At 37.9% G+C, this 57671-nt stretch carries 55 protein-coding genes (2 of these 55 only partly in view); 40 read left to right on the forward strand and 15 right to left on the reverse strand.

The window, feature by feature from the left end:
• Window positions 1–1136, reverse strand: the 5' portion of a protein-coding gene (locus JI665_RS23450; protein WP_206844789.1) for a dicarboxylate/amino acid:cation symporter. Its footprint begins 127 nt before the window's first position; the window shows 1136 of its 1263 coding nt (coding positions 1–1136); the start codon lies at window positions 1134–1136; its stop codon lies beyond the left edge, outside the window.
• A gap of 239 nt (window positions 1137–1375) precedes the next feature.
• Between JI665_RS23450 and JI665_RS23455 the strand changes: the two genes are divergently transcribed.
• From JI665_RS23455 to JI665_RS23470, 4 genes are all read left to right on the forward strand, one after another.
• Entirely contained in the window at window positions 1376–2191 is an 816-nt protein-coding gene (locus tag JI665_RS23455) for a lipase family protein (RefSeq protein ID WP_414635280.1), read from the forward strand.
• 42 nt (window positions 2192–2233) lie between these two features.
• Window positions 2234–3079, forward strand: a complete 846-nt coding sequence (locus JI665_RS23460) for a lipase family protein (protein WP_206844791.1) — start codon at window positions 2234–2236, stop codon at window positions 3077–3079.
• Between the two features lie 461 nt (window positions 3080–3540).
• Window positions 3541–4431: a virginiamycin B lyase family protein gene (locus tag JI665_RS23465; protein ID WP_206844792.1), complete on the forward strand. Its 891-nt coding sequence runs from the start codon at window positions 3541–3543 to the stop codon at window positions 4429–4431.
• Between the two features lie 140 nt (window positions 4432–4571).
• Window positions 4572–4760: a hypothetical protein gene (locus JI665_RS23470; protein WP_206844793.1), complete on the forward strand. Its 189-nt coding sequence runs from the start codon at window positions 4572–4574 to the stop codon at window positions 4758–4760.
• Window positions 4761–4919: 159 nt separating this feature from the next.
• On the opposite strand, the gene JI665_RS23475 is transcribed toward JI665_RS23470, so the two are convergent.
• The gene (locus JI665_RS23475; RefSeq protein ID WP_206844794.1) at window positions 4920–5414 is read right to left on the reverse strand and encodes an RrF2 family transcriptional regulator; all 495 of its coding nucleotides are present in this window, start codon (window positions 5412–5414) and stop codon (window positions 4920–4922) included.
• A gap of 222 nt (window positions 5415–5636) precedes the next feature.
• On the opposite strand from JI665_RS23475, the gene JI665_RS23480 reads away from it, so the two are divergent.
• Window positions 5637–6080 carry a carboxymuconolactone decarboxylase family protein gene (locus JI665_RS23480; RefSeq protein ID WP_206844797.1) on the forward strand — a complete coding sequence of 148 codons (444 nt, stop codon included), beginning with the start codon at window positions 5637–5639 and terminating at the stop codon, window positions 6078–6080.
• Window positions 6081–6305: 225 nt separating this feature from the next.
• The gene (locus JI665_RS23485) at window positions 6306–6734 is read left to right on the forward strand and encodes an organic hydroperoxide resistance protein (protein ID WP_280516124.1); all 429 of its coding nucleotides are present in this window, start codon (window positions 6306–6308) and stop codon (window positions 6732–6734) included.
• Window positions 6735–6803: 69 nt separating this feature from the next.
• Here JI665_RS23485 and JI665_RS23490 read toward each other — a convergent pair whose 3' ends face one another.
• From JI665_RS23490 to JI665_RS23500, 3 genes are read right to left on the reverse strand one after another with little or no spacing between them, the layout of a single operon-like run.
• Complete coding sequence (locus JI665_RS23490; RefSeq protein ID WP_206844800.1) at window positions 6804–7913, reverse strand: GerAB/ArcD/ProY family transporter; 1110 nt, start codon at window positions 7911–7913, stop codon at window positions 6804–6806.
• Window positions 7913–8992 carry a Ger(x)C family spore germination protein gene (locus tag JI665_RS23495; RefSeq protein WP_206844802.1) on the reverse strand — a complete coding sequence of 360 codons (1080 nt, stop codon included), beginning with the start codon at window positions 8990–8992 and terminating at the stop codon, window positions 7913–7915. Before JI665_RS23495 ends, JI665_RS23490 begins: the two co-directional genes overlap by 1 nt.
• Entirely contained in the window at window positions 8982–10496 is a 1515-nt protein-coding gene (locus JI665_RS23500; protein ID WP_206844803.1) for a spore germination protein, read from the reverse strand. The genes JI665_RS23495 and JI665_RS23500 overlap by 11 nt, the downstream gene beginning before the upstream one ends.
• A 196-nt stretch (window positions 10497–10692) precedes the next feature.
• Here JI665_RS23500 and vanR point away from each other — a divergent pair, with 196 nt between their 5' ends.
• From vanR to vanY, 3 genes are all read left to right on the forward strand, one after another.
• A complete protein-coding gene (gene vanR, locus JI665_RS23505) occupies window positions 10693–11388 on the forward strand; it encodes a vancomycin resistance response regulator transcription factor, VanR-F/VanR-M family (protein ID WP_206844805.1) in 696 nt (231 codons plus the stop codon).
• On the forward strand, window positions 11381–12493 hold the full coding sequence (locus JI665_RS23510; protein WP_206844807.1) for a sensor histidine kinase: 1113 nt from the start codon (window positions 11381–11383) through the stop codon (window positions 12491–12493). Before vanR ends, JI665_RS23510 begins: the two co-directional genes overlap by 8 nt.
• Window positions 12494–12596: 103 nt before the next feature.
• Complete coding sequence (gene vanY / locus JI665_RS23515; RefSeq protein ID WP_206844809.1) at window positions 12597–13463, forward strand: VanY-A/VanY-F/VanY-M family D-Ala-D-Ala carboxypeptidase; 867 nt, start codon at window positions 12597–12599, stop codon at window positions 13461–13463.
• A gap of 158 nt (window positions 13464–13621) precedes the next feature.
• Here the strand turns inward: vanY and JI665_RS23520 are convergent, their stop codons facing one another.
• Entirely contained in the window at window positions 13622–14353 is a 732-nt protein-coding gene (locus JI665_RS23520; protein ID WP_206844812.1) for a DUF421 domain-containing protein, read from the reverse strand.
• Window positions 14354–14550: 197 nt separating this feature from the next.
• Here JI665_RS23520 and JI665_RS23525 point away from each other — a divergent pair, with 197 nt between their 5' ends.
• From JI665_RS23525 to JI665_RS23535, 3 genes are all read left to right on the forward strand, one after another.
• Window positions 14551–15114 (forward strand): TetR/AcrR family transcriptional regulator, encoded by a 564-nt coding sequence (locus JI665_RS23525; RefSeq protein WP_206844815.1) that lies wholly within the window; start codon window positions 14551–14553, stop codon window positions 15112–15114.
• Between the two features lie 212 nt (window positions 15115–15326).
• Window positions 15327–16496: an MFS transporter gene (locus tag JI665_RS23530; protein ID WP_206844903.1), complete on the forward strand. Its 1170-nt coding sequence runs from the start codon at window positions 15327–15329 to the stop codon at window positions 16494–16496.
• Window positions 16497–16727: 231 nt separating this feature from the next.
• Complete coding sequence (locus tag JI665_RS23535) at window positions 16728–17192, forward strand: hypothetical protein (protein WP_206844818.1); 465 nt, start codon at window positions 16728–16730, stop codon at window positions 17190–17192.
• A gap of 319 nt (window positions 17193–17511) precedes the next feature.
• On the opposite strand, the gene JI665_RS23540 is transcribed toward JI665_RS23535, so the two are convergent.
• The gene (locus JI665_RS23540; RefSeq protein WP_206844821.1) at window positions 17512–18471 is read right to left on the reverse strand and encodes a DUF3231 family protein; all 960 of its coding nucleotides are present in this window, start codon (window positions 18469–18471) and stop codon (window positions 17512–17514) included.
• A gap of 343 nt (window positions 18472–18814) precedes the next feature.
• Between JI665_RS23540 and JI665_RS23545 the strand changes: the two genes are divergently transcribed.
• Window positions 18815–19390, forward strand: a complete 576-nt coding sequence (locus tag JI665_RS23545; protein ID WP_206844824.1) for a TetR/AcrR family transcriptional regulator — start codon at window positions 18815–18817, stop codon at window positions 19388–19390.
• A gap of 297 nt (window positions 19391–19687) precedes the next feature.
• Here the strand turns inward: JI665_RS23545 and JI665_RS23550 are convergent, their stop codons facing one another.
• On the reverse strand, window positions 19688–20911 hold the full coding sequence (locus JI665_RS23550; RefSeq protein WP_206844826.1) for an epoxide hydrolase family protein: 1224 nt from the start codon (window positions 20909–20911) through the stop codon (window positions 19688–19690).
• Window positions 20912–21330: 419 nt separating this feature from the next.
• On the opposite strand from JI665_RS23550, the gene JI665_RS23555 reads away from it, so the two are divergent.
• From JI665_RS23555 to JI665_RS23565, 3 genes are read left to right on the forward strand one after another with little or no spacing between them, the layout of a single operon-like run.
• Window positions 21331–22776, forward strand: coding sequence for a spore germination protein (locus JI665_RS23555; RefSeq protein WP_206844828.1), 1446 nt, complete (start codon window positions 21331–21333; stop codon window positions 22774–22776).
• Window positions 22777–22786: 10 nt separating this feature from the next.
• Complete coding sequence (locus tag JI665_RS23560; RefSeq protein ID WP_206844832.1) at window positions 22787–23881, forward strand: GerAB/ArcD/ProY family transporter; 1095 nt, start codon at window positions 22787–22789, stop codon at window positions 23879–23881.
• A complete protein-coding gene (locus JI665_RS23565) occupies window positions 23871–24968 on the forward strand; it encodes a Ger(x)C family spore germination protein (RefSeq protein WP_206844835.1) in 1098 nt (365 codons plus the stop codon). Before JI665_RS23560 ends, JI665_RS23565 begins: the two co-directional genes overlap by 11 nt.
• Before the next feature lie 295 nt (window positions 24969–25263).
• Here JI665_RS23565 and JI665_RS23570 read toward each other — a convergent pair whose 3' ends face one another.
• Window positions 25264–26103 (reverse strand): isocitrate lyase/PEP mutase family protein, encoded by an 840-nt coding sequence (locus JI665_RS23570; protein ID WP_206844838.1) that lies wholly within the window; start codon window positions 26101–26103, stop codon window positions 25264–25266.
• Between the two features lie 526 nt (window positions 26104–26629).
• On the opposite strand from JI665_RS23570, the gene JI665_RS23575 reads away from it, so the two are divergent.
• The 7 genes from JI665_RS23575 (at window position 26630) to JI665_RS23605 (ending at window position 34471) form a co-directional block, all read left to right on the forward strand.
• Window positions 26630–28447: a LysM peptidoglycan-binding domain-containing protein gene (locus JI665_RS23575; RefSeq protein ID WP_206844840.1), complete on the forward strand. Its 1818-nt coding sequence runs from the start codon at window positions 26630–26632 to the stop codon at window positions 28445–28447.
• 314 nt (window positions 28448–28761) lie between these two features.
• Window positions 28762–29463 carry a GntR family transcriptional regulator gene (locus JI665_RS23580; protein ID WP_206844841.1) on the forward strand — a complete coding sequence of 234 codons (702 nt, stop codon included), beginning with the start codon at window positions 28762–28764 and terminating at the stop codon, window positions 29461–29463.
• The gene (locus JI665_RS23585; protein WP_206844843.1) at window positions 29460–30629 is read left to right on the forward strand and encodes a M28 family metallopeptidase; all 1170 of its coding nucleotides are present in this window, start codon (window positions 29460–29462) and stop codon (window positions 30627–30629) included. Before JI665_RS23580 ends, JI665_RS23585 begins: the two co-directional genes overlap by 4 nt.
• 12 nt (window positions 30630–30641) lie before the next feature.
• Entirely contained in the window at window positions 30642–31484 is an 843-nt protein-coding gene (locus tag JI665_RS23590; RefSeq protein WP_206844844.1) for an ABC transporter permease, read from the forward strand.
• Window positions 31481–32269, forward strand: coding sequence for an ABC transporter permease (locus JI665_RS23595; protein WP_071155493.1), 789 nt, complete (start codon window positions 31481–31483; stop codon window positions 32267–32269). The genes JI665_RS23590 and JI665_RS23595 overlap by 4 nt, the downstream gene beginning before the upstream one ends.
• A 23-nt stretch (window positions 32270–32292) precedes the next feature.
• Window positions 32293–33375: an ABC transporter substrate-binding protein gene (locus JI665_RS23600; protein ID WP_206844845.1), complete on the forward strand. Its 1083-nt coding sequence runs from the start codon at window positions 32293–32295 to the stop codon at window positions 33373–33375.
• Window positions 33376–33388: 13 nt separating this feature from the next.
• Window positions 33389–34471, forward strand: a complete 1083-nt coding sequence (locus JI665_RS23605; RefSeq protein WP_206844847.1) for an ABC transporter ATP-binding protein — start codon at window positions 33389–33391, stop codon at window positions 34469–34471.
• A 169-nt stretch (window positions 34472–34640) separates the two neighbouring features.
• Here the strand turns inward: JI665_RS23605 and JI665_RS23610 are convergent, their stop codons facing one another.
• Window positions 34641–35144: a DinB family protein gene (locus tag JI665_RS23610; protein ID WP_206844849.1), complete on the reverse strand. Its 504-nt coding sequence runs from the start codon at window positions 35142–35144 to the stop codon at window positions 34641–34643.
• Between the two features lie 259 nt (window positions 35145–35403).
• Between JI665_RS23610 and JI665_RS23615 the strand changes: the two genes are divergently transcribed.
• Window positions 35404–36471, forward strand: coding sequence for a tetratricopeptide repeat protein (locus JI665_RS23615; RefSeq protein WP_206844851.1), 1068 nt, complete (start codon window positions 35404–35406; stop codon window positions 36469–36471).
• Window positions 36472–36703: 232 nt separating this feature from the next.
• Here JI665_RS23615 and JI665_RS23620 read toward each other — a convergent pair whose 3' ends face one another.
• The 3 genes from JI665_RS23620 to JI665_RS23630 are packed head-to-tail and all read right to left on the reverse strand — an operon-like array spanning window position 36704 to window position 40373.
• Window positions 36704–37789: a Ger(x)C family spore germination protein gene (locus JI665_RS23620; RefSeq protein WP_206844855.1), complete on the reverse strand. Its 1086-nt coding sequence runs from the start codon at window positions 37787–37789 to the stop codon at window positions 36704–36706.
• Window positions 37790–37792: 3 nt separating this feature from the next.
• Window positions 37793–38905, reverse strand: a complete 1113-nt coding sequence (locus JI665_RS23625) for a GerAB/ArcD/ProY family transporter (RefSeq protein ID WP_206844857.1) — start codon at window positions 38903–38905, stop codon at window positions 37793–37795.
• Window positions 38906–38909: 4 nt separating this feature from the next.
• A complete protein-coding gene (locus JI665_RS23630) occupies window positions 38910–40373 on the reverse strand; it encodes a spore germination protein (protein ID WP_206844858.1) in 1464 nt (487 codons plus the stop codon).
• A gap of 122 nt (window positions 40374–40495) precedes the next feature.
• On the opposite strand from JI665_RS23630, the gene JI665_RS23635 reads away from it, so the two are divergent.
• The gene (locus JI665_RS23635; protein WP_206844859.1) at window positions 40496–40642 is read left to right on the forward strand and encodes a hypothetical protein; all 147 of its coding nucleotides are present in this window, start codon (window positions 40496–40498) and stop codon (window positions 40640–40642) included.
• Between the two features lie 648 nt (window positions 40643–41290).
• Here the strand turns inward: JI665_RS23635 and JI665_RS23640 are convergent.
• Window positions 41291–41872, reverse strand: coding sequence for a biotin transporter BioY (locus tag JI665_RS23640; protein ID WP_206844860.1), 582 nt, complete (start codon window positions 41870–41872; stop codon window positions 41291–41293).
• Between the two features lie 131 nt (window positions 41873–42003).
• Between JI665_RS23640 and bioD the strand changes: the two genes are divergently transcribed.
• Together bioD and bioA are read left to right on the forward strand one after the other, a co-directional pair.
• Window positions 42004–42684: a dethiobiotin synthase gene (gene bioD, locus JI665_RS23645; RefSeq protein ID WP_312886293.1), complete on the forward strand. Its 681-nt coding sequence runs from the start codon at window positions 42004–42006 to the stop codon at window positions 42682–42684.
• A 29-nt stretch (window positions 42685–42713) separates the two neighbouring features.
• Entirely contained in the window at window positions 42714–44042 is a 1329-nt protein-coding gene (gene bioA, locus JI665_RS23650) for an adenosylmethionine--8-amino-7-oxononanoate transaminase (protein ID WP_244671308.1), read from the forward strand.
• Between the two features lie 49 nt (window positions 44043–44091).
• On the opposite strand, the gene JI665_RS23655 is transcribed toward bioA, so the two are convergent.
• Entirely contained in the window at window positions 44092–45126 is a 1035-nt protein-coding gene (locus tag JI665_RS23655; RefSeq protein ID WP_211202688.1) for a GIY-YIG nuclease family protein, read from the reverse strand.
• Between the two features lie 239 nt (window positions 45127–45365).
• Here JI665_RS23655 and JI665_RS23660 point away from each other — a divergent pair, with 239 nt between their 5' ends.
• From JI665_RS23660 to JI665_RS23715, 13 genes are all read left to right on the forward strand, one after another.
• Window positions 45366–45737, forward strand: a complete 372-nt coding sequence (locus JI665_RS23660) for a glycoside hydrolase family 30 beta sandwich domain-containing protein (protein ID WP_206844862.1) — start codon at window positions 45366–45368, stop codon at window positions 45735–45737.
• A gap of 833 nt (window positions 45738–46570) precedes the next feature.
• Window positions 46571–47017 carry a YaiI/YqxD family protein gene (locus JI665_RS23665; protein WP_206844863.1) on the forward strand — a complete coding sequence of 149 codons (447 nt, stop codon included), beginning with the start codon at window positions 46571–46573 and terminating at the stop codon, window positions 47015–47017.
• A gap of 35 nt (window positions 47018–47052) precedes the next feature.
• Window positions 47053–47244, forward strand: coding sequence for a hypothetical protein (locus JI665_RS23670; protein ID WP_048008527.1), 192 nt, complete (start codon window positions 47053–47055; stop codon window positions 47242–47244).
• A gap of 201 nt (window positions 47245–47445) precedes the next feature.
• Window positions 47446–48273, forward strand: coding sequence for a glycoside hydrolase family 30 protein (locus tag JI665_RS23675; RefSeq protein ID WP_312886294.1), 828 nt, complete (start codon window positions 47446–47448; stop codon window positions 48271–48273).
• 261 nt (window positions 48274–48534) lie between these two features.
• Window positions 48535–50640, forward strand: coding sequence for an AAA family ATPase (locus JI665_RS23680; RefSeq protein WP_206844868.1), 2106 nt, complete (start codon window positions 48535–48537; stop codon window positions 50638–50640).
• A complete protein-coding gene (locus JI665_RS23685; protein ID WP_206844869.1) occupies window positions 50627–51673 on the forward strand; it encodes a 5-methylcytosine restriction system specificity protein McrC in 1047 nt (348 codons plus the stop codon). The genes JI665_RS23680 and JI665_RS23685 overlap by 14 nt, the downstream gene beginning before the upstream one ends.
• 572 nt (window positions 51674–52245) lie before the next feature.
• A complete protein-coding gene (locus JI665_RS23690; RefSeq protein WP_206844871.1) occupies window positions 52246–52674 on the forward strand; it encodes a hypothetical protein in 429 nt (142 codons plus the stop codon).
• A gap of 274 nt (window positions 52675–52948) precedes the next feature.
• Window positions 52949–53392 (forward strand): hypothetical protein, encoded by a 444-nt coding sequence (locus JI665_RS23695; protein WP_206844872.1) that lies wholly within the window; start codon window positions 52949–52951, stop codon window positions 53390–53392.
• Between the two features lie 691 nt (window positions 53393–54083).
• Window positions 54084–54839 (forward strand): tetratricopeptide repeat protein, encoded by a 756-nt coding sequence (locus JI665_RS28740; RefSeq protein WP_244671303.1) that lies wholly within the window; start codon window positions 54084–54086, stop codon window positions 54837–54839.
• Window positions 54840–54859: 20 nt separating this feature from the next.
• Window positions 54860–55090, forward strand: a complete 231-nt coding sequence (locus tag JI665_RS28745) for a hypothetical protein (RefSeq protein WP_244671304.1) — start codon at window positions 54860–54862, stop codon at window positions 55088–55090.
• Window positions 55091–55206: 116 nt separating this feature from the next.
• A complete protein-coding gene (locus JI665_RS23705; RefSeq protein WP_206844873.1) occupies window positions 55207–56121 on the forward strand; it encodes a hypothetical protein in 915 nt (304 codons plus the stop codon).
• A complete protein-coding gene (locus JI665_RS23710; protein ID WP_206844874.1) occupies window positions 56090–56575 on the forward strand; it encodes a M20/M25/M40 family metallo-hydrolase in 486 nt (161 codons plus the stop codon). The genes JI665_RS23705 and JI665_RS23710 overlap by 32 nt, the downstream gene beginning before the upstream one ends.
• A 351-nt stretch (window positions 56576–56926) precedes the next feature.
• Window positions 56927–57671, forward strand: partial view of an AAA family ATPase gene (locus tag JI665_RS23715; protein ID WP_206844875.1) — the 5' portion only. It continues 434 nt past the right edge of the window; 745 of the gene's 1179 nt are visible here — the first part of the coding sequence; it begins with the start codon at window positions 56927–56929; its stop codon lies beyond the right edge, outside the window.

The following is a 57671-nucleotide window of genomic DNA, read 5'->3' on the forward strand; positions in this document are numbered from 1 at the left end:
GAGATAACCGCGATAATCGGCAGCACTTCAGGCGGGAAGCCAAACACGCTTAGAATCAGCATCTCCCCAATCATCCCGCCGCCTGGAATTGCCCCCATAACAGCTCCAACCAGGAAGGAAACAGACAGTATGGTCAGAATACTTGTCATGCTCGACATGTCTTTTCCAAACAAGCTGAACAGGAAAACAATCTTAAACACTCCGCCAAGAACAGAGCCATCTTTATGCGTGTTCGCCCCAAGAGGGATCATCGTCTCGGCAATATCCTGCGGAACACCCATTTTTCTGACAGCCGCAAGGTTAATTGGAATACATGCTGCACTCGAGCATGTGGCAATCGCACTGACAGAAGGTGTGATGGCATTTTTCCAGAAAACCCTGACTCCATCCTTACCGCCAGCCGCAAAGGCATACAGCGTAAAGAAACCAAAGAAGTAAATAAGCGTTAAGACAATATAAAGGACAAACACACGTGCATATCCGCCAAGAATCTGCGGGCCAAGCTCACCTATGATGGTCGCAAAATAACAGCCAAGACCAATTGGCGCATAGTACATCACAAATCCAACAATCTTCATCATGACAGCGGAACCAGAAGAAAGAAGATTCGCAATCGGCTTGCCTTTTTCCCCTGACATCGCAGTTGCCAGTCCGAATAAAATCGAGAACACAATCAGCTGAAGCATGTTATTTTTCGAGAACAGCATCTGGAAATCAGGCACTGTGAACGCCTGGACCAGCTGCCCCAGGAAAGTGACTTCTTCTGCCTCAGGATCGATGGCCGCCTCCGTCATAATGCTTTTAATGGCAGAGATATCCGTGTTTTTCAGCGGATCCACAATGGAAATCCCTATGAAGCCCAGGATAGCGGAAATAACAGCCGTGATGAAAAACACGGTGAAAATTCCGGCCATGATTTTCCCAAGCCTTTTCATTCCGCCCATATTCGCAAGGCTCGAAGCGATGCTAAAAAAGACGAGCGGCACAATGATCATAAACAATAAATTTAAGAATAAATCCCCAAACGGCTTCACAACCGCTGTCTTCGGACCAAAAACCACTCCGGCTATTCCGCCGATCAAGATGGAGAGAAGCAGGAAGATGGTTAATTTGTAATTTGAAAGAACCTTTTTCATGATGTCTCAACCTTTCTATATATTACGAAACTCTATTATATAATTAAATTGTGCCTCAAAAGAAGGTAGGTGGAATATTTCTTAATATTCTGTCTGATTAGTTTCCCTCAGAACAGGAAAGCAGGTCATACTGTATGAAACCCCTACATAAATATTAAACATTATGATGATTTTTCAGCTGAAAGTAATTTTTTTGCGGTAAGCATCACTTTATAGCTTATCAGAAAGGAATTATGCTCATGAAGAAAATAATTAACAGTAAAGCCGCCATCCTGCTTGCAGCTTTTAGCTATCAGACCTATCCGCTTTATTTAAATGGAAGTCTGACCCTGCCAAAAGGATATGAACTGCGGTATGTCATTCGTGCCTTTGCTGATGTCGAGAATCCGGCCGAAAATATTTATGGATTTTTAGCAGAATCAAAGGATAAAATTATTATTGCGTTCCGAGGATACGCTGCCTATCCTTCTGATTTATTAGCATCCTATGACATCTTCCAAATTCCATATCCCTATGTTCCAAATGGAGGAAAAACCTCCCGTGGTTTTTCATGCTTATATCAATCAGCAAGAAATAATTTAATGGAACAATTAAACAAGCTATCTTCCTCTAAAAAGCTGTTTATTACCGGCCATAACTACGGCGGGGCATTATCTGTTTTAGCCGCATTGGATATAGCAGTGAACTCAAAATTTAAAAAGCCATTCGTCTATACGTACGGCAGCCCTCGAATCGGAGATCCCGAATTTGCCATGAAATTTGATCAAAAGGTGAAAAACAGCATACGAGTGGTTAATATACATGACTCTTTCCCAACATTCCCCGAAGTAAGATATCCGCCTCCGTTTACAGAGAAAGGAATAAATTATCAGCATGTCAAAACAGAATACCGGCTCTCTTTCCAGTTAAACAATACACCCCGAAATGACAGCATTAACTGTTATTTTAAATCATTAAGCAGTCTGAATCCCAACTTTGCAGATATACTATGTTCCGAGAACCCTGGTTTTTGCCCGGATACAGTAGTGTGTGTTCCTTTTCAGAGAACATGTTAACCATGGAAAATCGAAAAGTAAAAATGAAAAAGGAGTCCATCCATGAATAACTCAGTCTTTAAGGAAAAGTTCAGCACGGAAGTGGCCATTTTGCTTGCGGGCATGATTCATCAGGCATATCAGCTTTTTGAAACCGGAACACTTTCCCTGCCAAGGGGCTTCAGGCTTCGCCATATTATCCGCGCTCTTGCAGGGGTTGAAGAGCCGGAAGAAGAAGTATTTGGCTTTATCGCAGAATCCGCGGAAGACATCGTGGTAACTTTTCGAGGCACCCGGACATTTAAGGACAATGAGTCGGACCAGGACTTATATCAAGTACCCTATCCTTATGTCAGGGATGCGGGATTCACACACCGTGGTTTTACCTGTATTTACTCCTCGACCCGCAACGAATTAATCAGGGAATTAAACAGGCTTTCCACTGGAAAAAGAGTATTGATTGCTGGCCACAGTTTAGGCGGCAGTTTGGCGGTGCTTGCTGTATTGGATATCGAAGTCAATACCAGGGTTAAAGATCCAATCGTCTATACGTACGGCAGCCCGCGAACTGGAGATCCACTCTTTGCGTCCTTCTTCAGTCAAACGGTACAGAATAGCATACGAATAGTTAATATCCATGACATCATCCCTACTTTACCAGCTCGAGTGTACCCTCCTCCGTTTACAAAGGATGGATTATACTATCGGCATGTGAATAGGAAATATCCGGTTTCATTCCAGCTGAACAGCTTGCCTGTCCGTAATCATGAGATTGTCTGCTATTTTCATAATCTCAGTATGCAGAATCCTGATTATACCAGAGCTTTATGTGCCGGCAGCCCAGGGTTTTGCCCGGATACGGATATTTGTGTTCCGTTTATCGGAAGATGCAGTGGGGAAATTCCATGAGACGGATTCACCTCATAGATTTATATTTGGAAGGTCAATAAGGTATTTGATATTTAATAGTGGTTCAGTAGTAAATTCTTTCATGATTAGCTAGTATGAAATTGAAAATCACTCATTCCTAAGGAAGGGACCAGCACCATTTGACATCGATCAGTAAATATCTTACAGTAAAATTATCCATAGTCGAAAGGGTGAAGAAAAGCACATGATCCTATAATCCTGGCTTTAGAGAAAATCGATATTATAGCCTCAGGTTCAGTTCTGAAATGTGTTGGAATGGGCTTATTTATCGATTGTTTTCTGAGATAGGATTAATGTGGTGTGCTTTTTGACTTGAAAAAAGGCTGAATTAATCGAAAAGCCTATTTAAGTCTATTTATGTGCTGCATGCCTCCTGTCTCGGAAAGTCGAGATAGGAGGCTTTTTGTTTGGGTGAAATTTTGGTGTTCGGAGGGAACAGTATGGAATTTAAATTACAGGAAATAAATCTTGCCAGTAAAGATACAGGCCCATATGGAATCGCTGTTTCAGACAAGGGAGAGGTCTGGTTTACGCAGCATAAAGCCAATAAAATATGCTGCATCGGATTGGATGGGGAAATGACCGAGTACCCGCTGCCGACAGCGAACGCAAAAGTCATGTGTGTAATGGTGTCATCAAAAGGTGAAGTCTGGTTTACCGAGAATGCAGCCAACAGCATTGGGAGAATGACGAAGGAAGGTACTATTCAAGAATATCCCTTGCCCAATCCTGATTCAGCACCCTATGGGATTACTGAAGGGCGGAATGGAGATATCTGGTTTACCGAAATGAATGGAAACCGTATTGGACGGATTAAGGATGATGGTTCTATCCACGAATACAATCTTCCTGTTCAAGGTTCGTATCCAGCATTTATAACGCTGGGATCTGATGATGCCCTATGGTTCACAGAAAACCAAAATAATGCCATCGGAAGAATTACGGAAAATGGAGAAGTGACAGAGTTTAAAGTTCCTACACCTGCTTCTGGGCCGGTTGGAATTACGAAAGGAAACGATGGTGCACTTTGGTTTGTGGAGATTATCGGCAATAAAATAGGCCGTATCAGCCCTTCTGGAGATATCACAGAATTTGAAATTCCAACTGCGAACGCCCGCCCGCATGCCATCACAGCAGGGGCAGGAAACGATTTATGGTTCACGGAGTGGGGAGCAAATAAAATCGGAAGAATTACAGACAACGGGATGATTGAGGAGTATCCGATTGAAACTCCAAATGCTGAACCGCATGGGATTTCAAGCAGCGATGGGAAGACCATCTGGTTTGCACTGGAGTGTGACAGGATTGGGAAAATCACTAGAATCGATTAATTGAGGGTGTGAATTGGTTGTAATTAGCGCATTGTGATTCAAAAAAGCAAAAATAAAATAATTTTCCAAATAGAAGTAAACATAGTATAAAATATAGAAAACAAAGACATATATTAATCATTAAGAAAGGAATCATAACGATGACAAAATTATATTATAGTGGTTTAAAATATGGAGAAAGTGATGTTGAAATAAAATTATTGGTGGATATACAAAATGATTGGTTTGAGATAACACATACAAAAGAAGTGTCCCAGGTAATGAATAAATCAAAAGGTGAATATATCATAGTAAAGCGGAACACCTTGAAATTTGAGGTTGTTTCATAATACGAACAAAAACTGAAATTAAATGTAAAAAACGCAAGCCCGTTATTTGGCTTGCGTTTTTGTATGCTAATTTATTGTGATATTAGTTGTGAATTCACTTGAACTAGCGTTTTGCACCTCACAAGCATCAAAATCAAGGAAGTTCAGGAGAGGTTGGTATTATAGGCTGTTCTTGGAAAAATATTTCCGGGTATTTTCACGTACTTGATTTGGCAAGACACGATCAAGCTCTTCATTTAGCCATGAAAGTGTTTTACTGCGCAAAAAATCACGCATTTTTTCTTCGGCTGAGAGCATAACTAAATTGATGGTGCAAGAGGAGGGAGCCGAAGAGCAGATATTTTCTCTATACAAGTAACCATTATCTTTAATGTTTTTGCATTGAAAAATCGGCTTGGGACCTTCAACTGCTTCAATTACATCCCAAAAAGATATTTCTTCTGGAGATTTAGCGAGTTTATAACCGCCCTTAACTCCAGGAACTGAACTGACTATACCTTTTTTTGATAATTTACTGAAAATCTTTGAAAGATATGTTTCGGAAATCCCTTGGAAAGTGGAGAGTTCCTTTATGCCAATGGAAGAATCCTCTTCATTATCAATTAAATATACAAGGCAGTGAAGTGCATATTCAACCCCAATACTATATTGCATTACGAACACCTCTTCATAAATGAGATTCATTTATCTTAAGAATCTTTAAGTTCTTTGTCAAACAGGGTCAGTTGGAATCAATTAACATGAAAAGTTGTTTGACATAATAAAGTGTACAATTTATTATAGATAATATCAATCGCTGATTGATGCTATCCACAATTGAAATTTCAAAATGCGGTTCAATTATTTGTTGAATCAGCTTTTAAGGAGGAATTGATATTGGAACAACGAATTGATTATTACAATTTAGCACCAGAGGCAATGAAAATAATGATGGAAATGGAGAAGTATACGAAAACGACAGGTTTAGACCGTAAACTTCGTGAACTTATAAAAATTCGGGCTTCACAAATAAATGGCTGTGCCTATTGCATTAACATGCATACAGCTGATGCGAGAAAAATGGGAGAAACGGAACAGCGTTTATATTGCATCAGTGCATGGAGAGAGTGCACATTTTACACCGAAGCAGAAAAAGCAGCTCTTGAATTAACTGAGCACATAACTTTAATCCCGGAGAAACGAGTGCCAGATGAGCTTTATCAGCGAGTACGTGAACATTATGATGAGAAACAATATATTGACCTTGTTTTACTCATCAATCAAATCAACAGCTGGAATAGAATTTCAATTGCAATGGGGAATGTTGCAACTGAAAAATAATATCTCTAACAGTTCCTTGTCTTAATGATAGTCTTTTTTTAAGGGTAACTTACCTTCTAGTAAGTAAAGGAACAGTGATCCTTCAAGACGAAAGAGAAGGGCAAAGACTAGCGTTGCAGAAAAAGTCATTGCCAGGCTCATAAAGTTCGCCCTTAATGCAAAAGCTACTTGTGGAAATATTGAAGCAAAAAAAACTAATCCATTATAAAAAGGGGAGTTTTAAGAATGATGAAAATAGAAAAGAATTTATACACTGCTACTGTAAATGTTCAAGGCGGAAGAGATGGGAAAGCGGTATCTGACGATAACAATCTGAATGTAGACTTGAGATATCCAAAGGAATTAGGCGGGGATGGAGCTGGAACCAATCCGGAGCAGCTGTTCGCTGCAGGGTTTGCCGCATGCTTCCAGGGAGCGATGGGCACTGTCCTGAGGAAAAGGAACATTAAAACAGACGGTATAAATATTGCTTCACAAGTTACGCTTGGCAAGGATGCGAACGAAGGATACGTGCTGGCCATTACAATGGATATCACTGTAAAGGGCGTTGAAACAAGCGTGGCAGAAGAAGTCGTTGCGGAAGCTCATAAGGTTTGTCCTTATGCTAAAGCAACTCAAGGTAATATCGAAGTAATCTCCAACGTTGTTGGTTAATCAGCTTCCGGGATCACCCAAAGAGTGCCTATCTTTTAAGAAGATAGGCACTCTTTTTTGCATTAGGAATTAGGTTTTGTTTAACCTATTTTTCATAAAATGATTCTTAATCCATTTTATAATAAGAAGGAGCGGCAGATACACATATACAAAACCAATTCCCACATTAGAAGTAAAATTGACAAGATAATCAATGCTCTTAAATTCCTGAAGGTATACAGAAACAATGATCTCTGCAATAAGTAAGAATAGCAAAGTCGTTTTAGGAGGAATTGAGAAAGTTCTTTTTGCGATTCTTGTACATGCCCACAAAGAAATACATATAGGGGATATGATCACTAACAGCCAAATAAAGATGAATACATATTCAAATCTTTCCAGGAAAGAGAATTTAACGATCTTAACCATCATAAGAGTGGGCCAGGGTAAATGCTGTAATACCTCTTGATTAAAGTATAAGAAAGATATTAACGTTATAATTAGGTACACAATGAGAGTATATATATTGCCAAGATACGCCCATTTTGAAATATCTCTGTTATTTGAACTCCTAAGGAAGGGATAATACATCAGGATCCACTCGAAACCAAGAAAAAGCAGGGCATACCCTTTAGAAGATAAAAATAGCTCACTGAGGGAATGACTGAAGGCGGGGAGCAGATAAATATAATTCGTGTGCTTCAATGGAAAATAGATTAAAAAGAACAGAAAAGAAGGCAAAATAACTCCCCAGAAGCTAAAGCCGGTTAGACTGCGGAAGCCGCTTGAGATAATATAATAAAATGTGAGTCCGAAAACGAAACATAGCTGCCATGTTTTTATTGAAGGATACACCCATATTTGGATGACCTCAATATAAGCACGGAGGACTGTCAAAGAAGCCAGCCAGAAATAAACCAATGCCATGACAGACATTATGCTGCCAATCGCTTTTCCAAAGCAATACTGATGAACAGCTACTAAATCATTAGTTCCCCCGCCTAATAGCTTAAAAATAATATAGAGTATGATATGGGTTGCAGCCCAGGTTATAATTAAAGAAATCCAGGCGTCCTGCTCAGCATGTTTAATAACCTGGCTTTGAAAATTTAGGATGCCAACTCCGGTTTGTGAAGAGTGAATGAGAAAAAATGTGAAAAAAGCCGAAACTTGAAATTGTTTTTCTACTTTTACGTTCACTAATTTCCCACCCCAGTTTGCCTAACTGCAATTTTGGTATTTACCTCATATGTCATATTAGGATATATCCGATCGTAAAAACTTTTTTCAGAATAATTTCTGTGATTTGCTTTATACACTCTTCCTATACCTAAAGGATCTACACCATTTGTTTGAAAATCCTTTAGAAGTAATTCAGCATCGTTTGAAATTGATTTCTGTAAGGCGGTTTTAAATAATTTAAGATCCTTTTCATCTTCTAAATTGATCCATTCAGGCAAAGCATCAAGTTCTACATCTAAATTTAGGCTAACTCTAACTTGTTCCCTGAGGTTCTCCTTTATGAATTTCACCTTGTGTTTTCCATAGTTTGTTCTGACCCCAATATTTGCTTTGTGTCCATGCATGTTGAGGTCAAAACTGTATACTCCCATTTTGTTTTTATCCGTCATTAATTTTAATAAGAAGGTTTCTTTTTCGGAAATCCTAAGTGCTAATTTTTCACCTCTAAAAATCCCCATACCATCGACTTTAATTTGCCCTTTAGAATCAACTGTAAGATTTGGAAAGGACATATCAATTCCACTGCCAAAAAACTGGTCATACATTACATGGGAGTTAGATTCAGGAATTCCTTCATTTTCAATACTTTTATCAATCAAATTCATTAAGAATAGCGGACTCTCATTAAGTGTTTTATTTAGTATTAAATCTGGACTTCCATCTGTAATGGCAATTCTTACTATGCCAATTTTTGGATCCTTACAGATGGGGTCTAATATGGAAGCTAAACCATCTCTGCTTAGTTGATCCCCAAATATCATTACCCTTACTTGACCTATTTCAAAGGGAAATTGAGATTTATGGCTAAGCTCTTCCTGCAGGCTGGATGGATTTTTTGCGGCAGCTGTGATCAATACAGGTTTATCACTCTCGGCATAATTTGGATAAACAGCACTTGCTTTTAGCAGCTCTTCTTCTTTGTCATATCCCACATTATGCATCAAAGAAATTTCATTAATTATATTGTGGGGTACACATCCAGCCAGGGTTAGAGCAAGAACAACAATACTCACTTTAAGAAATGTGTTATTCGTCATTAAGATCTACCTTCTTTTTGTTTCTCTCTTTTGGTGAATATTTAATTTTATCTTTAGGTCTCAAATAATCCGGCCTTTTGTTTAATTTGGTATAAGGGGGCCTTATGATACTATCCGCAAGACTATTGATGCGAAACGGGTGCAAAGGAACCATGTAAGGAGTATCAAATGATTTTAATTTAAACAAATGACAAAGCAGCACAACAAAGCCTACCATAATACCCAGCCCGCCCAGGAATGATGACATGATGATAAAGGGAAATCTTAATAATCTAATGGTGTTGGACATCACGATAGTTGGTGTTGTGAATGAAGCTAAGGCTGATAAAGCGACAATGATTAATAAAATATTACTTGTCAGTGCTGCCATTACAGCTGCCTGTCCAATGACAATACCGCCAACAATGCCCAATGTCTGTCCTACTTTAGTAGGCAATCGGGCTCCTGCCTCTCTTAATAATTCAATGGTCAATTCTAAAAAAAGAACTTCCAGCAGCGGCGGAAATGGAACGTTAGCTCTGGACTCTATTAGCGGACCCAGTAAATCCGCGGGAACCACCTCATAATGAAATGTCACAACCGCAACATAAATGGCGGAAGAAAAGATTGAAAAGATGATCGCAAGTATTCGAGTAAAACGGAAGAAAGACCCGATAATCCAGTTATAATAATAATCTTCAGATGAGAGAAAAAAATCGAAAATGGTAGTAGGCCCGGATACTGCGTATGGTGAACCATCACTAAAGATAACGACCTGGCCGGAAGTGAGTGAATAAGAAATTCGATCCAGCCTCTCAGAAGAAAAGTAAAGCGGAAAAGGAGTATAAGAATTTTCCTTAATTAGCTGGATTAACGCAGATGTATCCCAAATAATATCAAAATCGATCTCAGAGAGCCTTTTCTTTACAAATTTTATATGCTGTTCATTTGTAATGCCATCTAAATAAACAATCATTACTCTTGTTTTTGACAGTGTGCCCAGCACAATCTCTTCAGTAGTTAATAAAGGAGATTTTACCTTAGTTCGAAGTAAAAGAATATTCGTATCAAGGCTCTCAACAAACCCTAATTTTGGACCGATAACATTAAATTCATTCTCAGTTTCGTTAGACTCTCTTATCCCTTTAGATAAATTGCTTACATTCACTAATAGACAATCTTCAGAGGTATTCTCAAATTTAATTAGGACATATCCCTGGTGAATTTTCTCTTCGATTTCTTTTGCTTCCTTTGTTCTGATAACCTCTTCAAGCGGCAGGCTGTTTTTAAATTGATTCATATCAAAAGCCTGGTCAGTCTTTTTTTCGCACTCATTAATATATGGAAGAAATACATGCTCCATCGTCTTGTGATCGATCAGTGAAGTGAAGTATAAAATGACTATCTGGACTCCGGAAAGACTTTTTTGAATTTCTTTAAAATCAGATGATTTTTTGGCTCTATTCACTATTTCGGCAGGTGCTTGATTTTCTGCAGGATTCAGATTGGTGTTTTCCATTTTCATAAACAAATGTACTCCTAACATGTGTTACTACTTATTATTATTACTATCAAAAATTGTATGCACTTTAACATTTTTATTATGGCTGTATGTTTATTTGCACAATGTGGCCATATCTTTGAAAAAGAAACGGAAATAATAGAAAATGAAAAGGACTTGATATATAACTGTATGATCATTTTTATTTAGGAGTGGGAAGATGAGAGATATTTCGATCTTAATTGCGGATGATGAGGAGGACATTGCTGATCTGATTGCCATCCATTTAGAAAAAGAAGGGTATCATGTTATTAAAGTTTCAGATGGACAAGAGGCTGTTCGTGTTGTCGGGACTCAACCGATTGATTTGCTGATTTTGGATATTATGATGCCGAAAATGGACGGATATGAAGTAACCCGCCGCATTCGCGAGCAGCATAACATGCCCATCATCTTTTTGAGTGCTAAAACCTCTGATTTTGATAAAGTTCAGGGACTGGTCATTGGAGCAGATGATTATATGACAAAACCATTCACTCCGATCGAATTGGTTGCCCGTGTAAATGCTCAGCTCCGGCGTTTTATACAGCTGAATCAGCCGAAAGCAGATCATAAAACCTGGCTGGAATATGGCGGGTTAGTGATTACACCTGATCAGCGCACAGTGACCCTATATGGTGAAAGCATTGAGCTTACGCCGAAAGAGTTTGATATTTTGTATTTACTCGCGAGTCATCCAAAAAAGGTGTACAGTGTGGAAAATATTTTTCAGCAGGTGTGGGGAGAAGCCTACTTTGAAAGCGGCAATACAGTCATGGTACATATTCGCACGCTGCGGAAAAAACTGGAAGAAGGCAGACAGAACCACAAATGGATAAAAACCGTGTGGGGAGTCGGGTATTCCTTCAATGGGTAAAATGGTGCGCAGCTTTCGTTCAAAAATGGTGCTTTTATTTGGTTTGAGTATGATTTTTTCTGGACTTATAACGTTTATAGTCTTTAAATCACTCCAATTCTATTATCATGCGAATGCCCAGTTTGGTGACCGGCTGGAATATTATCGGAAAATTATGAAACAATTTGGCGACATTAACGTCTTTTTACTGCTGTTTATCCCGCTTTCGTTCATGTTCTTTTATTTACTCACGAAGCGATATTCCAGCTATTTTAACGAGATTTCAACCGGAATCCATCATCTCTCCCGGGGAGACTTTTCACATCAAGTTCAGATAGAGTCAAATGATGAATTTCGGGATATTGCCCATGATATTAATCTGGCAAGTGAAAAATTGAAACAAGCTGTTGAAAGAGGAGATTTTTCGGAAAGCAGCAAGGATCAATTGGTCGTAAATCTGGCTCATGATTTGCGGACCCCGCTTACCTCTGTTTTAGGATATTTGGATTTGATCCTTAAGGATGAGAGCTTGACTGAAGAACAAGTCCGGCATTTTTTGACCATTGCCTTTACGAAATCTCAGCGTTTAGAAAGGCTGATTGATGAATTATTCGAAATAACCAGAATGAATTATGGCATGCTTCCAGTTGAAAGAAAGAGCCTAAATTTAACGGACCTGCTTAATCAATTAAAGGAAGAACTGTATCCTGCATTCAAAAAGAATCATTTGGCTGCCCGTATGGATAGCACACCCCATTTGCCCATTTTGGGTGATGGTGAATTGATAGCACGTGTGTTTGAAAATCTACTAACGAATGCCATCCGTTATGGAAATGAAGGCCAGTATGTCGATATTAACGGCAAGATTGATGGGGATGAAGCGGTCGTTCAGGTTGTGAATTATGGAGACAGCGTTCCTCCGGAGGAACTCCCGCATCTCTTTGATATGTTCTATACCGGTGACAAAGCACGAACGCATCAGGAAGACAGCACCGGTCTTGGCCTGTTCATAGTGAAGAATATTGTGGAGCAGCATAATGGAACCATTACGGTTGAGAGCAATGTCATCAGGACCATTTTTGAAGTTCGTCTGCCAAAGGAAAGTGAACGAATGACTGAAGATTAGCTGTTAGTACAGGTTTTAAGAAAAATTTAAAATTTACCCTACTCTTTTTTTAAATAGTTTTTCCTATTCTTTAAGCAAGGAAGAATAAGGAGGAAGCTGAAAAATGAAGAAGTGGGGTTTTTTACTATTAGTTTGCCTGGGGTTAACATTCGTAAATGTGGATTCTTTCTTTGAACCAAAAGTAAAAATACAAAATGATGATCAATATGAAAGTGACATAGAGGATAGAAGGACCTCTGAACATAGCCAAAAAGAGATAACAGAAGAACAAATCTATCAGGGAAATTTGCTTTTGGTTAATAATAAATATCCGGTTCACCCGGAGAGTATTAAATCAGATGTCATCAATCTATCTGAGCAAAGTGAACATACAAGGGGATATGGCTTGTTAAACAGCGAAATATATCTGTCTGAGGACGTTGCACGTGAATTTTCAGAGATGATGGCTGCAGCAGAAATGGAAGGAGTTCGAAATTTCTCTATAACCAGCGGCTTTCGAGGCTTAGAAGAACAAAGTGTGCTTTATCAGGAGATGGGTTCTGATTATGCCTTGCCGGCTGGCTATAGCGAGCATAATTTGGGTTTATCGCTTGATGTAGGATCTACTCAAATGAAAATGGCCGATGCACCTGAAGGAAAGTGGATCGAAGAAAATGCCTGGAAACACGGGTTCATCCTGCGCTATCCAAAGGACAAGACAGACGTAACAGGAATTCAATATGAACCCTGGCATATCCGCTATGTTGGCCTGCCGCATAGTGCGATTATGAAGGAAAAAAATTTTGCTTTAGAGGAATATTTAGATTATCTAAAAGAAGAAAAACAAATCTCTGTGAGTATGAATGGGGAAACATACACAATTACTTATTACCCGATACCTGAAACCAGGACGATTAACGTACCGGACGATAGCTATTATGAGATTTCAGGCAACAATATGGATGGTGTATTTGTGACCGTCTTCGAATGATAAGTGAAAAATTTAAGGCCATTTTAGTAATTCATGAAAGGGCGCTTTTCTTGAATTAGAGATGCACTTTCTTCATGTAAATGGCCCTTATATTGAAAAAGAGGCAAAATAATAGTTAGGGTTAAATTAGAAATATAAAACTTCAAAACCTTCCTTTTCTAATGTTGAATAGGCGGAAGGTTTTGAAGATTATTTGTGGTTTTTATGCATACATATAGTTCATTCATATCGTTAACAGCTGCATAAAAGACATCCTTTACATCGAAAATATTTTTTCTTTCTAATTCCTCAAAAAGCCATGATTCATTTAAATTTCTTGAGTGCAGGACTTTTTCATAAATCTCTCCATCAATAACAACTGGTACATCAATGCCCTTATTAAAAATATTCGGTTGAGGATGAATATGTTCGACTCGTGCAGCTTCCTTTTCAGGATACATTTTAACAGATAGATTTCCATTTGCTTCAACTATAGCTAATTCAACATCCTTTACATTAAAAATTTGATGTTCTCTTAACATCTGTAAAATGGTATCAATCGAATATTGTATTTTTTTCATTTTGTTCACTAAAAATTGTCCTTGATAAATGACAATTGTAGGTTCAAATGTTAACAAACGGCCTATTTTACGATTTTTTATTTTCCAGGTTGCTATTAATTTCTGCAGTAAAGCTATTGCAATAATGGCAATCGCTGTATATATATGATTAATCTTTGGGTCTGCAATATCAGCACCAACTACAGCACCCAAAGTTAAAATTACTAAAAAATCAAATACCGGCAATTCACCTATGGAGCGTTTTCCCATATAAAGTGTTGCAAATAGTGCTAGTGGCAAAATGGTGACAATTCGTCCTAGGACTTTTAATATTTGAAATGCATATTCCATAAAATCACCTCATATAGGGAACTTTACATTTTAATATGACACAGATAATTATTAATTATTTGCATGTCCATCTATTAAATGCCAAATACAGATTGCGCTCTGAAGCAAAACAGCAATTAAGAGAGAGATTTTTTTTTGAATTTTGACTCTTGATCAATCATCTTGACACTTACCTATTAGTAAGTTACTATCGGGATATGGAAAACAGAAAAAAACAAATTGTAGACTTAGCCATTAAATTGATACAGCAAAAAGGGTATGTAGCTTTCAGCTATGATGACATTTCTAAACAGCTTGGAGTGACCAAAGCAAGTATTCACTATCACTTTGAGAAGAAGGAGGACTTAGGAGTCGCAGTTACAGAACGTATTTTATTGAAACTGCAGGAATCTTTAATGTTAATTAAAAATTCGCCGGCTCCTGCTGAAGAGAAAATGAAGCGGCTCATTCAGCAGCAAGCTCAAAGATTCGAGTGTACTGAAATCTGTCCTATTTCTTCGCTGCAGACGGATTATGAATCTTTGCCATCTGCTGTACAAGAAAAGATTGAGGAAGTCAGCAGACTGGAACTCAATGTAATGAAAGAATTAGTAGCGGAGGCACAAACGGCAAATATCATAAATAGCTCTGAAGATGTCCATCAAGTAGCGGTAACGATATTATCAAGTGTTAAAGGAGCTTTATTATACAGACGGGTTCTGGGTGATGATGTATTAGCCGAAGTACTAAATCAGTTAAATCGATTCTTAAAAAAACCGTAGAAACGGTTTTTTTAAAGAGAAATACTTACCTTCTAGTAAGTAAATAATATTCAATTTCAGTAGCTTTGTTTTTATTAGGTTGGGTTAATAGTTGATGGGGAGTCGGGTGATTGTAATTGATAAAGACTTAAAGCTTACCTTCCAGTAAGTAATTTTTAATTTTATTTTGAAAAATTTAGTTATAGAAAGTGGGGATTTCAGCAGTGAAAAGAATGCTATTGGTATCTCTTTTGATGTCGTGCGGGGCTACCTTTATTACCCCGTTATTCCCTTTATATAGTGAGGCTTACCGGCTGAACAGTCTGCAAATCACGATCTTGTTTGCCATATATGCTGCATTCCTATTGCCTGTTTTGTTCATTGCGGGAGAAAAAGGCAGCACGTGGGGATTAAAAAGGGTTGTTCGCTTCAGTATATGGATATCCATCGCATCTACCTTATTCTTCATGGCTGGCAATCATTCCTGGATGCTCTATGTTGCCAGATCATTGGAAGGAATCGCATACGGAGCCTTTACAGGTACAGCTGCTGCTTTTCTAATGAAGCAAACTCTTCCCAGCCAAATAGGTGCAGCTCTCAAATTATCAGGTGTTACGATTCTCATTGGTTTCGGGCTGGGACCAGCTATCGCGGGTTTGATCCTGCAATATATACATTTCCAGCCACTCCATTTGCCATTTTGGATTTTGCTCGTCCTGCTTATCATCTCACTAATTGTGCTGGAATCTATTCCTAAAGATGCTGTTTCCAGTGAACAAAAACGTGAAAAAACAAAGATATCGCTTGGAGTGCCAGACAATATTCGTTCTCCATTTATCTCAATGGCCGGATTGCCTATCTTCACAGTTTTCACAATTCAAGGAATCGCGTTTGCTCTTATTCCTAATTTCGTAAAGAATGTCATTCATACGTCTAACCTTGCTGTTTCAGGATTAATCATTTTCGTGCTTCTCAGTGGAGCAGCTTTGGCTCAGTTCATTCCTTGGCCAAGTCACCCCATTACACGTATGAGATTCGGCATCCTGCTTCTTGCGATAGGGTCATGGGTTATTGTTTCTTCTGGTTTAACATCAAGTTTGCCGCTGCTCTGGGCAGGCATTTTCATCCAGTCTATCGGGGGCGGATGGACTTTTCAAATTGCCTTGCGACTTGCCGGACAGTTACCGGAGCCCAAAGAGCGGGCACGAGTCATTTCTGCATTTTACTTGTGCGCATATTCTGGATTTATTGTTCCAGTAATTGGAGTCGGAGCGCTTACCCAATTTTACAGTTTGAACCATTCGCTGATCGTTCTGAACCTGTTTGCTGCATTTATTGTTATATATGTGCTGCTGTATTCCGTCAGATATAATCGCACATATTCGGACATGATAAAACCCTAAGCTCTTCCAACCTAATCAAGAGTGCATTAAAATCCCAGCTGCCGATTCGGCAGCTTTTTTTCTGCTATTAAAAGGGAGTTTAGTTTGAGAAGAGTGCTTACATAATAATAAGTGTGATGCTGAGTAATATTAATTGATATCTTCAGGAGATGGCAATTAGTTTGCTGCTCTTTAAAAGGGGATTACAGGAAGAGAACACCTATAAGAAACATGGTAAGGGGCTTGAATAGAATGGCGACATCTATAGAAAGGCTATTATGGAGTATTGCACTTCCCGGTTTTGGGCAATTTTTAAATGGAAAACTGATAAAGGGATTGGTTATTGTATTTTTAGAGTTCCTTATCAATGTACAAGCGAATTTCAATGGGGTCATTATTTCAAGTTTTCATGGAGATATTGAGAAGGCAATAGCAGAAACCGATTATTTGTGGCTGATGTTTTATCCTTGTTTGTATTTCTTTGCGATGTGGGATTCTTTTAAAGATGCAGGAGGAGGGAAAAACAGTTATTCTTTTCTTCCGTTTGTGTCTTCAGCTTACTTTGTTACGGTGGGGTGTATATATTCCTCTACCTTTAAGCTTTTTGGGGTATTATTAGGGCCAATTTGGCTTCCAATATTGTGTGTAATACCAGGTGTCAGTGTGGGTGTTATTTTAATGAAGATAATAAGGAAAAAAAACATTGAATACTTTTAAAGAAGGAGGCACTTATTGTTAAGCTCTGTAATGATGACATGTCATATATTTATAGGTAATACAATATAAGGAAAAGATTATCAATTTTAAAAAGAGGTGCTGACCCCAGCTGCGTAAAGCGTTAGTGAATGAGGGGGCAGGCACCTTTTTTTAAATCCTATAAATACAAGATCCTTTTTAGGAAACATGTACTCGTGGTATTTAGATGTTTTTTTGCTATGCTAAAAGAACATATAATTGATACCATTTTTTGATTGTTACCATCTCTAAAGTATGTGCCGAGAAGTAATCATTTCTTGTTTAACACCTGGCGCGATCTCTATTTATGTGACCAATTAGAAACAGGTGGTTCATTAAACCAATTTTTCCTTATTAATAACTTCAGCCCTTTCTCTGAGTACTTTTCAATCATCTTGATTAGTTCCTTTAAAGAATCTATATGATCTTTTTTATAACTGGATACAATTGCAGTTTGCAGGTTGATTATACTGACTGGATTTAGGAACATTATTAGATTTGCCATTAATTTATCCGAAAAAGGGGATTCCTTTACTTTATTAACGTGAGCCTCTAGGCCAGTTGTAGTTGGAATTCCATTTTCTCTATAGATATCGGATAATGAGGCTGATTGATGAAATGCTAACTTCTTCCCCTCTAGTATAAATTTCTTTGTGTCCATATCCTCTGCAACTTCAGAAAAACCGGTGCAAAGAGCAACTCCAACATTGTTACATTGAACTGAACTGAACATATTTGCCAATTCTACTGCATTAAGAGGACGTTGCTGAGTTGATGCAACTTTGAATAGTTTCCCATCTCTTTCATCTGCTTTTTTGTAAGAGAAGGAATTATTTTGTAAAAGATCTTTATCTTTAAGTAACTTTAATAAAGAAAAATCTATTTGAATGACATTATTGAGTAGTTTTTGATAAAATTCTTTAACTTTATAATCTGTTAACTCAACATATTGAACAGTAAGCGCTCGCAATCCGTTACTCGCTATATGTTTTAAAATTTCTATAATTAATTGGTCAGAAAATAGCTTTGTTGTTGCACTATATAGATCATCGTCCTTGAAGAAAGGTGTATCTTTATATCCCTCCTCAGACAATAATTGAATAGATTCTTGTTCTTGATATGTAGAGATTTCGTATATTTCATTTAAAATATTTCTTAAATCAGTATCTTCAGCAGTCTTACTTAGATATTTTAATAATAAATTGATCATGTTTGAACTTGATTGTAAATACCATAGGAAACCTAATTCATTTACGTTCATGTTATACCCCCTAAAGATCCCATTTCTTTTTTTTAGTTTGTCATTTAAAATTCTTGATTATTCACATAACAGTATTTCTTCTTATTTGCATATATAGTTTCCCTGTAAAGAACTGTCCTATATGAATCAAACTTATTTTTCTGGACGAGATCAAGTTCCAAGTACCTAGCCTGAATACTAGACTAATCTTAAAATGCGAACTTGAAGGATAATCGAATAAGGATAAAGAAATTATTTTATGTTAATATACTTGTAACAAAAATTTATAGGGAACTTAGAGTTCCTCAGTATATTTGTGTGTCAGTGCACCTGTTACCACACGTATTTTGGAGGTAAGATTGAGATGGCAAGGAAAAAGGAATTTGATGAAGGTGCCGCTCTGCATAAAGCAATGCGGCTATTCTGGGAACAAGGTTATGAGAAGACATCCATGCAGGAACTGGTCACACATATGGGGATCCATAAAGGGAGCATGTATGATACTTTTGGCGATAAAAAATCCTTGTATGTCAAAACATTGAAAAGCTATAGTGAAATGTTAGAGCAGTTGGTTAAGAGTCGTATTGCTAACACCCGATCTGCCAAGGAAGCAATCCAAGTGCTGCTTGAAATGGCAATCCAGCAGCAAGACGAATTTCCCGATGGCTGCTTCCTCGTGAATACTGCGGTTGAGTTGTCAAATTATGATTCTGAGGCAATTGATCTGGTTCACCTGAGATGGGCCTATACAGAACAGTTAATACGAAACCTAATTGTTGAAGGCCAACAATCAGGAGAATTTTCCGAGACACTGAATGCGGAAAAGCTGTCTTACTATTTTAGTAATGCATTAATTGGACTTCGCGTTATGGTTAAGACTGTATCGGACAGGGAAAAGTTACGGCAAATTATTGAAATGAATATGTCAGTATTAGAATAAAGTGAATCGTTCATCCATCTGTTCAACTATATGGAAATAAAAGCAAAATTAAAATTAATCAAGTAAAGAAAATGCAGCCCTATAAAGTTGGGCTGCATTTTTTTATAAAAAAGGCTTTGGTTCTTCGAATATGAAGAACTTTAATCTATATTTAGCCCCCATGAACTTCAATCAAGCAAGCTTATTAAAACGCTCATTAATATCTTTGCTATTATCTCTCTCCCATAGGATTAAAATGAATGTCCGATGTGGCGAGGGATAAAGGGTACCGTGTGAGCGAATTTTACATGCGTCCGATTAGCGAAGCGACTTAAATGCCGTGCGGATCTCAGAAGTCATGAACTCCGGTTGCTCCCAAGCTGCGAAGTGTCCGCCCTTAGGAAGTTTATTGTAGTGAATGAGATTCGGGTAGGCTTTTTCTGTCCAGCTCTTCGGTGCTTCATACATCTCATCCGGAAATACGCTTGCTGCAACCGGAAGCTTGACGCCTTTTGCGGCGAAAAATGAGACTCCGGCAACGGTGTTCTCCCAGTATAGACGAGCCGCTGAAATCGCTGTGTTCGTCAACCAGAAGAGCGTGATGTTGTCGAGAACGTCGTCGCGTGTTAGGCCTTCCTTGAATCCAGCAAAAGATCTCGCGATCAAGGCATGACTCTTCCAGTCGTGGTCAATCATAAAGGCTGCCAAACCGATAGGCGAATCCGCAAGTCCGGTGAGTGTCTGAGGACGCGTTCCCATCTGGAAGGCATAGGCAAATTTATTTTCGCGAACTTGCTCGCACGCTTTCTTCTCTTCGTCCGAAAGACCGGCCGGCAGCGGATTGCCGGACCAGATCGCCGCGTCAACTTCTGGTGGAATGACCTCAGGCATGTTGGTATGAATGCCGATTAATCCTTTAGGTTCCTGGACGCCCATAAAGTTAACGACGATAGAGCCCCAGTCGCCGCCCTGTGCCACATATTTCGTATAGCCAAGGCGAGTCATTAGCTCGCTATAAGCACTTGCGATGCGTTTAGGATTCCAGCCGGTTGCCGTCGGTTTGCCCGAGAACCCGTAGCCAGGCATTGAGGGAATGACAACATGGAAGGCATCCGATTCGCTTCCGCCGTGTGCCGTCGGGTTAGTCAGCGGATCGATCAGCTTCATTTGTTCAATAATCGAACCCGGCCATCCGTGCGCAATGAGAATCGGCATCGCGTTCTCATGCTTCGAACGAACGTGAATAAAGTGAAAGTCCAAACCGTCGATCTCTGTAATGAAATGAGGGTAGGAATTAATTCTCGATTCGATCTTGCGCCAGTCGTATTCACACGCCCAGTAACGAGCAAGTTCTTGAATTGTTTCAAGCTTTGTGCCTTGTGATTGATCAGCTACCGTTTCTTTCTCCGGCCATCTCGTTGCGATAATGCGGCGTTTCAGTTCGATGATTTCTTCTTCCGGAACATTTATATGAAACGGGCGAATGGCGTCCTTTTCTGTTGATAGTTCATTACTCAGCTGTTTGGTATTTGTTTGTGTCATTTTATTTATCTCCTTTTTTTTGGATTTATGGATTTTTACGCTGCCGCTATTATTAAATGTTCTTATCGGCTTATTCTCGATATTTCTAAGATTCCTCCTTTCAAAACAAATCTAGCACATTCAAGAACGTTCGGTCAAGAATTTTCTTGAACGTTCGTTCTTGAATTTTCCGAACCGGTGCAGCTCAAAAAAATTGCCGGCAATGCTGCAAATCATTCAAGTGGTGAACTAATACTTATAGGTTTCCAAAGTAGGTTGGAATCAGGATTTGGCCGTACTATGTTGCAGGTCCCAGTTTTAGATGACTCAATTCTTGAAAAATGGATAAGTCAAGAAAGGTTTGTAAAGTCTCTAAATACATATTAGTAAAATGAATGGTAAACAATAGAGGCAATATGGGTTAAAAGGAGGGAAGGTGAATGAGGCGTTTTCGGTCAATTGTAAAAAGTGAAAAAACAATTTCAGAAGCAACATATGAAAAGACACTTAAAGAATTAGGGAATTGTTTTGACCTTGTTCATCGTTCATTTAACCAAAATGAAATTCACATAATTTATTTAAATTCATTAGTAGATTCCAACACATTAGAGTGGGAAATACTTTCACCATTAAGAGAAATGTCATTCAATAATTTAGAAAAATCTTTTCAACAATCACTGTTTAAACGTGAAAAAAATCAAGAAAATGTGATAAATGGGATATTAGATGGCAATGTGTCTTTGTTCGCTGGAGGGGATACTTATTTAATAAATGTATCCGGATTCGAGGAACGTTCCATTTCACAATCTGAAACAGAAACTGTAATTAATGGGCCTCACGATTCATTTAATGAGACATTAAAAACGAACGTTTCGTTGATTAGAAGAAGAGTTAGAAGTTCTAGGTTAAAAATGATTGAGTTATCTGTTGGGGAAATTTCAAAAACAAAAGTCCTCTTAGTCTATATTGAGGATATTGCAAACATGGAAATTGTGAATCATCTAAAAGAAAGGATTCAATCAGTTAAAATTGATTCCCTGACGGACTCCAATATTTTAATTCAAATAATTGATGATCATCAATTTTCTCCATTTCCTCAATTTTATACCACTGAAAGGCCGGATATAGCTGTGACAAAACTATATGCTGGAAAGATAATCGGACTTGTCGATGATAGTCCGAACATTTTTTGTACCCCTTCTAATTTCTTTGATTTTTTTGAGTCACCAGATGACTATAATCAGCGTTGGATTATAGGAACAGGGGTTAGAATTCTGCGATATATAGCATTATTTATTACCTTAATACTCACAGCTTTTTATGTTTCTATAAATACATATCATTACGAAATGATTCCACAATCCCTGCTTCAGAGTATTATGCAGTCCAGGAGTAGAGTACCTTTTCCCCCAATCGTTGAAGCTATATTTTTAGAAATAGTCATTGAACTGCTAAGGGAGGCGGGTGCGAGACTGCCTACAAAAATTGGTCAGACAATTGGAATTGTAGGCGGTATTGTGATTGGCCAAGCTGCTGTTGAAGCTGGGATTACCAGTAACATTTTAATAATTGTCGTAGCAGTATCGGCCATTGCTTCATTCATAGTCCCTAGTTATATTATGGGTTCGTCCATTAGAATCGTTCGGTTCCTCTTTATTTTAATGGCAGGATTTGTAGGGAATGTCGGTATTTTTTTCGTGTTAGGGTTATTAACCATTCATTTAACAGGGTTAACAAATTTATCTTCACCTTACTTTATGCCCATTTCTCCGACCTTTTTCAAAGACTGGACAGATAGTATTGTGAGAGGGCCTTTTTTAAAAATAAGGAAGGGGCAGCCAGCACAATCTTTGATGCATAACGATAGTGAAAAAGAGAGGAATTAGAGGTGATACTATGAAGGAACGGTTCCATCCATTTCAATTATCTATATTCATCCATATGGCTCAAAATGGTCTCGTTTTGTATAGTTTACCTCGATTAACTGCCGAATATTTGGGAACAAATGGATGGATTAGTATTTTTTTCATTTTCGTATTAGTTAATATAAATATTGTGCTGATTGCGATAATTTATAAGCTGGGTAAGGGTAGGTCAATTTTTGAAATCATTGAAGCGACGGTTCCCAAATGGGTAATGGTGCCCATCTATTTATTTATTATCGGTGTTTGGATAGGAATGGCGAGCATGGTGATGAAGTCATATATCTTTATTTATAAAATGATTTTTTTTCCGGCTCTGCCCATATCGCTTTTTATTATTTTATTTACTTTGCTCAGTTTTCAATTATTAAGAGGTGGGATCTACAAGATTTCGAAAGCAATTTTCGTTTTATTCGGCTTCGTAATTCCAATGATATTTTTACTTTTTTATCTTATTCCAGAATTTGAATTTGCACGTTTTACTACTTTCTTTTTTAAAGGAGAAACAGATTTTTTAAAGGGGGCATTTTATGTTTATTCAGCCTTTTTAGGTATTGAAGTTTCTATTCTTTTTTTCCCTATGGCAGAAAAAAAGTGGACTAAGGCTCTTTTTTTAGGAAACTTTTTCTCCATGGCAACCTATGCCATTGTGCTCTTCATGAGCTATGGTTTTTTTAGCTTCGATCAAATATTAAATGACATGTACCCGGTTATGACCTTATTTGAATATACAGAAGTTCAGTTCCTTTCGCGAGCCGAGAACCTCTGCTTTTCCGTTTATGCTTTCAAAGTATTAGCAATAATTGTAATCTATTTCTGGGGTGCCCAGCAAATTCTTGGTAATATTACTCAAAGAATTAAGCCTAATTTTTGGATAATACCAATACTGGCAAGTGGTTTTCTCCTTGCATTGGTTCCAGATTCCCTGGTGGATGTCGAAGAGTGGTTAAATTGGCTGAGTTATTGTGCAATTGGGATAGCATGGGCATTACCGATCCTTGTGTTATGCATCCTTTGTATTCAAAGTCTTAAAAACCGGATTAACAGGGAGGCAGGTCATGCAAAATAAAATGACTGTTTTGATTGCAGTATGTTGTTTGTTTTTAACAAGTTGCAGAGGAAGTAATATTATTGAAGAATTGGCAATTCTCGGAGCTGTTTCTTATGATATGTCGGGAAGTAAAGAAAATCCGATAAAAACAACAGTCCATTTTCCCACTGTTACTAAAGATGGAATGTTTGAAACTACAATTCTAACTGCTAATGGAAAATCATCTCATGATACTTTTCTCAAATTACAAAATTTAACCAATTTAAAAATAGTGGGTGGGCAAAGCACAATTCTCTTCGGAGAGGAATTGGCGAAAAATGGACTTATAAATGTTGTTAAGACGTTTACAAGGGATCCTGAAGTCTCAACTCGCGTTAAATTTGCAATCGTTGAGGGAAAAGCTGAAGATCTTCTAAAAAAAAAGATGCCCTCTGTTACTGATAATGCTGAATACCTTTATACGCTCATTGATAAATTAGGCGCTCAAAATAAAGTTTTAAATACGAATAAATATCGTTATTTGAGAGATTATTACGACGATGGTATCGATCCGGTTTTACCGGTTTTTTCAAATGAAGGCGAGAACATTGAATTTAAGGGCTTGGGTACTTTTAAAGGAGATCAATATGTTACACTGCTAAATTTAAACGAAACACAGATTCTAAATTTATTAAGCGGAAATATCAAAGACGGCAAATTAATGATAAGTATTAATAAAGAAGAGTCAGAAGAAAATTATCAGCTTTTTTTAAGCAGCATCAATTCTGATAATGAAAAAAAAGTGAATACAGGAGATATGTCGGTCGAAGTAAACCTTGATTTAAAAGGAAGTGTCCTTGAATACACAGGTACAATGGATATAAGTGAAGAAAAGTATCAAAAAAAACTGGAAAAACAGGTTGAGCAATATTTAATAACCAATTCAAAAAAGCTGTTAACCAAATTAAAAGAATATCAAACAGATCCAATCGGAATGGGCACGCTCGTTCGTAATAGTGTATCGTATGAAAGATGGAACAAGATGAATTGGGAGGAAATTTACCCAAATTTAGATGTTAAGGTTAAAGTAAAAGTAAATCTGATTAATACAGGAAAATCAAAATGAATTAAGGAATGCCAGGTTGTGAAGACATTCTATTTAGTTATGATACATGACTTTTCATTAATAAACCTTTCTTTACTTTTTCATTATTGTTATTCCAGTATTCATTATTAAGCGGCGCGACTGTAGGGTAATTATGTATCATTAATTACTACAAAGTTGTGCATTTTTGATGAAAGGGGAACTCTTAACTAGAATTTCCCTTCCATCCATAAATAAAGAAGATTCTAACTGGGCAACTTAATTATTTTAAACTCAAAATCTGGACGATGTGTTCTTCAGAGTTCGATTTTTTTATTTATTGAATGAATTCAGTTAACCTCCTATAAGAAAGAACATCGCCATTAGTCATTTGATGAAAGGTCTGGCGGTTTACAATCTCTTCACTGATAGTCCTTAAGTATGTTAGGGTGGCTCTGAATGGGACGGATCCACAGCTAAGCCTCTCAATTCCGATCTCAGATAACTCCGATAAAGAAGGCATCTCAGCGTCAACCAATAAGTTGATCGGACAAGAAATTTCCTCTCTAATCTTCTTAATAATTTTCCTATCAGTTAAGCCAGGAATGAAAATGCAATCTGCCCCTGCATCCTGATACGCTTTTGCCCGCTTTACAGCTTCCTGTAAACGAGTTGAAGAATCCCCAATATTTAACCAATATAGATCTGTTCGTGCATTGATCAATAACGGTATATTTCTGGATTCCGAAAATCCTTTGATCGCTGCTATTTTTTCCTTTTGAGATGAAATATCAAATATAGACCTGTTAGAATCACCTGTACCGTCCTCCAGATTTATCCCGATAGCTCCAGCAGCAGTTACTGCTTTTACGGTCTCTAAAACCTCTTCAACTGTCCGTCCATAACCTGCCTCAATGTCTGCGCTCACAGGGACATTTACTGATTTGGCGATGTTTTCAATCGTTTCAACCATTTTGCCAAGCGGTATACTTTGTCCATCCAAATACCCCAAAGAAGCAGCAATGCCGGCACTAGTTGTTCCGATTGCTTTAAAGCCGCATTCTTCAAACATTTTTGCACTGATTACATCCCATGAGTTTGGCAGAACAAAGGTGGATGATTGCTGGTGTAAGCGGTGAAAGGTTTCTGCTTTTAATGATTGTTCTTTGCTATTCATAAAATTAAGCTCCTATTCTTCATTTGGATTAAGTTTCTTTTTGCTTCATTTCTATTATAAGAGCTAAATAATTCGATTTTCATCGAAATATGGAATGCATATTGTTTTCTCAAATGAAGTTACAGGGGATGCCCTCTTAATGATGATCGGAGGGTTCGAAATCCAGGATGGAGCCTTTACAGGATCGGGGTTCATCGAATCCATCGAATTCTTGAGATATTATCTTTCAGAGCTTGCGATGACGAAGAGGAGAGGGCTGTTTAGTAAGAGACCTTCCCATTTGAAGGTTTTTTATCTTTTTACCACAATTTTTTTCCCTAATAATGATTCCCTCAGGCTTTTCTTGAATCGAATCATGCTATACAGATTTGTAATAGAGTTATCTATTTAGGAATTGAACTTCTTTTTTATCTAATTCTTCCTCATTTGCACTGAACCTCGCACTTCCTATTGAATAATATATGGGCAGATAGTGTGTGCGCATTTAATTCCTCAATGGAAATTTATTCTTTGGGAAGTGAAGATCATGCAAATTTTTTATACAGTACGTTCAGGTGATACGCTGTACGGGATTTCCAGGAGATGGGAAATACCGGCCGATTCCCTTATTGCGGCAAATAATTTGAAGCCCCCTTACACGATTTATATAGGTCAGCAGCTGTCCGTTCCACCTGGGGTTGATGCTGTGCGTGTTAGGCAAGGAGATTCAGTGTATCGAATTTCACAATTTTACAAAGTTCCTCCTATAGTTATCATAGAGGCGAATCAGCTTCAGCCACCCTATGTCATTCAGGCCGGTCAATTATTAAAGGTTCCTCCAGGTGTTCCATATTATATCGTCCAGCAAGGGGATACACTTTATCGGCTTGCCATTCGTTTTAATGTCATTACGAATGGGGAGCCAAATACTGAGCTTATTCGGATTGTAAACCAGCTTCCATCCTCACAGCTATTTCCCGGAATGAAGTTAAGGATTCCATACGCCCCTCCTGGTGGCCAAGGCCTGATTGCCTATACTGCTGATCGAGGAGGGCAATATGATATTTGGTTATATAATCCCCGGACAGGAGAGAACGTGCAGCTCACCAGTGGATTGGGTGACTCTTTTTCAAGTCCAGAATGGTCAGCCAATAGCAGGAGAATTGCGTTTATTGGAAAGAACAGAATTATATATGTTGTGGATGTTGCATCTGGTGCGATCGCTCAAATCGACCAGGTGGAAGAAGGTGCTGAATTCAAATTGGATTGGTCACCTGACAGCAGCCAAATTGCTTATACGAAGCAAGGTCGCATTATCATGTACAACGTTCTGTCTCATCAAGCGCAAAGCATTCAACAACCTGACTCAACAGATGTTCAATGGTTTCCGAACGGCAGGGAACTGTTATTCCAGGCACCGGATGAATCAGGAATTAGCCAGCTTTTCCGAATTCATACCGATGGATCCGGGAAACAGCAAATTACACGTAACACAGGAGGGCGGCTTAATAATGCCCAGCTATCACCCAACGGAAACTTTGTTCTATATACAACACCAGGTGTCAGCATCTCCATTATTCACACCATCGAGCTTTCAACAGGCAATGTGGTTGAAGTAAAAGGCGGGCCCCTTGCAAAAAATTATTATCCGACATGGTCACCTGATTCTTTAAAAATAGCCTATAGCGCTACGGCCTTTGAAGATAGAGGGTATTTTTCACAAGTTCGAACGGTGGGGAGGCGAGGAGAAGAGGATCGAATTTGGGCTATTTCCAATTGTTTTGCATTGCCTGTCACGTGGTCAACAGACGGAACAAAAATAGCCTATCTTAGAGGATGCAAGGAACAGGAATTTGCAAGTGAAATGTGGGCTATCGACCTCCGTCACCCCGTCCCGATACGGCTAATTGCAGGAGTTAACATTCAGTCACTTCAATGGTCTCCAACTGCCATAGTGGATGGTACCCAAAAGACATATACGAACACGACCTACAAGGTTATTTTCCAATATCCGTCAAACTGGCGGAAAGTGAACGGGGAAAGATACGAAGGTGCTGACGGCTTTTTTCAAATATCAGCGATTTCAGCAGATGAAAACTTAGATGAGGTGTGCCATGGAGAAGCTTTCCATCTATTAATGCCCTATGGATCCATGCCAAGCATCTTGAAGACTCGAATTCAAAACCAGGAAGCATGCTACATTTTTCCCTCTGCGGACCAGCCAGCAGAAATGCTGAATCAATCAGCTTTAATCGTAAGGTATCCAACTCCCATTACAATCCAAGGAGAAACCTACAATTACTTCATCTTATGGGCAGACCAGCCGCATTTGAAGGAAATAGCTTCAACCTTAGTCCTTTTATAAAACGTGAGGGCCTGTTGGTTCACAATATTTGGATAAAGAGATAAAAAGCCTATTCATCAAGCGATGAAAGGCTTTTTGTATGTAATCATTCTTTCGTCAGAACAAATAGAACTTCACCGGTGAAATTTATTTATCTTCAGAAAACTCTCTCATGAGAAAGGGGAGAATGATAGTTTCCTCAGGATTTAGTGAGAAAGACTTCAATAATTATTAATTTATTTTAAATATTTAAAATATTATAAATATATATTGTGCGTTGTATACAATATGGTATATAATGAATTCAACATCAAGCAGGAGGTTAAAAAAATGACATGAAGCTAAATAAAATTAAATCTGTATCAATCGCATCGGAGGTTTTTGATCAGCTCCGATTAAAAATTATCAGTGGTGAACTTAAAAATGGTGAAAGATTAGTTGAAATGGAGTTAGCAAAGTACCTCGGTGTCAGCAGAACACCTGTACGAGAGGCTATCCAACGTTTAGAGCAAGAAGGTTTAGTAGAAATCCTCCCCAGAAAACACTGCCTTGTTAAAGGAATTGACTTTGATGCCATCAATGAAATTATCCTCATAAGAACTCTTTTAGAACCCACCGCCGCTAGAGTTGCAGCAAGCAAAATCACCGATGAACAGCTATTAACATTAAAAGGTTATCTAGAGCAGTCTGAAATGTTTTTCCAGCTAGGTAAAGTGGAAGAACTCATGATGGTTCATGATTTATTTCATGCGGAAATCATCAAAGTGTCAGGCTTAACCAGATTGGTTAACATTTTAGAAAATCTGCATGATTATATTGTTCATTTTAGATATTCCTTTTTAAGCAGACCCCACCTTGTGGAAAGATCAATTAAAGAACATTATCAAATCTATGAGGCTTTATGCAGTCGGGACTTGGACAAAGTGGAAGAAGTATTTATCCAGCATCTAAGCGGAATTTCAGATTATGCAAAAGTGGTAATAGAAGATAACATACCTTTAAATCAAGGTAATAATAGAACAGGGGGATTAAAATGAGCAAAATCAATACGACAAATGTCCGTGAAGATATTAAAGAAACAATCCGAGTCTTAAGTGAGGAGGTAGGGCAAAGGTTTGCAGGTACAGAAGGTGAATGGAATGGAACAGAATATATTCTTCAAAGACTCAGTGATTTAGGAATAGAGACAGAAAGACAAGTATATCCATTTATAGGCTGGGAGCCTAAGGGAACACCTCAATTAAAATTTCTATCACCTATTTCGAGAGAATTAAAAACAGCTTATCTCCTATTCTCTGGCTCTACTTCAAGTGAAGGAATAAAAGGGAAACTTACATATCACGGGATAAAAGGACTGATTCCGGGTGTTTATGATATGCCTTGTTACAATGTCCTGAGTGAAGAAGGAGATATTTTAGCTCAAGTTGTGGTGAACAGCGGAGGTGATCCCATTGCATTATTGAATCCGCGGGCAAAGTTCCCAATTCCGGCTGTGGTGATGAGCTACGAAGATCACCTTCATGTTCAGGAACTATTAAATGAAGGACACGAGATTGAGGTGTTTGTAAAGGTAGAGGGAAATATAAAAGAATGTAAATCGGCTAACATCATCAGCCATCCATACAAGGCTAAAAATACAGCAAGAAAGAGAAAAGTAATTGTCTGCGCACACTCGGACACAACGTTAAATACTCCTGGAGCTTACGATAATGGCTCAGGCATTGCTGGAATCGTTGAAGTGGCGAGAAGATTAAGCAGCGGTTCATTTGACTTTCCATTTGATGTAGATGTAATCGCTTTTTCGAATGAAGAGGTTGGTTTCATTGGTGCAGATTATTATGTAAACGATTTAAAAGAAAAAGGGACACTTGATGAAGTGGCTGCAGTGATCAATTTAGATCAAATTAGTGCTGGAGACAAGATTTGGTCATGGGTGGGCCCGGAAGATTTCCGACAAAAGGTTATAGAAAGTTTTAGGGAAGCTGGAGCTTATGATAGCAAGGATTTTGAAGTTGATGTTGATACTCCTAAAGCAGGAGCAGATGAATGGATGTTCCATTTAGAAGGGATCCCGACAGCTCTCCTCATGTTTTGGAGATTACCAGACTATCACCGGCCGACAGATACCATGGAAAAAATCGAATATGACAAAGTGGAGCTTATCATCGAGACAGTTTTTAATTTGCTCAAAAAAATAGAGTAAAGGAGACAAGACATGTCAAAAAAATCTGTCCTTTTCCTATTAGCTCCATCTATCTTGATTTTATTGGGATTTTTCGTTCTTCCTTTAATCGTGGTCCTTAATAATTCTATACTGGATGAAAGCGGAACAATAACGTTCCAGCACTATCTCTTGTATTTTAAGGATCAACACTATTTAGCGATTACATTTAGATCAATAAAAATTTCAATATTGGCAACTATTATCACACTATTAATAGGGTATTTTATTGCCTATTTCACAACCAGATATATTAAGAGCAAAAAGCTTAAGAGAATCGCCTATATCATTATCATTTCCCCCTTATTTACAAGTGCAGTCGTCAGGTCATTTGGATGGATGGTCATTTTAGGAAATAATGGGTTTATTAACAAAACACTTCTGGGTCTGGGGATTATTTCACAGCCTCTTAAGCTTCTATATAATGAGACGGGTATCGTGATAGGTTTGGTGTATATATTAGCTCCTTTCATGATTTTATCCATCACAACCGTTTTAGAGAATATAGACAGCAGGCTGGAGGAGGCAGCGTCCGATTTAGGCTTAAGTGCTTTCCAAACCTTCATCAAGGTTACACTGCCTTTAACAGTCCCTGGCATCTTAGCTGGCAGTGTGATGGTTTTCTCTTTGGCCATTAGTGCGTATGTAACGCCGGCCATGCTTTCAGGCGGCAAAATCCAACTGATTGCTACGGTTATTTATGAACAAATGATGCAGGTTTTTAACTATCAATTCGGTTCTGCTGTTGCTTTTGCCGTGTTAATGTTTAGTTTTCTGATCATTGGATTGAACCATTATTTATTAAGGTCAGACTGGATTGAGGAGGGAAGACGATGATCTATAAAGTGATTATGTGGGCCATCGGAGGCTTCCTCCTTCTATTCCTGGCATTTCCATTACTGGTCCTAATTAATGTCTCCTTTACTGAACTAAATTATCTTAGCTTTCCAGGAAAAGGCTTCACATTGAAATGGTATAAGGCCCTGTTTGAGGATATTTCCTACTTAGACTCCTTCCTTTATAGTTTTAAATTATCAGGGACGGCTACTTTATTTGCGATATTAATTGGGATTCCAGCCTCTTACGGTTTAGCAAGAAATAACTTCAAAGGCAAAGGGATTGTGATGAATTTAATTTCATCGCCGCTTTTGCTCCCGCAAATCTTCCTGGGATTAGCACTTCTGCAGTTCTTTTACTATTTTACAAATAGCCCTCAAAATTTCTACACCCTGGTATTAGGGCATATTATTATCATTTTGCCATACATTGTCAGGACATGTGTAAATAGCTTTGTTGGAATAAGCCCATATATTGAAGAAGCAGGAAGAGACCTGGGTGCAGGACCATGGAAAACATTTTTCTTTGTTACCCTTCCTCTAATGAAATCCAGTATTATCGCAGGGACACTGTTTTCGTTTGCCGTTTCATGGATCAATGTGGAAGTGACGATTTTCCTGACTTCTGCGGATCAGATGGCACTCCCTGTGAAGATGTTTAATTATGTTCAATATAACATTGATCCCATGATAGCAGCTGTTTCAGCCGTAACGATTTACATTGCTTTTATCCTGATTCTTATCATTGATATGCTGGTAGGAATTGAGAACATTGCATCAAAATAAACCATGAAACTGGGAGTGGTTCTATGAAAAAGGTACGCAGGAATCTAATGCTATTTGCAGCAATTCTAGTAGTGCTTGCCGGATGCGGAAAGCCTGTTCAGCCGAAGGGAGAAGCAGCTAAAGCTAATACAGAAGTTAAAAAGGATGAATTATCCATTGCCATTTTCGGTGGGGATTGGGGAAATACGATCAAGAAACATATCATTGAACCATTTGAGCAAGAAACCGAAATTAAGGTAAATATCATTGAAGGAAATTCAACTACAACCTTTTCCCGTTTACTACAAGAAAAGGGTTCGCCAACGATTGATTTAGCGTTAATGGACTCGGGTATTTCTGAAATGTCATTTGAAAAAGATGTCGTAGAAGGTATTGATAAAAGTAAATTAAAAGGAATCGATTCCCTTTTGCCGGAAGCATTTCATGGAAATGGTGATGATGTATTTGGTGTAGCGCTTGGTTATTGGGGATTAGGAATCGTCTATAACAAAGATGAGATTAAAAATCCGCCTAAGTCCTGGAATGACCTTTGGAAAGAAGAATATAAAGGGAAATTAACAGTGCCTACCCCGGCAACTACAGGCGGCCTCCCTTTACTGATGCAAATTGCTGAACTTGAGGGGGAAGCTAAAGGCACCGTTGACAAGGGACTCAACAAGATGAAGGAACTCGAAGTAGTTGCATACTTTGATGGTTCCGGAACGGCTACTAATTTATACCAAAGCGGTGAAGCCTCTGTTGGGGCACATTACGGTGGCCCCGCTTATGTAATGAAAGACCAGGGACTGCCTATTGAATTTGTTGTACCAGAAGAAGGTGTTTTAGGTGCTGGAAGCTTCTGGCATATGGTGAAGGGTACGAAAAAATCAGAGCAAGTGTATTCATTCTTAAATTATGCAACCACTAAGAGTGCACAAGAAGGAATTGCGGGCGATTTATATTTGGCACCGGTTCATAAGGATGTTGAATTAGATGAAAAAACGCTTGAAAGAATGCCATATGGAAAAAATGGTTCCATACAGGATTTGAATATGCCTGATTATAACCTGATAAACCAGCATAGGGAAGAGTGGAACGAGCTATGGAATAGAGAAATGGGAAGTTAAGGAGGGCTCAATCATGTCAGCTGTCCAGTCGATCGAAAAAAATACTGTATATGATACTCAAGAAAAGATAAGCATTATTGAATTTAATGGGGTTACCAAAAGATATGGTCAAGCAACTGCCGTTGATCATATTTCCTTAAATATAAAGGAGGGGGAATTTCTCTCCCTTCTCGGTCCGAGCGGATGCGGTAAAACCACCACACTTAGAATGATCGGCGGGTTCGAGCTGCCAAGCCAGGGCAGCATTAAAATTGATGGACAAGAAGCGGGAAACTTGCCGCCAAACCATCGCCCCGTTAATACAGTATTTCAGAACTATGCATTATTCCCTCACTTAAGCATCTACAATAATATTGCTTTTGGACTTAAGCAAAAGAAAGTTTCGAAAGCACAAATCGAAAATGACACAAATGAAATGATCGAAATTATGGGGCTGCAAGAGCATAAGCATAAATATCCAAGACAGCTGTCAGGTGGGCAGCAGCAAAGGGTTGCACTGGCAAGGGCATTAGTAAACAAGCCAAGAGTGCTGCTTCTTGATGAACCACTGGGAGCACTGGATTTAAAATTGAGAAAAAAAATGCAATTCGAATTAAAAAAACTACATGATCAATTCAAGATCACCTTTATCTATGTGACACACGATCAAGAGGAAGCATTAATCATGTCAGACAGAATAGCAGTTATGAACCAGGGAAGAATCGAGCAAATTGATACACCTCAGCAAATTTATAACAACCCCAATACTCTATTTGTAGCTGATTTTATCGGAGAAACGAATGTGATTGACGCAAATTTATTACAAGAACAAAATAAGGAAGTCATCCTAAAAGAGTTTCCGCAATTAATAGATGGAAAGAAGAAACTTGTCATCAGGCCAGAACATTTGAAAATAACCCATAACCGCAATCAGCATGATCGGATCTGTTTAGAAGTAAAATTAAAAAATGTCCACTTTGTCGGTTCAAAAAAAGTGATTGAGTTTGTATCAGGTGCCCAGGAGATTGTTGTAAATCTATCTGATGATGAGCAAATCAATCACTTAAATGAAAATGTGGGATTAAGTGTAAAAAAAGAATTGGTAAGAATACTTTAATTTCTTAGTAAGCTCTGGAGGGAGAAATCTTTTCAGAGCTGTTTTCTTTCTCTATTTATCAAGCGAATTTGATACAGGTTTGAGATCGTTTTCTCTTAGATAACTCCCAACTTCCTATTCCATAATTAAAAAGTTTTGATGAGGATATTATGATTAAACTCCTCGGAAATTAAAGCGGCGGATTGGCGACACCTAAATTAATCCAGTCTTCTTTAGGCGGTCCATATACCCCAAAAGGCTTTAATCCTGCCTGACGGATGAGAATGGTCAATTGCCCCCGATGGTGCACAATGTGTTTGATTAATCCCATCAAAATTTGCGCATTGGTTTCCTCCCTTCCAAATGCCTTCTGTGTCTGGCTCAATGAATCATCTGTCCACTGCTGCTTAATCTCCTGAGCCGCTTCCTCACTCAGCTTTTTAAATGTATCCGCAATTTCTTTTGCCGAAGCGGGGACATTTTCTTCGTTATCAGCCTTCTCCATTTTTAACCCGAAATGAGATAGATAATCAGGAATATTCGTGGTGAAATGCCAGGCAATTCGCCCTAAGGTGCGTCCTTCGGGATAGACCTGCTGCTGTAAAGAGTCATCTGTTAATCCGTCCAAAACCTTTTGCGTCAGCATAGCCTCTCTATTCCATTCATTAAGAAAGTCTGAAATCGTTATGTACATAATTCATTCCTCCATTTGTTGGATTTTATAGGTAAATGATAAAACGTTTGTTCGGTATTTTCAAGCTTAAGTAAAATTGGGAGAAATTAAAAGAGCTAAGCGACCCATAAAAGACAAGATTTGCTACAAAAAATTCACATTTCATTCGACAATATTCGCGCGAAACGGAGGAGTAAATTCTATATAGTTGAAAGTGTTCCTGATACATAATAGATGTGGTGTCAATGCTGGCACCTTTTTATAGAAATGAGGTGTAGGAATGAGGACTTTAAAGATAAAAGACTTAACCCTGGACGAGCTGGAGCTGCTTGAACAGGATCTTCACGAAAACGGGGAAAAAAGCGATTACGGCTATTACATGCAGCTGGTGATCGTCTATGAAACAATGTATAAAAAGCTTAAAAGTTTAGCGAGAAATAATGGACCACAATATGATCATTCCCTTCAGCATACTAAAAATGTTTTTGTATCCCATCTTATTAAATTCGGTCCCTACATAAAAATGAATCACTTCAAGGATGACGGTGATGCTGTAGAGTCACTGATCAAGGCCATCGGTTTAGAGCAAAAACTTCCCATTGCCTATTATCGTCTTGGCTTCCTGGCTTATAAACATGGCAAGTATGGCTCAGCCGTCCGCTATTTTCAGCAAGCCCTGAATAAGCAGCTGCTGAATGATCCAAGATATGCCCTTAGTCAGCAGCAGGAATTCCGTGCCCATATGTATCTGGCCAATAGTGCTTTATATATTGCCAGCCAAACCTATGATACTATGGAAAAACTCCCCTTTTCGCCTGAGGAGCAGCTGACGAATCCAGAGCTGTCGCCATTATTTGAAACATTGGCATCGAATGAAAAATACTTACAGAACCATGCTTTCTACAAAATCACTAAAAATAATACCGAAACCTGTTCAAAGGAAGCATGTGAAGACCTCTATGAAAACAGTGAACCCAATGAACTGGTCCTGTACTTTAATGACCGCGAAAATATTCTCATATTTAATGGGGAGGAAGTCATTATCACTCCAACCCAGGCCAATATGATCAGACACTTGCTGCTGTCCTCCAGCAAGGAAAATCCATGCACGAGAATCACCATGAGTGATTTCTTTGGAAGGACTGGCAGTGATGGAGAGGTTAAGAAGAACACGTTTATCAAATCTATTGAGAGACTGAGAGTAACTTTAGGGTCAATTGATATACCAGAGATAATTGATGTTACTAAGTATAGGGGAGAGACTGCTTATTATTTTAATGAGTCGGTTCCTTTTACTGTTTTGTTTAGGGTGGATGAGGCTTTTGGGGATGATTATGTAAGCGGATGAAGGGCTGTCAGTATCTTTTATAAAAATCATAGTATGCATATACTACTTGGATATATTAGTTTCATCAGAGTCTTTAAAACCGTTTATGACCTCCCAGCAAGCCAGCTGGCTTTGATACCCTGGCTGTCCCGCAACAATGATTTTTGGAAAGCAACATTCGTTCATTCTGTTACTGAAAAATATTAAAAGAAATAACCCCAGCCAGCATTCACTTTGCTGGCTGCGGTCTTTTTCATTCCTGAATATTAATTAACGGTTCTAAATCCATCTCGTATTTAACCTTGATCTGCAGATTTCTCCATTTTTCCCTCCATTCTTTTTTCTCTATCGGCCTTGAGAAAGGGGTTAATGTTCTGGCTCCAATGTCTATCGGGTCGGTTTGCCACTCCTGGTTTTTTTGCAGAAATGCTTTGGTTTGGGTTTCAAGATGGGATTTAATTTCGTTAGTGATCTCTGCTAAATCATCCAAATCATTAAGATTCTTTTCCCCCTGATACTCATCTATTCTGCCTTTCAGCTCTACTTTGAAATTCATTTCTGTTAGGTCCTGATTGAAGGTGACATCTACATTTGTGCGCACATGGCCTAATACGACAGATAATTTTGGTATGGGAAGGTATTTTAAATAATAATCATTCGCTATAAGCTGGTAGATTTCATCATCTGAATCAGTAACGACAGAGATTAGCTTGTCATTTTGAAAAATAGCTGTACCTTCATAATTGAAATTTCCATTCTCTGCCTTGAACACTGGCAGGATTGGATCAGAAAAGGGGGAATACAGCTTTTGCATGAATTGATGCAGATTTACAATCGACAGCTGGCCTTGCCGCTTTCTCTCGTAGTGTTTTAACATGCGATAAAGGAAGTAATCCAGGTTTTCCTGGCTTTCTATTTCTTCCTTAATATAATCTTTAACATCTCCCTGAACGATAACGAGATAGAGTCGCTGAGAAATGTCAGGATCCGTAAATATGGTATTAATAATTGGCCTCAATCCTTTTTTTGCAAGCTCTTCATTAATTAACAGAACCCGAAGCTGCCCAACCTTCAACTCTCTGTAATACCTTAGGTTAAAGCCTTTTCCGCTTTGCTTCAGCAGGTCTACCTGCATGGTCAGGACTCGTTTTTTTTCCTGAACTAAAGGAGGTACGACTGTGGTTGCCTCAAGCTTTCCCTCTTCGGCGGCATCCAGTGACCAAAAAATCACTGGAGCAATTTCTTCAATTTCGTTATTTTCCAGATAAGGAGAACATCCAGTGATCAAGATCACACAGTATACTATAGTCATCCATATAGGCTTTTTTAAATATTCCATATTCTATAAGCCCCTCTTTTTTCTGCTGAAAATAAGAAGGAATAAGGGAACCAGAAGGTACGTAAGGGAACTGCACCATATTTCAAGATTAAGCAATAAGCTTTGATGTTCTTCTCTCCAGATCCATTTGTTTGCGGCAATTAGCCATACTGAGGCGATGATGCAGATGATTTGAATTCCCCATTTGGAATGACTGGTTTGCAGCTTTTTCCCTAAAATGCGAATAGCGCCATAGAAACATAGCAAAAAGATTGAAACCCCAAACACTAAATTGAAGATATTGAAACATATCAAAATGATATCAACTCTTTCAAATATTGGAGATTGAAGATATCTAACCATCGTAACAATAGGAAATTTGCTTAAGCTTAAGAACTTGGATCCAAAAAAGAATAGAGAGGCTATAAATAAAACCAGGTATTCTAACACTGATAATGTATTGGCAAATGTAAAATATTTAAGAAAGCTGCCTCTTGGGTTAAGTAAATGAGCGATACAAACGATATATTCCGGACCGGACAAAGATGACCATATGAGCAGCAAGCCCTTCCAGGAAATATTTGACCAATCTTCAGGAATTAAAGGATATAGGTCGGGAAGTGAAGCAATGGGCGGCATGAAAAAAGTATAAAAAAGCAAGATCATCCATATGGAACAGAGAAAGGCGATTACGGAAAAACGGATGGCATTCCCCATTCCCAGTGATGATGTATAGCAGCAAACTGCCATGACAAATACAATCAGCCAATTTGGATTTATAGAGGGAAACACAAATTGATGAATAATTTCTACGTATCCTAATGTGACAACCGTTACTTTAATTCCAATCACAACAATGCCGACTGCTGAAAAAACACGCATCATCCATTGTCCGAATAGATGTACAAAACCTGGATATCCTTTTGAAGCATGCTCTGATGATAACCATTTTGATAACAGGATTAAATTTAATTGAGAGAATATGCCCACCAAAATAATACCCCAAATCATATATGGGTGGGTTAAAACAGTTGGCATTACATATAAAAAATAAAGCAGCTGAAGCCGATTCACGATAAAAAACACATAAATGCCACTAAAGGAAGACGTGTTATTTTCTATAGAAATAGAAGTCATTAGATCATCTCCTTTTGCTGTAACGCCATTTCTGGAAAGGGTGCAAATGGTCGGGCCTGGTTTTCATTTTTGTTAAAGGGCCACGAATAAATAGGTCAATCCAATCTTTCCAGTATAAAGGAGCCACAGGGGCAAAATAGGGCTGCCTAAGTGATGTAAGACTGTTCAAATGTGCCAAAATGATGATCATCCCCAGGGCTATTCCAAATACTCCGAGAAATGAAGAGAGGAGCAAAAATACAAATTGAATCATCGTGTTCGCTTTTGTTACGAGATAATTAGGGACTAGGAAGGAGGCAATTGCTGATACACCTACCAGCACAATCAATACCTTGCTGGCAAAGCCAGCCTCTACGGCCGCCTGTCCAATGACAATTCCTCCGATTACGCCAAGTGTCTGACTGGATTTAGTCGGCATCCGCAAGCTGGCTTCTTTGATAATTTCGAGAATAATCAGCATGAGCAATGCTTCCCAAAATGGAGTGAACGGCAATTTACTTCTGGATTCTATTAAAACAAATAGAATTTGCAGGGGCAGCATTTGATAATGATGGGTAGTCAGTGCTACATAGAGCGGGATAAGTGTTATCGATAAAATAAAGCTGATATAACGGATTAAGCGTAAGAAACTGGCGACAGGCCAGCGGTTAATATAGTCCTCCGGTGATTGGAACAGATGAAAGAATGTAACTGGGCCAATCAACACGAAAGGAGTATTATCGACAAGAATAATCAGCTTGCCAATTCCTAAAGAATAAGCACAGACATCCGGCCGGTCGGTCTGCTGGAACTGTGGAAATATACTGTTCTGATGATCCTCCATAAAAGCAGCAATCTGTGAAGAATCAAAAAAAAGATCGAAATCGATTTTATTAATTTTTTCCTTGGCAATCGATACAAACTCGGGATTTGTTACGCCCTCCATATACATGAGGACAACCGTCGTTTCACTTAACGAACCTACTTTTAACTTTTCTGACTTTAATTCAGTAACCGGAAGCCTTCTGCGAATAAGGGTAATATTCGTATCCAGCTGCTCGCTAAAGCTGTCTTTCGCCCCATATAATATTGTTTCCGTGTCAGAAGTTTCAATAGAGCGTCCCAGATTATTTGTAAGAAGGACACTCCACCATTGTTTCTTAAGCGAATCAAAAATAATAACGGACCCAGCCAATAATTGTTTTTCCGCTTCCCCCAAAGTGAAAATTTCTTCTGCCTTAGAAGTTGAAATACAATCTTGGATTGACTCATTTGTACAATGGAGCACTGGTTCGAAAAAAGCTTCATTCATTCTTTCCTGATTTATCAAAGTTCTTATGTAAATGAAGGTGAAACATTGACCTTCTGGTTTTTGCCTCTCAACAATTTCAGCGTCTTCCAGATTGGCTAAAATTTCCTTTAATTGTCCCAGTGAGAGGTTTTGCTGTCCTTTTTGAAGTGTCTGCTTTTTTTCCTTTTTCCAAAACATGAAAATCCCCCGCTAAGTAAATTAAAGTTTAAGGCTCTAGAAAAGTAAATGAATAGGTTGAGCTCTACCTAGTATGCTGACTAATAGCAAAAATATGCCAGAGCAGGTGATGAAATCAGTTTATGAGATGCAACAGAATTGAAATTGGATGGCTCTGCTGTCCGCTATTTCAGCAGGCCTATAATAAGCATCTTCTTGATGATCCAAGCTACCCACTTAATCAGCAGCTGAAGATGCCATTGATCCGAGGTGAGAGTACAGGAAATTAAAAAGGTTGTTGGGTTATAAGGAAATAGTTCAGCAAATATAATTAAAGCTTCTTTTATTTAATGACATAAGAAATGACGTGTGAATTGCACACGTCATTTTTTGTATTTACCTGCGTCTTAATTTTGCATTCTAAGTTAAAAATGAATTCAATTGTCCAATTTTGGAAATCTTAACCCATATTACACAAAACGTGGATACATAGCTCCTATCTTTAACCAATCATACTCTTTTGATTCGCGAAAATGGAAAGTATGATGATCCAATTAATCCTGATCCTGCGGATAAGATCCATAATACAGATCCATGTAATCTAATGAATAAAGCAATAAAAGGTATTAATATAGAGGAGAGACAATGTGTAATAGTGAATGACAGTCCGCTTTTAAAAGAGTGGTCACCGCCTTCAGATATATTCAGGAACATTCGTTTGCGGGGCAGTTTATTTATCAGGGACGATGATTCATCTATATGGCTGAAGAGTCTATTAAGTGGAAAAATTATTAAGATGAAAACGTATAATGAAGTTGAAACTGTTGGAAAAACAGTTTCTTTTTTTTGCTCACAACCTAAGCACGATTGAGGAGCCTAATCAGCGGTTTTTATAACCTATCGATTAGGCTCTTTTACATGAAGAATCAAAATGGCTGTCACATATCGGTGTTAAGATAATGTGTCCTTCTAAGTGCCTGTTTCAGCTTTGGAACGAGGAAAAAGGATAAAGCCGTTACGGCCAGGTCGAGAGGAAAATAGGCAAGCATCCAGCCCCAGGCCATACGATAGCTAAATCCTGCCGGTGCATCAGCCCAAAGAAGAAGAGCAAAATACATCCAGTTGGTTCCAATTATGTAGTTGCAAAAAAGGCTTAAAGTTCCTGCCATTAAATAATGCTTTTGTTTAACTAGTTGAGAATCCCCAACCCATTTTCCAGTAACATAAGCAACAGCCACAAAAGACAGCACAAAGCCGAAGGTCGGGCTTAATAACTGGGCAGGGCCTCCTTTAAACTGTGCAAAAACAGGTGCACCTATTAAACCAACAAAGACATAGACCAGCATAGCAATTAATCCTTTTCTGCTCCCTAACACTGCCCCGGCTAAAATAGCAAAGAGGAGCTGTAAAGTAATAGGAACACTCCCGATCATGAGAAATGGAGATAGATTTGCGCCAATGCCCATTAAAGTAGCAAAAAGGCCGCAAAGAACCAAATCTTGAGTTTTTAAATCTTTCATATGAACCTCCTTTTATGTCAACCATGAATATTTTAAGTTAACAATAAGTTGAATATAATATTCTCATATGTTAACTTAATTGTAAATATGGTTAACATATAAAAGGAGGAATAATTATTAGAAGTCTCTTTATTACAGGCACAGATACTGATGCCGGAAAAACGACAGCTGCCGCTCTTCTTTTAGCCTATTTAACAAAGAAAGGCATCCAGGCGGCTGCATATAAGCCTGTGCAAAGTGGAGCTGAAATCATTCATGACGAGCTTTCTGCACCAGATGTTGAGTTTTATAAACTGGCCAATCCGAAATTAGCAGCTTCCACTACATATCTATTAAAAAAACCATGTTCCCCGCATCTGGCCGCAAGGGAAGAGGAAATAGAAATAGAGGTTAATAAGATCATTGAGCATTACCAGCGGCTGTCAAGGGATAATGAATTTGTATTAATAGAAGGTGCTGGGGGAGTCATGGTTCCTTTAAGGGACGATGGATATAACATGCTTGATTTAATGAAAGAACTGTCCGCTCCAGTTGTGATTGTGGCAAGGACCGGGGTAGGCACAATCAACCACACCGTTCTGACAGCTGAAAGATTAAAGCAAGAAGGGATCAATGTGATCGGCATTATCATGAATCAGATGACCATAGAGGATACAAAGGTTGAGCAGGACAACATCCGAATGATTGAGCTTATGACCAAGCTGCCTGTTTTAGGGACGATCCCGTATATAGAAAATCCCATATCTGCCTTCGCTGATTCAGAAATGCTTGAACAACTATTTTCAAAGCTAATGGAGGGGGACAGCAATTGAGAGAGCAGGCAAATCTTTTAGAAAGCAGCATGAAGCATCTATGGCTTCCGTTTACACAAATGACAGACTATGAGAGGGATCCGCTGATCATTGAAAGCGGGGATGGGATCATTCTGAAGGACATAAATGGGAAGGAATATTTGGATGGCTACTCTTCACTTTGGCTAAATGTGCACGGTCACCGGAAAAAGGAATTAAATGAGGCGATAAAGGAGCAGCTGGATTTAATCGCTCATTCCACACTTTTAGGAGCTTCGAATGTGCCTGCCGTCCGGCTTGCTGAGAAGCTGATTGAGATCACACCGGAGAAATTGCAGCGGGTATTCTATTCAGATTCCGGGGCAACATCAGTAGAAATCGCCATCAAAATGGCCTATCAATATTGGCAAAATAAAGGACAACAAAAGAAAAAGAAATTCGTCACGCTTACGAACAATTATCATGGAGACACAATTGGAGCCATCAGTATCGGGAATGTTGATTTATTCCACCGCGTGTATGGATCCTTAATGTTTCCAACCTTGAAAGCGCCTTTCCCTCTCCAGTACCGCAGTCCTTATTCAAGTGAAGCAGAGGTTAAAGAAAGGGCATTAACAGACCTAAGAGCCATTTTCCAGGAACATCATGAAGAAATTGCAGCCATAACTCTCGAACCGCTTATCCAGGGAGCAGGCGGCATGAATGTCATGCCTAGTGGCTATCTTAAAGGGGTAAAAGAGCTATGCCGTGAATTTAATATCCTTTTAATTGTTGATGAGGTAGCGACAGGCTTTGGCCGGACAGGAAAGATGTTTGCAGTCGAGCATGAAGGCGTTCAGCCGGATATCATGACCGTTGCGAAAGGGATCACAGGCGGTTATCTCCCGCTGGCTGCCACACTCACGACAGAGGAAATTTATCAGGAGTTTTACGGGGAATATGAAGAAATGAAAACATTCTTCCATGGGCATTCCTACACAGGCAATCAGCTTGGATGTGCAGTAGCCTTGGCTAATCTGAAAATCTATGAAAAAGAAAACCTTGCAGAACAGGCAGCAAGAAAAGCAGAAGTCATTCAATCTGAATTAGTTGCCTTAAAAAGCCTCAAACATGCAGGAGACATCCGCCAATTAGGACTGATGTCCGGCATTGAGCTAGTTCAGGATAAAGAAACAGGGAAGCCTTTCCCATGGGAAAGCCGAATGGGGTATCATTCAACACTGGAAATGAGAAAAAGGGGCATGCTGACAAGACCGCTTGGGGATGTAATCGTCTTTATGCCGCCTCTGGCGAGTACTGATGATCAAATCAGGAAAATGATTCAAATCATGAGAGATTCGATTAAAGCCGTGACTGAAAAGAAAAAGTCGTTTGTTTGAGAGAAAACCATTCGAATAGAAGGTAATTGGAAACAGCCCCCTTTCATTTTTATAAAGGGGGCTGAAAGTATTGAGGATTATTTAGTAAACCCTCTAGTGCCAGATCCAGGCTGGAATGATTCTCAGGGTCCAGCCAGTTTTCTGGAATGATGAGATAAAAGCAGCTGCCACAGTGTAAATAACGGTAAATAATATGCGCTGCATCGATTTCATGTCTGCTAATGTCTCCGGCAGCATTTGCTTCATCTTTTTTAAAATAAGCTAAGATGTTCGTTTTTATTTTTCCCTCAATGTTGCCTGCTGCTGAGTAGTTGTGGCTGAACAGAATATCCGTCCTTTTAATAAGGAAAAGTTTAATCGTAGAATCTGTTAATCTTTCGATAGCGATGATATTATGATTTTCTTCGGTGAATTCGATCACCTTTTCTTTTTTAAACATGGAGCTTACTGCCTGTATATGATCCCGATAGGCGGAGGCCGCTTCAAAATCAAATGCTTCGGACGCATTCAACATCATTTGATTCATGTCCTCAAGAATACTCCTATCAGTGCCTTTCAGAAAACTGATAAACCTGTCCAGGATGTCATTATACTGCTGTTCCGCATGCCCCCCAAGACACCGGCCAAGGCAGGAACCTAAGGAATAATTCAGGCAGGCAGAGTTTGTTCCATTAGGATTGCTGCAATTCAGCTTAAAGCATTCCTTTAATCCCCGGATAGCTCTTTCCACATTGCTTCGGCTTGTAAAAGGGCCAAAATAAACCTTGCCGTTATTCTCAATGGGATTATAGGCAATATCAATCTTACGGTGCATGCCGGTAAGGCTGATCGAGATATAAATGAATGACTGCGGACTCTTCATCATTCGATTATATAGCGGCTTAATACTTTTAATTAATTGGCATTCAAGCATAAAAGCCTCGAATTCAGTATCTGTCAGGATATAGTCAAAATCCCTTAAGTGTTTGACCAGCTTTTTAATCTTGGGAGAATGATGTTTAGAGCTCCGGAAATAAGACTGAACCCGATTCTTTAGATTTTTCGCCTTCCCCACATACAGAGTTTGACCCTGGGAATCCTTCATCAGATAGACGCCTGGAGTTAAGGGCAGGTTTTTCAGCTTGTCAGGGAGATTAATAGCCGTTCATTCCTTTGCTAGAATATATATTTAGTATTTTATCATGGGATGGGATTTGGGAGCTATTTCTCTGATTTGGGTATTGGCATGGATATGTACTGCTTGTGAAGGCATGAATTTGAAAACTTAGTTAGTCAATTGCAACCGGCGGCCGTCAGGCAGGAGAATGGCATACCGGGAAAGCGGTGAACAATCACCTTGAAGCATGGATTGACTGGAATCTCGTGCTGAATGAAGAAGGCGGACCGAACCATGTGTGGAATTATTGTGATGCGCCAGTGATTGTGGATACGAAGAAGGATGAGGTTCACTATAACAGCTCCTACTATTATATTTGGCATTTCAGCAAGTTCATTAAGCCTGGAGCCAGGCGAATTGGCAGCCAGGCAACGAATAACCGCCTATTGGCCACCGCCTTTGGGAATATCAATGGTGAAACGGTGGCGGTTTTGATGAATGGGAATGACAGAGAAGAAGAAGTATCTATATCCCTTAGGGGTAAAAGTATGATGCTGGTTCTTCCGGAGCATTCTATTGCGACGGTTATTATTCATTGATTGAATGGAAGGGCATGACCCCTGCTATTTAAATAAGTTGCAGGTTGGATTTCTATTTTTTCGGGGACCCTTAAGACAATAAACGTTAAAAACATCCTTTTGCAGGGTGTTTTTAATTATGGGTTATTCCTAAGAGTAAGGGCCTGATCCCGGCTGTTTAAAAGCAGACAGGCCCCCCTTTTCTTTATAGTAAAAAAATAAATTCCTTTTTAGTAAATCTGGTAATTCACACTTTAAACAGCTAGTAAAGTAGGGGTGCTAGTGAATACAAGTTGAGTAAGCTAAAAAAGCAAAAGATAGTTTGGTAAAAAATGTGCCTTCAGCTAGGAAAATGACTTATACAAAACATAGATATTTATATAACAAAAATTAAAGTGTTATGTTTTCAGTTCACCTATACTTGTTTAATTATACAGGTATTTGGTTTTCCCCCATAATACTAGGTGGTCTCCCATATCTGCAAATTGAATAAACAATATTGTTATGGTGGTAAATGATGTCTTTTGTTGTATAAAAAGGATAGATGTATACAGGTGATCATCCTGTTCATTTATCCTTTTTCTTTTACACCTATAAAATGAGTGATTTTCTAATCAAGTATTTAGTTCTAAGGTATCCTAGAGATTTAATATAAGCAGATGATTTAGCTACCTATTTTGTAGGCCATTGAACGACCATTTGCCAACAAAATTCTATAAAGTATAATATGAGGATAGAAAAATACAGCAAAAGGAAGAACTCTTGATTATTTTTAAACAAAAGTCACCTGTCTCTTTTATAGTTGAAAAAGATTAAGTTAAATAGTAAGTCGAACTTCTTAACAGGAGGGAAAGATGAAAATTTATGTGGATGCAGATGCTTGTCCGGTGAAAGATATTATTATTGCAGAAGCAAGGGATTTTGAAATTCCGGTTATCCTTGTTACAAGCTTTTCTCATTTTTCTAATACAGAACAGCCATCAGGAGTGAAAACGATTTATGTTGATTCTGGAGCAGATGCTGCAGATTATCGGATTGTGAAGTTAGTGGAAAAAGGAGATATTATCGTGACGCAAGATTATGGTCTTGCGTCACTAGGTTTAGCAAAAGGAATTATCGTCCTCCACCATAAAGGATTTAGATATACAAATGAAAATATTGACCAATTATTACAAACACGTTATTTAAGTGCAATGGCTAGAAAAAGCGGACAGCGAACGAAGGGACCAAAGCCTTTTACAGCAGAAGACCGGGAGCAATTTAGGGATCTTTTTAAACAGGTTATTTCACGTAAAATTTAAGCTAAACTTAGAGATTCAGAAAGGAGCTAAATATTTTGAAGTATTTAAAATCGCAAATGCAACAACTAATTAAGGAAAATAAAGAACTCCATACACGCTTTAAAGAACTGAAGGCTGAGCATGGTCTTGAGAAAAACAATGCCCTCAAGGCCTTGTACCATTCAGAAGTTGCGGATGGAGGAAAGTATCAGGTAGCTTACCAAGCACTTGATCAGCCCAAAAAGTAGACTCTTATATCTAATTATACTTACTAAAAATTCTGTTATAAATGCTGGATGGTTATAAGTGGATTAAGTTAGTGACCAAATTATGAAGTGGGTTGCTACGCAATACAACGATACTGCGTATTCGAACGACATATAATTGTTCTCTTTGTAGAAGAATGTACTTATTAACGAGGGCTTGAGTTTAATAAATAGTAATCTTGAATCACAGAGGGACGGTATTATTCAAAGTACATAGCGGCGATGGAAGAGGAAGGGGTGCCCATCTGGGGAATCACCATTCAGAACGAACCTGAAGCAAAGCAGGTATGGGACTCCTGCCTGTACACAGGTGAAGAAGAACGGGATTTTATCAAAAATCATCTTGGTCCATCCCTTGAGAAACATGGCCATGGTGATGTGAAGATTATCATCTGGGATCATAACCGGGATGTCATTTTCGACAGAGCCCAAGCCGTCCTGTCCGATCCAGAAGCTGCTAAATATGTGTGGGGAACGGGAGTCCATTGGTATGTGTCTGAGGAATTTGAGAATCTTTCCAGGGTTCACGATGCATTCCCTGACAAGCACTTAATTGTCACAGAATGGTGCATAGAAGGCGGTCCTCAGCCAGGCGAATGGAATACCGGAAAGCGGTATGGCCGAAACATCATTGGCGACTTGAACAATCATCTTGAAGCATGGATTGACTGGAATCTCGTGCTGAATGAAGAAGGCGGACCGAATCATGTGAGGAACTATTGCGATGAGCCAGTGATTATGAATACGAAGAAGGATGAGGTTCATTATAACAGCTCCTACTATTATATTGGGCATTTCTGCAAGTTCATTAAGCCAGGAGCCAGGCGAATTAGCAGCCAGGCATCGAATAATCGCCTATTGGCCACTGCCTTTGAGAATATCAATGGTGAAACGGTGGAGGTTTTGATTAATGAGAATGATAGGAAAGAAGAAGTATCTCTATACCTTTTGGGAAAAAGTATGATGCTGGTTCTTCCGGAGCATGCTATAGTGACGGTAATTATTCATTGATAAGAGGACAGCCCTTATTGGGGCTGTTTTTTATATAGAAATGTGTCTTTGGTTCTGAAATACCAGAATATATTGGTATGGACAAAATTTTATGTTACTGCTGTAGTTGAAGAATACAATGAAACTTCTGGAATTTCATACTTAAGCCAATTTCTACTGAAATAAGATAAAGCTTATGGGACCGCTAGTAGTAACTAACGGTTATTTTGAATTGTAGAATGATATAATTTAAGTAAAGAATATAATTTTTGGAGGTAAACTATGAATGATATTGATAATTCTCAAAAAGTAAAATATAAAGTTTGGGTCACTGAAAATCTGGGTGAAAAAACTGGAATTTGGTATTCACCCTATCTTGAACAACTTGGTTATCTTCTAGATAAGTTCGAGCTTGGTACTGGATATAACCAAAATTTCTTTGATTACCAGTTGTATTCAGAATTTAAAAATGTCTATCAACAGATGACAAAACAAAGTGATGAAGATATAGAAAAATTAGTGACTGGTAAGGGAATACCTCGATATCCAGAAGAATTTGGAACTAGAAGAATACAATTCAGACAGAAATATGCCGAGGATGAATTTAATCGTGGCGTAAGAAGTAAGCCTGACAATTTAGGTGGGATACCCGACTGGGGTGTTTTACTTAGATCCTACCTAATATTTTTATACTATAATGAAAATCCTGCTTTAATTTATCCTAAAAAGGAAAAGAAAATTGCGAATCAAGAAGGTGAAATTGATAATAGCGTCAACTATTGGGTTATTTCGCCAGGAGAACATTCAAGATTATGGGATAATTTTCATTCTGAAAGTGTGATTGGGCTTGGTTGGGATTATCTAGGTGATTTAAATAACTACGATTCTAAGGAAGCAGTTGAACGAGAAATATCAGAGCAAAGAGCTGATGGAAAGCGTCCCATCAATGATACAAAAGCTGTGTGGGATTTTTATAGTGAAATTCAGATAGGCGACGTTATTTATGCTAAAGAAGGAATTAAGAAAATCATCGCTCGTGGAGTCGTTACTGGAGATTATTACTTCGATAGTGGAAAAACTGAGTACAAACATAGAAGAAAAGTGGAGTGGCTGCAAGTTGGTAAGTGGGAACTGCGTCAAACTTTTGCGCAAAAGACTATGACATATCTGAATCCTTACCCAGATCTGATTCAAGAAATTGAGCAGGTGATAAATGACAACATAATTGATCTAACAATTGCGGAAGTAAATGAATTTCGTACTTGGTTATCAAATCAAGTCACAGACAATGGAACCAGTTTGAACGATAAAACGGTAACTCAAAAGGTGAACGCATTAAAGGATATAGAGAGCTACTTTGGTACTTCAATATTTGGAGAAACAGATACTGAGCAATTGAAGCAATTGAAAGATGTGGTTGTATCAGATGAATCCTACAGAAAATATAAAGGAGTATCTGGGAGTTCTATTGAATATTACATTCGTTTTATTGAATCCAAACCTACTGTTCAAGAAAATGAACCTTATTCTACTGATGACTTTCTTTCCGATGTTTTTATCGAAAAAAAGGAGCTGATCCGACTAATTTCTGTACTTGAAAATAAGAAGAATCTAATCATGAAAGGTGCCCCAGGCGTAGGAAAAACGTATATTGCAAAACGTCTGGCTTATGTGATGATGGAAGAAAAGGATGAGACTCGTATCCAAATGGTTCAGTTCCACCAAAGTTACAGTTATGAAGATTTTATTGAAGGTTACCGTCCGAAAGCTGAAGGTGATGGATTTGAACTTAAACAAGGTCCATTTGTGAAGTTTGCAAGAAAAGCAGCACGTGATCCTGAGCGTGATTATTTCTTCATTATTGATGAAATTAATCGAGGAAATATGAGTAAAGTATTTGGAGAATTGATGATGCTTATTGAAACAGATAAGCGAGGGGAACAAATCAATCTCCTATACTCTAACGATAAATTTTCAGTTCCATCCAACTTATATATTATAGGTATGATGAATACAGCCGATAGAAGTTTAGCGCTGTTAGACTATGCTCTTAGAAGAAGGTTCTCATTCGTCGAAATTAAACCGGCATTTGAAAATGATACCTTTAAGTCGTATGTTGATAAATTGAATAATCCAGAAGTTTTGATTCGTGTAATCGATGAGATCAAGAGTTTAAATAACCAAATTGTTGAAGAACTTGGTACGGGCTTTCAAATTGGTCATAGTTATTTTGTAGGGAGTGCTTATAAAGTTGATTCTGTAAGTCGGGTAGAAGAAGTTGTTGAATATGAAATTATTCCTCAACTATTCGAGTATTGGTTTGATGATGAACAGAAGGCTAAGATTTGGGCAGAACGACTAAGGGGTTGTTGCGATGGAGAGAAATAGCAATATTCCAATTCGTAATATCTATTATATGCTTTCATATGCATATCAAACCTTGAATCTTTCAGAATATAAACATATTGGAACGGAAAAGTTTGAAAACGTCAAAGACCTTTATGCAGAAATTTTATCTATTGGAATACCTGTATTAATTCGTGGGGGATTAATTAAGGATTACGTATGTATTGAGGAGAGTTCAACTGTTATAAAAGGGAAAATTGATATAAATTCTTCAATAAAGAAAAATGCGTTGGTAGATAAGAAGCTCGTGATCATATACGATGAGTTTTCTGAAGATATATTGTTGAATCAAATTATTAAAGCTACTCTTGTTTTCTTATCTCATTCAGCAAAAATAAAACAAAAAACTCGTAGATTATTTTATGGTTTTCTCCCTTATTTTGCTGAGGTATCAGACATAGAGATGAACCTGCAGCTTTGGAAAAAAGTCCAGTATAATCGGCAAAATATTCGCTATCAATTTATCATTGATGTATGCAGATATCTTTTTGAAGAGCTACTACTTGATGAAAATTCTAAATATCAATTTATAAAGCAAGTACAGGATGAACAAAGGCTTTCGGCTTTATACGAAAAATTCATCTATTCATTTTTCAAACGTGAAACGGATTATTTTGTATCACGTCCTCAAATTCAGTGGAACGTTGATGATGGATTTATAGAAGCATTGCCAATCATGCAAACTGATATAGTGCTTCAAAAAGGTAATAAAACACTGATTGTGGACACGAAGTTCTATTCAGAGAATATGGTCGCAAGATTTGAGGGAGGGGCGTCAAAACAAAAATCAGGTAATCTCTATCAAATTTTTACTTATATTAATAATTGGAAGAATAAATCTACTGAAATAGTAGGTGGTATGTTACTTTATGCTACAACAACAGCATTAAACCAACCTAACCATACGTACAACATTAAGGGAAATAAAATTTCTGTATTATCTCTCGATTTGAATCAAGACTTTCATGGTATTAAAGCAGATTTATTTGCATACGCTATCCAATTCTTCAAATAATTCTATAAAGAGTTAGGTATATTATATGCATTCAGCATAAGTTGAAATACAATGCTATTTGTTAATGAGTACTGTTAACCTGCATGCTAAGTAGTGTGAGTTTTTTTTTCTTGCACCTTTTAAATTGGCCACTGCATCACTGCGGATAAGTGATGCTGACGTCGGTGTTTGCGCACATAATTTCAATTATGCTTACAAATTCTCAAAAGCTTCAATCTTCTGTTTCTCATTTTCCTCCCGCAGTTCCCTATTCATGTGAGAATTGTGCTTATAAGCGGGAACGATATTGCTAACTCACAAACGTGCATTTGAGTAATTAATGTCAAATCACCTATATATTAGAACACTTACAAGAGTGAGATTTAAGCCATTCTTAGTGATCTCTCAACGCAGAATTTACATTAAAAAAGTTTATTGGGGCAGGTTAATTTTAAATTTAGCAATATGGAAGAAGAGGAATAATAGAATGGTTATTATCCGGAAATGGTAGTCTGGTAAAAATTTTACTAATTCCACCCATTACTAGATAATTATATTTAAGAAAAAATAAAAGTTCTGTTGGAGGTATTTAAATGAGCCAGAACATAGAAGGTTCCCAAGAAAAGGAATTATCCTTGATAGAAGAAGCATTCGAATTATTGCAAAATGCAGATATTGAAATATCACTGGATGATGTGAAAAACCTTTTGCAATTTTCCCCTCATGTCAAGGAGTTATTTGTAAAGGCAACAGGATTATCGCATAATTCTGGACAAAATGTATTTGACGTTATAAAAAAAGTTATATTCATTTATGAAGAAGAGTTAAAGAGAGATGACCTTACGCTTGAACAAAGGACAGCCATTTATGACCGTATGGATAAACATGCTATGAATGCAATGCAACAGGACGATAGTAATAAAAAGTTTATTGGAGGAGCAATTGGTGCTGTAATTGTAGCTTTAGTGGGTGGTGCAGTAAAATTTGGACCTAATATAGTTAAAGCTATGGTCAAAAAGTAATAAACACATGGGATAATATATTGGCTATTAAATTCTAACTGTTATCAAGTTGAAGACTTCTATGACTAAAATACAAAGATACTCCAGCTGAAATAAGCTTATCAGAAGATAGTTATCAGTAGGTGGGAAATTTACTAGAAGGATTGTTTGCTATTACTATTTTAAAAGGCCATTTAAAAGGCAATGAAAAAGGGTATGTCTTTGGTTTTCTACAATAATATATTTTAATCAAGTCTCACATAAATAGAAATGAAAAAAGAAAGGTCGTGTTTTCTTGTTATTTGAATTAGATGTCATTGATGCCGTATGTGAAGATTTAGAAGAAAGGGGTTATGTGATCATAAATCGAAAGGCTGAAATGAAGCATTCAGGGAAGGATGTTATAGCAAAGAAAACTAACTCTAACAAGGACATAAGACTTTTTATAGAGGCTATAGGAGAAACCAGTTCCGATTCTTCTTCAAATAGATATGGTAAACCATTTGAAAGAGGTCAAATAAAGGTTCATATATCAGAACTCCTCTTTGGCACAGCCGAAACACTCTCTATGCCCAAGTTAGATGAATACATGTATAAGACTGCCATTGCAATTCCAGATAATAAAGATCATAGAGAATTTATAAACAAAATTAAACCTTTTCTTGGTTCTATAGACATTGCAGTATTTTTTGTAAAAGGAAGTAAGGTATCTGAAATTATTAGTAATTGGGAAGTGTAATTTCAACACTCAAGTATAATTTTTTTACCTCTATACATCCATAAGCTATGCTTAATAAACAATAAACAACTCACCCTGCCTGGAAAGTAGTGTGAGTTACTTTTTATTTTACTCGTATTTAATTAACAACCATACTCCGCAAATAACTAAGATTGATACAAGTGTTTGCGCACCAACATCTTTTATATATTATAAACCACATTATCAATTTCGATTTCAATTGTCCTTACAAATTCTAAAAAAGTTTTTATCGTCTATTTTTCCTCTTACTCCCCTAGTTCCTTAATCACGGGAAATAGTGTTTATAAAGCCGTTTCGATATTGCTATGTCTGAAACGCTCACTTAAGTAATTAATGTCAACTTTGCATTAGTGTGCTTTAAGTCATGTATCGTAATTGGATTGATACCAAGTTCTTGTAAGGTTTTATGTATGGTGTTTATTGGTATTGGTGTTGCTAATTACTTCTTTATTTGGACTCTTTTCTATAAAAGACTAATCTATAAAGTAAGAAGAAATAAGCTATTGTCCTTATAAGCTAATGTATTTTTATATTTAGTCAGTATAGTGAATAGAATTGACAGAGTAGTAGGCTATGATGAATTTGAGTACTTAGTTAGTCAATTGTTATAAGGTGCTAGTTTGTCAATTTTCACAATTTTAGGTTATTCGGTAAGGGGATGAGTGAAAATATGAGATTAAGAGACTTAACTCTTGAAGAACTTGAGGACCTTGAACAAGAATTGCATGAAAAGGGAGAAAAGAGTGATTATGGTTATTACGCCAAACTAGTAAATGTCTATGAAGAGATGTATAAAAGGTTAATTCCACTAGTAAAAATAGATAGAGCAATGCACGAATATTCGCTAAAGTATAAAAAAAAACTGCTTGTTTCCTATCTAATTAAATACGGTACATATTTAAAAATGAACAACTCTAAGGATGATCGAGTTGCTATTTCATCCTTAACAAAAGCATTAAGATATCAGAAAAATATTCCGATTGCCTATTATAGATTAGGATTCTTATCTTATAAGCAAGGCGATTTCAGCCAAGCTGTACGGTATTTTCAAGAGGCATTGAATTATCATAAATTAGGGGATTACCCAAGCTTTAGCCTAAATCAGCAGCATGTATTTCACGCACATATGTATCTGGCAAACAGTGCTTTATATGTGGCAAGGTCAACTTATGAAGCAATGGGAGATTTCTCTTACTACTCAGCAAAGCAGCTCCCGGATTTAGCACTTTCACCATTATTTGAAACACTGAGGGATAATGAGCAGCTTAAAAGAATCATGTTTTTTATAAAATTACAAAAGGACATATTGAGACCTGATCGAGAGACACTTGCGAGGAAATTGCCGAAGATGGGGAAAACAATGCGCTTGTCGTTTATTTTAATAATCGCGAAAATGTCCTGTTCTTTAATGGGGAAGAGACCATAATTACTCCGGGTCAGGCTAATATGATCAGGCATTTTCTGCTGTCATCTAATGAAAAGAATCCTTGCACGAGAATGACGATGAAGGACTTTTTTGGAAGGACCGGAACTGACGGAGAAGTTAAGAAAAATACCTTCATTAAATCAATAGAACGTCTCAGAACTCGGCTGAAAACATTAAATATTCCTGACATTATCGATGTTAAACAGTACCAGGGAGAAACAGCCTATTATTTTAACGAAACGATTCCATAGATTGTTCTGTTGCGGATTGATTACGCTTTTGCGAATGACTATGTAAGCTGATGACAGGGCTGTCATCGCCTTTTTGTGATAATAAAGTTACATTCACGAAAGGGAGATGATGTTGAATGAAAAGCTGGAATACAATATTCATTCGTCAAGGGTTTACTGTGAGAGAGTACTCAAAAAATGACTTTTATCTTTTAAATGAAACAGAAGAAAATATAGAGTTCCTAATTGAGTGTCTTCAAAAAGCAGGTGCAAACTTCTCCCGTCAGCATTTTCTTCTTACTATTCACTTTGAGCCTGTTACTGAGAAAGAGTGGCTAGCTGCAGCTGATTTCCCTCATAGAGGGTACGGAGAAGGGCTTTGGTTCGATGCTGAAAAAGAAGAACCGAAAATCAGGGAATTGGATTTGTATATCAGCGGCATGGTCCGTCAATTAAACCGTCTAAAATTATTTACTATGGGAAGCTGCGATGTCAATGGAATAAGATATGCTTCCATCAATTTTCGTCCTGGTGTATCTATGGATAAAGCGGCAAAACTTTTCAGCATCATTTCCGATAAAAAAGTCAGAGTCAGAAACCAGCACTTGATTCTGCCGCATTCCAGAGAGGATCTTTTAGAATTAGCTGAAAAAGCTTTGAACATAGATGCAACCACCCTGGAACTTGAAACGGAAGAAATCGATATGCAGCTGTTTTTTGATCAGCTGGAGGAACTTCTAAACATAAACGGAGAAAGCGGAAACGAAGGCAAAATCAGAAAGCATGCAGAAAAGATTCTTGCTCCTCTTGTTGATCACCTAACTTTTGACAGCAAAGGCAACATCCTCGCTCAAAAACGCTATAGAGGCGGCAATGGACCGACTATTCTATTAAATGCCCATTTGGATACTGTAGTGCCGATTGAACCAGGCAGAATCATATTAAAAGAAAAAAACATCTGGACCAGCAGCTCCGGCATTCTTGGTGCAGATGACCGTGCCGGTGTGACAGTTACTTCAAATGGCAAAGAACCTGGAAAAAAGCAGCTTTAGAGGCACTGTGAAATTTATTTTAACTGTAGAGGAAGAAATCGGGCTGGTGGGGGCACAGCATGTTGATGAATACTTCCTCTGGGACGTTGATGCTGCAATTGTTTTAAATCGTCGCGGTACTGGGGATATTGTAGTTTCATATGGTGGGTACATTCCGTTCTGTGATGAAAGATATGGACAGTTTTTTGAGGCTGCAGCAGTAAAAGCGGGATTGAAGAATTGGAAATGCACAAATGGAGGAAGCAGTGACACCTGGAGTTGGGCTTCTTCACATGGGATACAGATTGTTAATTTATCTGTTGGTTGTTTTAATGAGCATACCAGTGATGAGAAGCTGGATGTGGAGGGTTGTTATAATACGGTGAAGCTGGTGGACACGGTTTTTGAGAGGGGACTCGAGCTTAGGGGAGCTTTGACAGGAAGAGACAGAAATAATTTGCATTTTCCAAACTAATTATTGGTTTCTCTAAACTAGGAAATTAGGGGATAGTTCGGTGTTTATACTCTGAAAGATAAACATGAGAATCGTCTCGGTGTTCTCCTCTTGTACTTTAAGTTTTTTAATGAAATATCGATTTTATTTGGTAAAGTAGCTTTTTATTTAAATTAAAGATCTTATCCTACTTTAAAATAATTCAATATCGTTATAAGATTTATAAGGAAATACTCTTTTTAAAAAGATAAAACAAAGATTATTACTGGAACTGGTTGAAGATAATCAGATGGTAAGGTTAATAACGCTATTTTGTTGGAGAGTATTTTAGGTAATTCGATGATAATTCTATATTAGTTAATGGAGGGTTTTATGATTAAGATTGAGAGCATTTATATTAATAATATTAATTCGATTTCCTGTCTAACCTTAAATTTTAAAACTGGTGTAAATATATTATGTGGGACAAATGGAATAGGTAAAACAACAATCTTAAACTGTATTAACCAATTTTCCCGAAATTTTTCACCACGTGTTTCACTTATCAGAACTAAAATGGATACCGAAAAAAGCGCTATTAGTTTAACTGTGAATAGTGATGGTCAAGTAGAGAATTACGATTATCAAATACCAAAAATTGACAATGAGGAAAATGCGAATAGATTGGTACATCGTAAAAAGATTATATATTTTAACATCTCCCAAAGACAGCAAGTAGGCACACTTCCTCTTACAATTGGCCAGGAGGGAAGGGAATCAATTAGATCGAGTTATGATGCTATGAAAAGTTGGTTCTATAGAAATTATTTTAAGAAAACGGACGTAATTGAAAATAAATTAAAGAACTTTAATTTATCCAAAAGGATATTTAGTAAACTTGATCCTAATGTGTATTTTGAAGCAGCTAACGAGAAGGATGTATTTAATGAGTTTACGAATCGGCCTATTAAAACTGTTGAGATACTACTAAAAACACAATACGGTACTATTGATATGGATTCATTTTCATCGGGATATAAAGCCTGTTTTAATATTTTATTTGGAATAGTTAGGAATATTGAGCATCGATTGAGTATGTCTGTTGAGGATTTTGATGGTATAGTTCTTATAGATGAAA

Origin of the sequence: Bacillus sp. NTK034 (assembly GCF_017303275.1) — a bacterium.
GTDB lineage: Bacteria > Bacillota > Bacilli > Bacillales > Cytobacillaceae > Cytobacillus.

Excerpts from the sequence above, each read along its gene's own strand:
- JI665_RS23455 (WP_414635280.1), top strand. The coding sequence starts at position 1,376 with ATGAAGAAAATAATTAACAGTAAAGCCGCCATCCTGCTTGCAGCTTTT.
- JI665_RS23460 (WP_206844791.1), top strand. The coding sequence starts at position 2,234 with ATGAATAACTCAGTCTTTAAGGAAAAGTTCAGCACGGAAGTGGCCATT.
- JI665_RS23465 (WP_206844792.1), top strand. The coding sequence starts at position 3,541 with ATGGAATTTAAATTACAGGAAATAAATCTTGCCAGTAAAGATACAGGC.
- JI665_RS23470 (WP_206844793.1), top strand. The coding sequence starts at position 4,572 with ATGACAAAATTATATTATAGTGGTTTAAAATATGGAGAAAGTGATGTT.
- JI665_RS23475 (WP_206844794.1), bottom strand. The coding sequence starts at position 5,414 with ATGCAATATAGTATTGGGGTTGAATATGCACTTCACTGCCTTGTATAT.
- JI665_RS23485 (WP_280516124.1), top strand. The coding sequence starts at position 6,306 with ATGATGAAAATAGAAAAGAATTTATACACTGCTACTGTAAATGTTCAA.
- JI665_RS23495 (WP_206844802.1), bottom strand. The coding sequence starts at position 8,992 with ATGACGAATAACACATTTCTTAAAGTGAGTATTGTTGTTCTTGCTCTA.
- JI665_RS23500 (WP_206844803.1), bottom strand. The coding sequence starts at position 10,496 with ATGAAAATGGAAAACACCAATCTGAATCCTGCAGAAAATCAAGCACCT.
- vanR (WP_206844805.1), top strand. The coding sequence starts at position 10,693 with ATGAGAGATATTTCGATCTTAATTGCGGATGATGAGGAGGACATTGCT.
- JI665_RS23510 (WP_206844807.1), top strand. The coding sequence starts at position 11,381 with ATGGGTAAAATGGTGCGCAGCTTTCGTTCAAAAATGGTGCTTTTATTT.
- vanY (WP_206844809.1), top strand. The coding sequence starts at position 12,597 with ATGAAGAAGTGGGGTTTTTTACTATTAGTTTGCCTGGGGTTAACATTC.
- JI665_RS23520 (WP_206844812.1), bottom strand. The coding sequence starts at position 14,353 with ATGGAATATGCATTTCAAATATTAAAAGTCCTAGGACGAATTGTCACC.
- JI665_RS23525 (WP_206844815.1), top strand. The coding sequence starts at position 14,551 with ATGGAAAACAGAAAAAAACAAATTGTAGACTTAGCCATTAAATTGATA.
- JI665_RS23530 (WP_206844903.1), top strand. The coding sequence starts at position 15,327 with ATGCTATTGGTATCTCTTTTGATGTCGTGCGGGGCTACCTTTATTACC.
- JI665_RS23535 (WP_206844818.1), top strand. The coding sequence starts at position 16,728 with ATGGCGACATCTATAGAAAGGCTATTATGGAGTATTGCACTTCCCGGT.
- JI665_RS23540 (WP_206844821.1), bottom strand. The coding sequence starts at position 18,471 with ATGAACGTAAATGAATTAGGTTTCCTATGGTATTTACAATCAAGTTCA.
- JI665_RS23545 (WP_206844824.1), top strand. The coding sequence starts at position 18,815 with ATGGCAAGGAAAAAGGAATTTGATGAAGGTGCCGCTCTGCATAAAGCA.
- JI665_RS23550 (WP_206844826.1), bottom strand. The coding sequence starts at position 20,911 with ATGACACAAACAAATACCAAACAGCTGAGTAATGAACTATCAACAGAA.
- JI665_RS23555 (WP_206844828.1), top strand. The coding sequence starts at position 21,331 with ATGAGGCGTTTTCGGTCAATTGTAAAAAGTGAAAAAACAATTTCAGAA.
- JI665_RS23560 (WP_206844832.1), top strand. The coding sequence starts at position 22,787 with ATGAAGGAACGGTTCCATCCATTTCAATTATCTATATTCATCCATATG.
- JI665_RS23565 (WP_206844835.1), top strand. The coding sequence starts at position 23,871 with ATGCAAAATAAAATGACTGTTTTGATTGCAGTATGTTGTTTGTTTTTA.
- JI665_RS23570 (WP_206844838.1), bottom strand. The coding sequence starts at position 26,103 with ATGAATAGCAAAGAACAATCATTAAAAGCAGAAACCTTTCACCGCTTA.
- JI665_RS23575 (WP_206844840.1), top strand. The coding sequence starts at position 26,630 with ATGCAAATTTTTTATACAGTACGTTCAGGTGATACGCTGTACGGGATT.
- JI665_RS23580 (WP_206844841.1), top strand. The coding sequence starts at position 28,762 with ATGAAGCTAAATAAAATTAAATCTGTATCAATCGCATCGGAGGTTTTT.
- JI665_RS23585 (WP_206844843.1), top strand. The coding sequence starts at position 29,460 with ATGAGCAAAATCAATACGACAAATGTCCGTGAAGATATTAAAGAAACA.
- JI665_RS23590 (WP_206844844.1), top strand. The coding sequence starts at position 30,642 with ATGTCAAAAAAATCTGTCCTTTTCCTATTAGCTCCATCTATCTTGATT.
- JI665_RS23595 (WP_071155493.1), top strand. The coding sequence starts at position 31,481 with ATGATCTATAAAGTGATTATGTGGGCCATCGGAGGCTTCCTCCTTCTA.
- JI665_RS23600 (WP_206844845.1), top strand. The coding sequence starts at position 32,293 with ATGAAAAAGGTACGCAGGAATCTAATGCTATTTGCAGCAATTCTAGTA.
- JI665_RS23605 (WP_206844847.1), top strand. The coding sequence starts at position 33,389 with ATGTCAGCTGTCCAGTCGATCGAAAAAAATACTGTATATGATACTCAA.
- JI665_RS23610 (WP_206844849.1), bottom strand. The coding sequence starts at position 35,144 with ATGTACATAACGATTTCAGACTTTCTTAATGAATGGAATAGAGAGGCT.
- JI665_RS23615 (WP_206844851.1), top strand. The coding sequence starts at position 35,404 with ATGAGGACTTTAAAGATAAAAGACTTAACCCTGGACGAGCTGGAGCTG.
- JI665_RS23620 (WP_206844855.1), bottom strand. The coding sequence starts at position 37,789 with ATGGAATATTTAAAAAAGCCTATATGGATGACTATAGTATACTGTGTG.
- JI665_RS23625 (WP_206844857.1), bottom strand. The coding sequence starts at position 38,905 with ATGACTTCTATTTCTATAGAAAATAACACGTCTTCCTTTAGTGGCATT.
- JI665_RS23630 (WP_206844858.1), bottom strand. The coding sequence starts at position 40,373 with ATGTTTTGGAAAAAGGAAAAAAAGCAGACACTTCAAAAAGGACAGCAA.
- JI665_RS23635 (WP_206844859.1), top strand. The coding sequence starts at position 40,496 with ATGAGATGCAACAGAATTGAAATTGGATGGCTCTGCTGTCCGCTATTT.
- JI665_RS23640 (WP_206844860.1), bottom strand. The coding sequence starts at position 41,872 with ATGAAAGATTTAAAAACTCAAGATTTGGTTCTTTGCGGCCTTTTTGCT.
- bioA (WP_244671308.1), top strand. The coding sequence starts at position 42,714 with ATGAAGCATCTATGGCTTCCGTTTACACAAATGACAGACTATGAGAGG.
- JI665_RS23655 (WP_211202688.1), bottom strand. The coding sequence starts at position 45,126 with ATGAAGGATTCCCAGGGTCAAACTCTGTATGTGGGGAAGGCGAAAAAT.
- JI665_RS23665 (WP_206844863.1), top strand. The coding sequence starts at position 46,571 with ATGAAAATTTATGTGGATGCAGATGCTTGTCCGGTGAAAGATATTATT.
- JI665_RS23680 (WP_206844868.1), top strand. The coding sequence starts at position 48,535 with ATGAATGATATTGATAATTCTCAAAAAGTAAAATATAAAGTTTGGGTC.
- JI665_RS23685 (WP_206844869.1), top strand. The coding sequence starts at position 50,627 with ATGGAGAGAAATAGCAATATTCCAATTCGTAATATCTATTATATGCTT.
- JI665_RS23690 (WP_206844871.1), top strand. The coding sequence starts at position 52,246 with ATGAGCCAGAACATAGAAGGTTCCCAAGAAAAGGAATTATCCTTGATA.
- JI665_RS28740 (WP_244671303.1), top strand. The coding sequence starts at position 54,084 with ATGAGATTAAGAGACTTAACTCTTGAAGAACTTGAGGACCTTGAACAA.
- JI665_RS28745 (WP_244671304.1), top strand. The coding sequence starts at position 54,860 with ATGATCAGGCATTTTCTGCTGTCATCTAATGAAAAGAATCCTTGCACG.
- JI665_RS23705 (WP_206844873.1), top strand. The coding sequence starts at position 55,207 with ATGAAAAGCTGGAATACAATATTCATTCGTCAAGGGTTTACTGTGAGA.
- JI665_RS23710 (WP_206844874.1), top strand. The coding sequence starts at position 56,090 with ATGGCAAAGAACCTGGAAAAAAGCAGCTTTAGAGGCACTGTGAAATTT.